At 62.5% G+C, this 57,671-nt stretch carries 50 protein-coding genes (1 of these 50 running past the window's edge); 33 read left to right on the top strand and 17 right to left on the bottom strand.

Annotated elements, in window-relative coordinates:
- Window positions 1–153 precede the first annotated feature (153 nt).
- The 3 genes from A6U98_RS31595 (at window position 154) to A6U98_RS31585 (ending at window position 2,891) form a co-directional block, all read left to right on the top strand.
- The gene (locus A6U98_RS31595; RefSeq protein ID WP_064655109.1) at window positions 154–471 is read left to right on the top strand and encodes a hypothetical protein; all 318 of its coding nucleotides are present in this window, start codon (window positions 154–156) and stop codon (window positions 469–471) included.
- A 214-nt stretch (window positions 472–685) separates the two neighbouring features.
- Window positions 686–1,726, top strand: coding sequence for a LacI family DNA-binding transcriptional regulator (locus tag A6U98_RS31590; RefSeq protein ID WP_064655107.1), 1,041 nt, complete (start codon window positions 686–688; stop codon window positions 1,724–1,726).
- A gap of 127 nt (window positions 1,727–1,853) precedes the next feature.
- On the top strand, window positions 1,854–2,891 hold the full coding sequence (locus tag A6U98_RS31585; RefSeq protein WP_064655105.1) for a LacI family DNA-binding transcriptional regulator: 1,038 nt from the start codon (window positions 1,854–1,856) through the stop codon (window positions 2,889–2,891).
- A gap of 30 nt (window positions 2,892–2,921) precedes the next feature.
- Here the strand turns inward: A6U98_RS31585 and A6U98_RS31580 are convergent, their stop codons facing one another.
- Together A6U98_RS31580 and A6U98_RS31575 are read right to left on the bottom strand one after the other, a co-directional pair.
- Window positions 2,922–4,214, bottom strand: coding sequence for an MFS transporter (locus A6U98_RS31580; protein WP_064655103.1), 1,293 nt, complete (start codon window positions 4,212–4,214; stop codon window positions 2,922–2,924).
- A gap of 138 nt (window positions 4,215–4,352) precedes the next feature.
- Complete coding sequence (locus tag A6U98_RS31575; protein ID WP_064655101.1) at window positions 4,353–5,552, bottom strand: multidrug effflux MFS transporter; 1,200 nt, start codon at window positions 5,550–5,552, stop codon at window positions 4,353–4,355.
- Between the two features lie 307 nt (window positions 5,553–5,859).
- Here A6U98_RS31575 and A6U98_RS31570 point away from each other — a divergent pair, with 307 nt between their 5' ends.
- Window positions 5,860–6,564 carry a TetR/AcrR family transcriptional regulator gene (locus A6U98_RS31570; protein WP_064655099.1) on the top strand — a complete coding sequence of 235 codons (705 nt, stop codon included), beginning with the start codon at window positions 5,860–5,862 and terminating at the stop codon, window positions 6,562–6,564.
- Between the two features lie 26 nt (window positions 6,565–6,590).
- On the opposite strand, the gene A6U98_RS31565 is transcribed toward A6U98_RS31570, so the two are convergent.
- Complete coding sequence (locus A6U98_RS31565) at window positions 6,591–7,031, bottom strand: response regulator (RefSeq protein WP_064655098.1); 441 nt, start codon at window positions 7,029–7,031, stop codon at window positions 6,591–6,593.
- A gap of 278 nt (window positions 7,032–7,309) precedes the next feature.
- Here A6U98_RS31565 and A6U98_RS31560 point away from each other — a divergent pair, with 278 nt between their 5' ends.
- Complete coding sequence (locus tag A6U98_RS31560; RefSeq protein WP_064655352.1) at window positions 7,310–7,849, top strand: L,D-transpeptidase family protein; 540 nt, start codon at window positions 7,310–7,312, stop codon at window positions 7,847–7,849.
- Between the two features lie 27 nt (window positions 7,850–7,876).
- On the opposite strand, the gene msrA is transcribed toward A6U98_RS31560, so the two are convergent.
- Window positions 7,877–8,581 (bottom strand): peptide-methionine (S)-S-oxide reductase MsrA, encoded by a 705-nt coding sequence (msrA, locus tag A6U98_RS31555; protein WP_064655096.1) that lies wholly within the window; start codon window positions 8,579–8,581, stop codon window positions 7,877–7,879.
- A 199-nt stretch (window positions 8,582–8,780) separates the two neighbouring features.
- On the opposite strand from msrA, the gene A6U98_RS31550 reads away from it, so the two are divergent.
- The 5 genes from A6U98_RS31550 to cueR all read left to right on the top strand — a co-directional run bounded on the left by A6U98_RS31550 (window position 8,781) and on the right by cueR (window position 22,104).
- On the top strand, window positions 8,781–14,249 hold the full coding sequence (locus A6U98_RS31550) for an alpha-2-macroglobulin family protein (RefSeq protein ID WP_064655094.1): 5,469 nt from the start codon (window positions 8,781–8,783) through the stop codon (window positions 14,247–14,249).
- Complete coding sequence (gene pbpC / locus A6U98_RS31545) at window positions 14,246–16,324, top strand: penicillin-binding protein 1C (RefSeq protein WP_064655092.1); 2,079 nt, start codon at window positions 14,246–14,248, stop codon at window positions 16,322–16,324. The genes A6U98_RS31550 and pbpC overlap by 4 nt, the downstream gene beginning before the upstream one ends.
- 137 nt (window positions 16,325–16,461) lie before the next feature.
- Window positions 16,462–19,071 carry a malto-oligosyltrehalose synthase gene (gene treY / locus A6U98_RS31540; protein WP_064655090.1) on the top strand — a complete coding sequence of 870 codons (2,610 nt, stop codon included), beginning with the start codon at window positions 16,462–16,464 and terminating at the stop codon, window positions 19,069–19,071.
- A gap of 108 nt (window positions 19,072–19,179) precedes the next feature.
- The gene (locus A6U98_RS31535; RefSeq protein ID WP_064655088.1) at window positions 19,180–21,705 is read left to right on the top strand and encodes a heavy metal translocating P-type ATPase; all 2,526 of its coding nucleotides are present in this window, start codon (window positions 19,180–19,182) and stop codon (window positions 21,703–21,705) included.
- Between the two features lie 9 nt (window positions 21,706–21,714).
- Entirely contained in the window at window positions 21,715–22,104 is a 390-nt protein-coding gene (gene cueR, locus A6U98_RS31530) for a Cu(I)-responsive transcriptional regulator (RefSeq protein WP_064655086.1), read from the top strand.
- 18 nt (window positions 22,105–22,122) lie between these two features.
- On the opposite strand, the gene A6U98_RS31525 is transcribed toward cueR, so the two are convergent.
- Window positions 22,123–22,431 (bottom strand): hypothetical protein, encoded by a 309-nt coding sequence (locus A6U98_RS31525; RefSeq protein ID WP_064655084.1) that lies wholly within the window; start codon window positions 22,429–22,431, stop codon window positions 22,123–22,125.
- A 188-nt stretch (window positions 22,432–22,619) separates the two neighbouring features.
- On the opposite strand from A6U98_RS31525, the gene A6U98_RS31520 reads away from it, so the two are divergent.
- The 3 genes from A6U98_RS31520 to A6U98_RS31510 are packed head-to-tail and all read left to right on the top strand — an operon-like array spanning window position 22,620 to window position 24,644.
- Window positions 22,620–23,159 (top strand): sigma-70 family RNA polymerase sigma factor, encoded by a 540-nt coding sequence (locus tag A6U98_RS31520; RefSeq protein ID WP_064655082.1) that lies wholly within the window; start codon window positions 22,620–22,622, stop codon window positions 23,157–23,159.
- Window positions 23,146–23,913 carry an anti-sigma factor gene (locus A6U98_RS31515; RefSeq protein WP_064655079.1) on the top strand — a complete coding sequence of 256 codons (768 nt, stop codon included), beginning with the start codon at window positions 23,146–23,148 and terminating at the stop codon, window positions 23,911–23,913. The genes A6U98_RS31520 and A6U98_RS31515 overlap by 14 nt, the downstream gene beginning before the upstream one ends.
- Before the next feature lie 20 nt (window positions 23,914–23,933).
- On the top strand, window positions 23,934–24,644 hold the full coding sequence (locus A6U98_RS31510) for a Bax inhibitor-1/YccA family protein (protein WP_064655077.1): 711 nt from the start codon (window positions 23,934–23,936) through the stop codon (window positions 24,642–24,644).
- A 280-nt stretch (window positions 24,645–24,924) separates the two neighbouring features.
- Here A6U98_RS31510 and A6U98_RS31505 read toward each other — a convergent pair whose 3' ends face one another.
- The 4 genes from A6U98_RS31505 to repA form a co-directional block, all read right to left on the bottom strand.
- Window positions 24,925–26,058: an RHE_PE00001 family protein gene (locus A6U98_RS31505; protein ID WP_064655075.1), complete on the bottom strand. Its 1,134-nt coding sequence runs from the start codon at window positions 26,056–26,058 to the stop codon at window positions 24,925–24,927.
- Window positions 26,059–26,238: 180 nt separating this feature from the next.
- Window positions 26,239–27,453 (bottom strand): plasmid replication protein RepC, encoded by a 1,215-nt coding sequence (gene repC, locus A6U98_RS31500; RefSeq protein ID WP_064655073.1) that lies wholly within the window; start codon window positions 27,451–27,453, stop codon window positions 26,239–26,241.
- A 154-nt stretch (window positions 27,454–27,607) separates the two neighbouring features.
- On the bottom strand, window positions 27,608–28,603 hold the full coding sequence (gene repB / locus A6U98_RS31495; protein WP_064655071.1) for a plasmid partitioning protein RepB: 996 nt from the start codon (window positions 28,601–28,603) through the stop codon (window positions 27,608–27,610).
- Complete coding sequence (gene repA / locus A6U98_RS31490) at window positions 28,600–29,796, bottom strand: plasmid partitioning protein RepA (protein ID WP_064655069.1); 1,197 nt, start codon at window positions 29,794–29,796, stop codon at window positions 28,600–28,602. Before repA ends, repB begins: the two co-directional genes overlap by 4 nt.
- Before the next feature lie 201 nt (window positions 29,797–29,997).
- Here repA and cobF point away from each other — a divergent pair, with 201 nt between their 5' ends.
- The 5 genes from cobF (at window position 29,998) to A6U98_RS31465 (ending at window position 34,342) form a co-directional block, all read left to right on the top strand.
- Window positions 29,998–30,762, top strand: a complete 765-nt coding sequence (gene cobF / locus A6U98_RS31485) for a precorrin-6A synthase (deacetylating) (protein ID WP_064655067.1) — start codon at window positions 29,998–30,000, stop codon at window positions 30,760–30,762.
- Window positions 30,763–30,835: 73 nt separating this feature from the next.
- Window positions 30,836–32,218, top strand: coding sequence for a precorrin-3B synthase (gene cobG / locus A6U98_RS31480; RefSeq protein ID WP_064655065.1), 1,383 nt, complete (start codon window positions 30,836–30,838; stop codon window positions 32,216–32,218).
- Window positions 32,219–32,220: 2 nt separating this feature from the next.
- Window positions 32,221–32,853: a precorrin-8X methylmutase gene (locus A6U98_RS31475; protein ID WP_064655063.1), complete on the top strand. Its 633-nt coding sequence runs from the start codon at window positions 32,221–32,223 to the stop codon at window positions 32,851–32,853.
- Window positions 32,850–33,581, top strand: a complete 732-nt coding sequence (locus tag A6U98_RS31470; protein ID WP_064655061.1) for a precorrin-2 C(20)-methyltransferase — start codon at window positions 32,850–32,852, stop codon at window positions 33,579–33,581. Before A6U98_RS31475 ends, A6U98_RS31470 begins: the two co-directional genes overlap by 4 nt.
- A complete protein-coding gene (locus A6U98_RS31465) occupies window positions 33,578–34,342 on the top strand; it encodes a precorrin-3B C(17)-methyltransferase (RefSeq protein ID WP_064655059.1) in 765 nt (254 codons plus the stop codon). Before A6U98_RS31470 ends, A6U98_RS31465 begins: the two co-directional genes overlap by 4 nt.
- Here the strand turns inward: A6U98_RS31465 and A6U98_RS31460 are convergent.
- Window positions 34,306–35,076, bottom strand: a complete 771-nt coding sequence (locus tag A6U98_RS31460; protein WP_064655057.1) for a cobalt-precorrin-6A reductase — start codon at window positions 35,074–35,076, stop codon at window positions 34,306–34,308. The two genes, A6U98_RS31465 and A6U98_RS31460, sit on opposite strands and share 37 nt — an antisense overlap.
- Here A6U98_RS31460 and A6U98_RS31455 point away from each other — a divergent pair.
- Window positions 35,075–36,307 carry a bifunctional cobalt-precorrin-7 (C(5))-methyltransferase/cobalt-precorrin-6B (C(15))-methyltransferase gene (locus A6U98_RS31455; RefSeq protein WP_064655054.1) on the top strand — a complete coding sequence of 411 codons (1,233 nt, stop codon included), beginning with the start codon at window positions 35,075–35,077 and terminating at the stop codon, window positions 36,305–36,307. The genes A6U98_RS31460 and A6U98_RS31455 overlap by 2 nt on opposite strands.
- A gap of 4 nt (window positions 36,308–36,311) precedes the next feature.
- Window positions 36,312–37,070 carry a precorrin-4 C(11)-methyltransferase gene (gene cobM / locus A6U98_RS31450; protein WP_064655053.1) on the top strand — a complete coding sequence of 253 codons (759 nt, stop codon included), beginning with the start codon at window positions 36,312–36,314 and terminating at the stop codon, window positions 37,068–37,070.
- Window positions 37,071–37,091: 21 nt separating this feature from the next.
- Here the strand turns inward: cobM and A6U98_RS31445 are convergent, their stop codons facing one another.
- Window positions 37,092–37,904, bottom strand: coding sequence for a TIM barrel protein (locus tag A6U98_RS31445; protein WP_064655051.1), 813 nt, complete (start codon window positions 37,902–37,904; stop codon window positions 37,092–37,094).
- 160 nt (window positions 37,905–38,064) lie between these two features.
- Window positions 38,065–39,093: a LacI family DNA-binding transcriptional regulator gene (locus A6U98_RS31440; protein ID WP_064655049.1), complete on the bottom strand. Its 1,029-nt coding sequence runs from the start codon at window positions 39,091–39,093 to the stop codon at window positions 38,065–38,067.
- Between the two features lie 131 nt (window positions 39,094–39,224).
- Between A6U98_RS31440 and A6U98_RS31435 the strand changes: the two genes are divergently transcribed.
- From A6U98_RS31435 to nadC, 8 genes are all read left to right on the top strand, one after another.
- Window positions 39,225–40,313, top strand: a complete 1,089-nt coding sequence (locus A6U98_RS31435) for a fatty acid desaturase family protein (RefSeq protein WP_064655047.1) — start codon at window positions 39,225–39,227, stop codon at window positions 40,311–40,313.
- Between the two features lie 21 nt (window positions 40,314–40,334).
- A complete protein-coding gene (locus tag A6U98_RS31430; RefSeq protein ID WP_003553420.1) occupies window positions 40,335–40,649 on the top strand; it encodes a MocE family 2Fe-2S type ferredoxin in 315 nt (104 codons plus the stop codon).
- 11 nt (window positions 40,650–40,660) lie between these two features.
- A complete protein-coding gene (locus A6U98_RS31425) occupies window positions 40,661–41,887 on the top strand; it encodes an FAD-dependent oxidoreductase (protein ID WP_064655045.1) in 1,227 nt (408 codons plus the stop codon).
- 39 nt (window positions 41,888–41,926) lie between these two features.
- Window positions 41,927–42,742, top strand: coding sequence for a 3-methyl-2-oxobutanoate hydroxymethyltransferase (locus tag A6U98_RS31420; RefSeq protein ID WP_197496465.1), 816 nt, complete (start codon window positions 41,927–41,929; stop codon window positions 42,740–42,742).
- Between the two features lie 29 nt (window positions 42,743–42,771).
- Window positions 42,772–43,770, top strand: a complete 999-nt coding sequence (locus A6U98_RS31415; protein WP_197496464.1) for a hypothetical protein — start codon at window positions 42,772–42,774, stop codon at window positions 43,768–43,770.
- A 69-nt stretch (window positions 43,771–43,839) separates the two neighbouring features.
- Window positions 43,840–44,811, top strand: coding sequence for a quinolinate synthase NadA (gene nadA, locus A6U98_RS31410; protein ID WP_064655039.1), 972 nt, complete (start codon window positions 43,840–43,842; stop codon window positions 44,809–44,811).
- A complete protein-coding gene (locus A6U98_RS31405) occupies window positions 44,808–46,349 on the top strand; it encodes an L-aspartate oxidase (RefSeq protein WP_064655037.1) in 1,542 nt (513 codons plus the stop codon). Before nadA ends, A6U98_RS31405 begins: the two co-directional genes overlap by 4 nt.
- A gap of 1 nt (window position 46,350) precedes the next feature.
- On the top strand, window positions 46,351–47,250 hold the full coding sequence (nadC, locus tag A6U98_RS31400; protein WP_064655035.1) for a carboxylating nicotinate-nucleotide diphosphorylase: 900 nt from the start codon (window positions 46,351–46,353) through the stop codon (window positions 47,248–47,250).
- Between the two features lie 4 nt (window positions 47,251–47,254).
- On the opposite strand, the gene A6U98_RS31395 is transcribed toward nadC, so the two are convergent.
- From A6U98_RS31395 to A6U98_RS31375, 5 genes are all read right to left on the bottom strand, one after another.
- Window positions 47,255–47,743, bottom strand: a complete 489-nt coding sequence (locus A6U98_RS31395) for a VOC family protein (RefSeq protein ID WP_003553407.1) — start codon at window positions 47,741–47,743, stop codon at window positions 47,255–47,257.
- An 82-nt stretch (window positions 47,744–47,825) separates the two neighbouring features.
- Window positions 47,826–49,073 (bottom strand): ABC transporter substrate-binding protein, encoded by a 1,248-nt coding sequence (locus A6U98_RS31390; RefSeq protein WP_064655033.1) that lies wholly within the window; start codon window positions 49,071–49,073, stop codon window positions 47,826–47,828.
- Between the two features lie 26 nt (window positions 49,074–49,099).
- Window positions 49,100–50,200, bottom strand: a complete 1,101-nt coding sequence (locus A6U98_RS31385) for an ABC transporter ATP-binding protein (RefSeq protein ID WP_064655031.1) — start codon at window positions 50,198–50,200, stop codon at window positions 49,100–49,102.
- 3 nt (window positions 50,201–50,203) lie between these two features.
- On the bottom strand, window positions 50,204–51,142 hold the full coding sequence (locus A6U98_RS31380; RefSeq protein WP_082934021.1) for a carbohydrate ABC transporter permease: 939 nt from the start codon (window positions 51,140–51,142) through the stop codon (window positions 50,204–50,206).
- Complete coding sequence (locus A6U98_RS31375) at window positions 51,139–52,011, bottom strand: sugar ABC transporter permease (RefSeq protein ID WP_245304589.1); 873 nt, start codon at window positions 52,009–52,011, stop codon at window positions 51,139–51,141. Before A6U98_RS31375 ends, A6U98_RS31380 begins: the two co-directional genes overlap by 4 nt.
- A 202-nt stretch (window positions 52,012–52,213) precedes the next feature.
- Between A6U98_RS31375 and A6U98_RS31370 the strand changes: the two genes are divergently transcribed.
- From A6U98_RS31370 to A6U98_RS31350, 5 genes are all read left to right on the top strand, one after another.
- Window positions 52,214–53,026 carry an aldo/keto reductase gene (locus A6U98_RS31370; protein WP_064655027.1) on the top strand — a complete coding sequence of 271 codons (813 nt, stop codon included), beginning with the start codon at window positions 52,214–52,216 and terminating at the stop codon, window positions 53,024–53,026.
- A 130-nt stretch (window positions 53,027–53,156) separates the two neighbouring features.
- The gene (locus A6U98_RS31365) at window positions 53,157–53,597 is read left to right on the top strand and encodes a VOC family protein (RefSeq protein ID WP_064655025.1); all 441 of its coding nucleotides are present in this window, start codon (window positions 53,157–53,159) and stop codon (window positions 53,595–53,597) included.
- 175 nt (window positions 53,598–53,772) lie between these two features.
- Window positions 53,773–54,792, top strand: coding sequence for a LacI family DNA-binding transcriptional regulator (locus tag A6U98_RS31360; protein ID WP_064655023.1), 1,020 nt, complete (start codon window positions 53,773–53,775; stop codon window positions 54,790–54,792).
- 24 nt (window positions 54,793–54,816) lie between these two features.
- Window positions 54,817–55,575 (top strand): sugar phosphate isomerase/epimerase, encoded by a 759-nt coding sequence (locus A6U98_RS31355; RefSeq protein ID WP_064655021.1) that lies wholly within the window; start codon window positions 54,817–54,819, stop codon window positions 55,573–55,575.
- 222 nt (window positions 55,576–55,797) lie between these two features.
- Window positions 55,798–57,671: the 5' portion of a BTAD domain-containing putative transcriptional regulator gene (locus A6U98_RS31350; protein WP_156667910.1), read on the top strand. 112 nt of this gene lie beyond the right edge of the window; the window shows 1,874 of its 1,986 coding nt (coding positions 1–1,874); the start codon lies at window positions 55,798–55,800; the stop codon falls past the right edge of the window.

Genomic DNA, 57,671 nt, shown 5'->3' with positions numbered 1-57,671 from the left:
GAAAGTGGTAGAGCGACCTTTGTGTGTCCGTGAGGGCGCACAACGCTCTAATCTGAAGCCATGCATTAATGCCTGTCGCAAAGTTTGAACGAACAAACGCCTTGCTGCCGCATTTCCCTTTTATCCGGGGCGAGTGCCACTGAGGAGAATATTATGAAGACAGTTACCAGCAGCCTGTTGATCGCAACGGCCCTTGTTGGATTGGCCATTCAGCCCGCAGCCGCGCGTGATCGCCATCACCACGATAACACCGGTCGAATTATCGCCGGCGGCGTTGCCGCAGGTGTTGTTGGCGGGCTAATTGGCGGCGCAATCGCCAATGGCGGCGGCCCTCGCTACGTCGATGAGCCTCGCTATATCGATGGTCCTCGCTATGTCGAACCTGCGCCGAGATGCTGGTATGAGGACCGCGATGTCCGCAACCGCTATGACGGCGGCTACCATGCCGAAACTGTACGCGTCTGCGAATAACGGGCAGACCTGGCCTTCCCCTATGGCGGCGCGAACCGATGATACGTCGTCGCCGCTGATTTTCCCCCCTCAACCGAGGCTGCATCCGGGAGCCTCGGTTTTTCTTTGCGTGGGCCAATGCCGTCAGCTCGCAGTCACTCCCGATAGCAAAAATTTCAAGCTGCCACGGCCGCCTGTCATCCGGCTGTCAGAGACGACCAATAGCTGAAAGCCGATGAATGATGGTCCAGTGAACGGCGACAAGACGCCAAAGAAAGAACGCATGCGCTTCGTCAGCGCCGAGCAAGTGGCGCAATTGGCGGGCGTTTCGCGCTCCGCCGTCTCGCGTACCTTCACGCCGGGCACCAGCGTGGCGCCTGCAACGCGCGAAAAGGTGCTGCGGGCTGCACAGGAACTCGGCTACCATGTCAACGACCTGGCGCGCGGTGTGCTTGCCAACCAGAGCCGGCTTGTCGGCATCGTCGCGACACGGCCGGAAGTGGGTTTTCGCGCGCATCTGGCCGCAGCGCTTGCCAAATGCCTGATCAAACGCGGCAGTATCCCTATTCTCGTCAATACCGGCCAGACGGAAGACGAACTGCTCGCCGCCCAGAAGATGCTGATCGGCCACCGTGCCGAAGCGATCATCATCCTGTCCGGCTCACCGCCAGTGAGTTTCTTCGAACTCGCCCAGCGAAATGGCCAGCCGCTCGTGGTGATCGGCCGATCGGAACCCGACGCCGACCATGTGCGCGCCGGTAACTCCGAGGCCTCCCGCAAGGCGGCGACGGCTTTTTACGAGAGCGGCAGACGGCGGCTGGCGGTCATCGGCTCCAACACCGGAACGCCTGCTATCATCGAGCGCGAAAGCGCCTTCCTGTCGACAGCCGAATCGCTCGGTGTACCCGTCGTCGTCGGACGCGGCGGCGATTCCGACTATGACGGCGGCGTCACTGCCGCACGCGCGCTCTTCTCGCAGACGATAAAACCCGACGCCGTCTTCTGCGCCAACGACCAGATCGCTTTCGGACTGATGGATGTCGTGCGCCTGGAAGCGCGGCTGCGCATTCCCGAGGACGTCGCCGTCATCGGCTTCGACGACGTGCCGGAATCCTCCTGGCTGAGCTATCAGCTGACCACCTTCCGCCAGGATCCGCTGACCATGGCGCATCGCGCCGTCGCGCTGATGGAGCGGCGGCTTGAAAACCCGGGCTTGCCCGCAGGTTACGAACGCGTCATTCCGGAACTCGTCATCCGCCAGAGCTTCAGACCCTGACCCTCCCCCGCGGCTTTTCGCAGGCTCCATCCTGTGGCAAGAAGGGCTGACGGTTTGACGCATGTCGTTATCCCAAAACCGCTGCACACTTTTGGGCGACATGCATAAGGGAGGAAGATCGCCGGAGATGAAGGGAATCCGCCAGCTCGCCGAGCATCTCGACATTTCGATCGGAACGGTGTCCCGTGCTCTGAACGGCAAGCCCGACGTCAACGACGAAACGCGCCGGCGCGTGCTCGCCGCCGCCGAAGAGCTCGGTTACGTCGCCAACCAATCGGGCCGCAGTCTTCGCCAGGGGATGACCAACGTCATCGGGCTGATGCTCGAGGTAAGCCGCGAGACGGTCGAAAACAGCGACGACTTCTTCCTTGGCGTCACCGACGGGCTGCAGAGCGTCTTTTCCCGCCACAAGCTCGATCTCGTCATGCTGCCCTGCCCCGATGACGAGGACCCGCATGAATATCTGAAGCGCATGGTGGCGCGCCGGCTTGTCGACGCGCTGATCATCTCGGCGACACGGCGCACCGATAGGCGTATCGAGCTTCTGGAAAAGGCCCGTATCCCCTTCGTGGCGCTTGGCCGTAGCGCGTCGGGCGGCAGCTACACCTGGATGGACCTCGATTTCGAGGGCGTGGCGGCGCGCGGCGTTGACCGCCTGGTCGCCAAAGGCCACCGGCGGATCGCGGTGGCCGCCCCCTCCTCCGACATCAATCTCGGCTACGTCTTTATCGACGCCTACCGCCAGGCGCTGCAACGGCACGGTATTGCCTTCGACCCGGCCCTCGTCATCCGGGTCAAGTCGAGCGAACAGGGCGGTTATCAGGCCGGCCACGAATTGCTGATGATCAAAGAGCGGCCGACGGCGATCATCCTGATCCACGAACTGATGGCGATCGGGCTTTACCGCAGGCTTGCCGAGGCCGGCATCGTGCCCGGCCGCGACCTCGCCGTCGTCGGTTTCCGCGAGGAGCCGCGCACGCATTTCCTGCAACCGACGCTGACCTCCTTCCGCATGTCGCTGCGCGATCTCGGCGCGCAGCTCGGCGAAACCCTGCTCGCCACCATGCCGGCCTATGCCGATCACTATCCGCAGGGCGCCCGCAACAGGATCTGGCCGCTGGAACTCGTTCCCGGCGAAAGCGACGCCTTCACGCTGACGGGCTGAAGCTCGCCGCGTAGATATTTGACGGCTTGATCAGACCCCGCTCGGAGCCGCCGAATGCTCCCTGTGCGACAGCTGACGCGTGACAAAGAAGACCAGCAGGGCTCCGGCCGCCAGGCAGGCGGCCAGGAAGAACATCGGCGCGATCGTGCTGCCGCTCGCTTCCTTGATCCAGGGCACGACGTTCTGGGCGACGAAGCCGCCGAGATTTCCGACCGAATTGATGGCGGCAAGGCCCGCCGCAGCCCCGGCCCCCTTGAGGAAACGGGAAGGCAGGCTCCAGAACACCGGTTGGGGCGCGAAGATTCCGGCAGCGGCGACGCAGAGGAAGGCGAATTGCAAAGTGTGGTTCGGGATCAGCGCCGAGAGCAGCAGGCAGGCGGCGCCGATGAAAGCCGGAATGACGATATAGGGCGTCTTCGATTGCGCCTTGTCGGCCATGGCGGGAACGACATAGAGCGCGATCGCGACGAGCACCCAGGGGATGATGTTGAGGAAACCGTTCACCGTGTTGCTAACGCCGAAAGCCTTGACGATGGTCGGCAGCCAATAGCTCAGCCCATAGGCCGAAAGCGGAAAGGCGATATAGCAGAGCGCCATCAGCAGCACGCGTGGGTCGATGAGCGCCTTGAAGCCGTTGCCGGCATTCTCGCCCATGCCGGAATTTTCGGAAGTGAGCCGGCGTTCGAGCCACTGCTTCTCCTCATTATTCAGGAAGCTTGCGTTTTCGGGCCGGCCGGGAAGATAGAAGAAGGTGACGATGCCGGCGATCACAGCCGGAACGCCCGTCGCCAGGAAGACCCACTCCCAGCCGGCAAAACCGTAGAGACCGTCGAGATCGAGCAGCACGCCGCCGAGCGGCGCACCGACGGCATTGGCAATCGCGCTGAAGATCATGAACAGCCCGACCATCCTGCCGCGATAGGTCGAGGGAAACCACAGCGTCAGCAGATAGAGGACGCCGGGAAAGAAGCCGGCTTCGCAGACACCGAGCAGGAAACGCAGGATATAGAACATCGTCGCGTTCTGCGTGAAGGCGAGCGCGATGGTGACGATGCCCCAGGAGACCAGGATGCGTGCGAACCAGACACGAGCGCCGAGCCTGTCAAGGAAGAGGTTGCTCGGCACCTCGAAGAGAAAATAGCCGATGAAGAAGAGCGAAGCGCCGAGGCCGTAGGCATATTCGCTCATTGCCAGGGCATCGACCATCTGCAGCTTGGCGAAGCTGACGTTCTGCCGATCGATATAGGCGATGAGATAAAGGATGCCGAGAAACGGCATCAGCTTCCAGGTGATTTTCGAAATCAGCCGCTTCTCGTCGACCATAAGTATTCTCCGGTATGACCATGCTTCGGGATCGGATAAATAGGGCGGCCAGCCGATATTCAATTGTGCGCGGCATTTTCTCGCAGCCGCAACCCTGATGATGTGACCGTACCCGAAGCCCAGGTACGGTCTATCTGATCATTCAGCAGCGGCCACAGCGGCGCGGCGGCCGATCGTTGCCTGGGTCAGCACGAAGGCTGCGAAGGCGCAGAGCGCGATACCGGCGGCCATCGGAACGGCTGTGCCGTCGAAGAAGACGCTCGATATGACCATGGCGACGGCGGCGATCACGAAGTGCAGCGTGCCCATCAGCGACGAGGCGGTGCCGGCGATCTCGCCGTGATCCTCGAGCGCAAGCACCGCGCTCGTCGGGATGACGAGGCCGAGGAAGCCGTAGCCGATGAACAGGAAGGTCGCCAGGACAGGCAGCTGGTTGAAGCCGGCGGCCATCACCACCGCCATCACCACCATGGCAAGGGCAAAAGCGCTGACCGCAATCCGCATGACGCGCACGAGGCCGAAACGCTCGCCGAGCCAGCCCGTCGCCTGCGATACCGCGAAAAAGGACACGGCGTTGATCGAGAAGGCGAAACTGTATTGCGTCGGCGTCAGCCCGTAATGCTGGATCAGCACGAAGGGCGAGTTGGCGAGATAGACCAGGAAGCTCGAAATGCCGAGGCCGCCGATGAAGGTCAGCGTCAGGAAGTTGCGGTCGGCAAGCAGCAGGCGGTAGGCCGCCATGGCGCTCTTCAGGCCGCTGCCGCTGCGTTCGGCCGGTGAACGGGTTTCGTCAAGCTGGGTGGCGAGCAGGACGAGGCCAATCAAGGCGGCGATCGTCACGGCCCAGAATACGCCGCGCCAGCCGTAGAACTCGATGACGGCGCTGCCGGTCAGCGGCGCCAGGATCGGCGAGATCGAGAAGACCAGCATCAGCAGTGACATCAGGCGGGCGGCCTGGACGCCGGTGTGCATGTCGCGGACGATGGCGCGCGGAATGACCATGCCGGCGGCACCGCCGATACCCTGAACGAAACGGAAGGCTATCAGCGTTTCGATATCGGTCGCCAGCGCACAGCCGACCGAGGCGACGGCGAAGAGGCCGATGCCGAGATAGAGCGGCAGCTTGCGGCCCCACATATCCGACAGCGGACCGTAGACGAGCTGGGCGAGCGCAAAGGAGATGAAGAAGGCAAGAAGGGTAAGCTGGGTGACGTTGTTATCGGCATGCAGGTCCTGGCCGATGGACGGCAGCGCAGGCAGATACATGTCGATGGCAAAGGGCCCGATGGCCGACAGAAGGCCGAGAATGAGGGCAATGCGAAAGAAGGGAGCCGTCATAATGGTGATCTTTCATAAAAGCGCGGCGGAGGTACCGGATTGTCGCTCCGCCACATTGCTCTTAGAGCGCCGTGCGTCCTCTCGGACGCACAAAGGACGCTCTAAGATTTTAAATCTACGCATCGTGCTTTCCGAAAATCGGTTCCGATTTTCGGCCGATGCGCGGGTTGAATGATGATCGTTCGCGCGAAGACGAAGTTGGGAGCTCATATCTCCTGCGGCGAAACCAGGAGTGTCAATAAATTTGGACACAGATGTAAAATTAGACGCCATTGTCTAAAACGTCAAGACGTCTTATCTTGTTCTCATGAAAGATCGCATGACACCGGCAGCCCGGATGACGGGGCATACGCAGCGCGGACAATGCGCCAAGCGCATGTCGATCCTCGATGCCGCGGCCGACGTATTCTGCCGCCAGGGCTTTGCCGGCGCCAGCATCGACGAGATCGCCGCCGTCGCCTGTGTCTCGCGCCAGACGATCTACAATCACTACCGCGAGAAGGAAACGCTGTTCGTCGCCGTCGTCGAAGACGTCATGAACCGCGCCAATGCCATGCTGTTCTCGGTGCTTTCGACCTTTCCCGATCGCGACGACGATCTGGAGGACGAGCTGACGACCTTCGCCGTGCGCCTCAACAAGAACTGCATCTGCAACCACGACGGAAAATTCCTGCGCAAGCTGGTGCAGACCGAGGGCGAGCGCTATCCGCACCTCTTCGAAAGCTGGCGCCAGCAGGGGCCGGGCAAGTTGATCACCGCACTGTCAGCACTTTTCGGGCGGCTTGCCCATAAGGGCGCGCTCGTCATCGACGATTTCGACGTCGCCGCCCGCCAGTTCGTGGCACTCGGCAATGCCGACCTGCAGATGATGATCCTTCTCGGCGCCACACCCACCGATGAAGAACTGGAAAGGGCGGCGCGCAACGCGGTCCGCACCTTTCTCAAAGCCTATGGCAGGCCGGAGCCGGAAAAGGCCGGCCATCCGCCGCAGCTCGCAGCCATATCAGGCTGATGAGGGCCTTTCGACCAAGGCTCCGATCAGGCAAAGACCGTCATTTGTGAGGGTACGACGGCGAACATGCCAACACGGCGCGCGGCGAGATATTTCACCAGCTGTTCGACAACCGAAGGCATGACCGGCTTCTGAACCACGCCGACCGCACCCTTGACGCCATCGGCGACCGCTTCGGGATTACCGGTCATGAAGACGACGGCAATGCCATGCTCTTGCGCAAGCTGTCGGCCGATCTCGGGCCCGGTCGGGCCGTCGGCGAGGTTGACGTCGACGAAGGCGATATCGGCCAGCGGCGCCAGCCGCAGTGCCTGTTCGCGATCATTCGCAAGGCCCGCGACCTGCATGCCCATGCCTTCCACCGTCGCCTCGATATCCAGGGCGATCAGGAATTCATCTTCGACGATTAATACTCTCTGTTTCATGAGATCATCTCGTTGCCAGCGCCGCACGACATTGGTGGCCATGATACGTCCCCTTGGTTACGCCTGTACTTCTAAAGAGGGATCCGCTCCGGCAGCCTATCCCACGCGAAACTCAGGGTGGTAACGGGCAACTGAACGATATGTTCCGCGGTGAAACGCGATTTCCCATATTTAAGATATTGTTAACGTTGATAAATTCTTAAAATTGACGGATTTAAAGCAAAAAAGAGGCGCCGGACATGGTCGATCTCAACTGTGCGCTGCCTGGATGAGGGGCGATCGCGGTATAACCCTTCCGTCAGCTAAAGATGAGAATCATATTGAGAAAAAAATTTATCGTTTTAGCCGCCCTGATCATCAGCTTGTTCGTTTATACGAAATTGATGGCCAAGATCGGCTCAGGCTCGCCGCCTCCAGATGCGCCGTTGGAGCAGCGGGCTGATCTCATTCGTGTCTATAAAGCCGAACGTCGCATGGTCCTTCTCAGAGGCGATGCTCCCATTTCCACATATCGGATTTCTCTTGGGACCGCTGCCGACGAGGGTCCCAAACAACGGGAAGGTGACGAGAAAACGCCTGAAGGGCGTTATCAAATAGACTGGCGAAATCCTCAGTCCATGGCGCATCTGAGCCTGCACATCTCATATCCAAGCCCTGATGATCAGCGCAACGCTGAAGCAGGTGGCTTTCGTCCCGGCGGCAATATCATGATCCACGGGCTTCCCAACGGATGGGGCCTGTTCGGAAACGCCCATCGACTATTGGATTGGACGGACGGGTGTATCGCAGTCACCAACTCGGAAATGCGCGATATTTGGGCCCGCGTTCCCAATCATACACCCATAGAAATTGTGCCCTGAACGATCATTCACAAGCTGTCGGCTTCATCAGCCCTTGACCTTCATCACAAGCACCGGTTTGCCGCGGTAGTTGGTGGGAAACAGCGACTTCAGGTTCTCGATTTTCGGCAGGTCGTTGTAGACGATATAGGGATAGGTCGGATTGAGCGTCAGGAAATCCTGATGATAGGCTTCGGCCGGATAGAAACCTGTCGTTTCGGAGACTTTGGTGACGATCGGCTGCGGGAAGACATGCGCCTTGTCGAGCTGGCCGATATAGCTCTCGGCGACCTTGCGCTGCTCGGGATCGGCAACGAACACCGCCGAACGGTACTGCGTTCCCCGGTCCGGACCCTGGAAATTCAGCTGCGTCGGGTTGTGCGCCACCGAGAAGAAGATCTGCAGCAACTTGCCGTAGCTCACCTGTTTCGGATCGAACGTCACCTGGACGGCTTCGGCGTGACCCGTCGAGCCGGTGCTGACGGTTTCATACTGCGCCGTTTTGGCGTCGCCGCCGGCATAACCGGAGACGGCGCTCTCGACACCCTTCACGTGCTGGAAGACGCCCTGGACACCCCAGAAACAGCCGCCGGCGAAAATGGCGGTCCGGCTGCCTGAGCTAGCCGCCTCGTCAACGGCCGGCGGCGGGATGACGACTGCGTCCTCGGCCGCGTTCGCGGCACACACGCCGAGCGAGAATAGAGTGGCAGCAAGGAGCGCGACAAGGCTCCTGCGGTGGGAAGACGTGGACATGGCGCTACCTCCTGCGACGGCCCAAATACTTGCTCATCCTTGTAGATGCCGCAAATCACAAGCCGGTCACTCACGCCGATGTGACAGCCAGACGAAAGCGCCTGTGCGAAGATGAAACAGCGCTCAACTTGAGTTGACAATCTCGCGAGGAGTGAGGACAGTGCCCGCCGGTCAAAGCCAGCATTTCCGGGGGGAACCTATGTCCGTGCGCTCGTTCTTCGCTTTCGCGACAATCGCATTTTCCATGATCGCCATTAGCTTTCCCGCCGTCGCTGCGGACACCAAGCGCGACATCCAGACGATCAAGGACGCCGATTTCTTCGGCTTCGATCTTCGCACCGAGCAGAATGTCTCGCTCGATCAGTGCAAGACATCCTGCATCGGCGACAAGAGCTGCAAGGCCTTCACCTACAATCCCAAGGTGAAATGGTGCTTCCTGAAATCCGATTTCAAGACAATGAACGCCTTCCCCGGCGCCATCGCCGGCAAGATCGTCGAAACGGCCGGCCAGCAGGAGCGGGATATAGGTGCTGCGCCGCGCCTGACCTTCCTGAGCAACGATCTCATCCAGCAGGCCCACGACTTCAAGGACAATCTCACGCTTGCCGACGACCAGCAGGGCCAGGGCGTCGACAGCCTGACGGCCAACGCCCGCCTAGACCTCACCGGCAACAATCTGGCCGACGCGCTGAAGTCTTTCCATGGTGCGCTGTCGATCACGCCTGACGACGCCGATCTCTGGCTCGAAACCGCCCGCGCCGCAGCCTCGCTCGGCAGCGCCGAAAGCAACACGACCGGCCAGGCAGTGCTCGACGCGCTGAACGGCTACGAGCTGACGCGCACCACCGCCAAACGCGCCGAGGCGCTGGCCGTGCTCGCCAATGCACTGGAACGGAATGCCAACTACCGCCCGGCGCTCGACGCCTACAAGGCGAGCCTGGCGCTCGTCGGCGCCAAGGATGTGCAGGCGGCCTATCTGCAGCTGAAATCGACGCAGGGCTTCCGCGTCACCGAACACACGGTCGATGCCGACAGCGCCACGCCGCGTGCCTGCGTCACCTTCTCCGAGGCGCTGGTCAAAACCACCGACTACACGCCCTTCGTGACGCTGAACGGCGAAGCGCCGAAGGCGCTGGAAACCAAGAACAAGCAGATCTGCGTCGAGGGGCTGACGCATGGCCAGACCTACAAGATCGCCTTCCGTACCGGCCTGCCGTCATCCGTCGACGAGGTGCTCGAAGCACCTGTCAGCATCGACGTCTATATCAAGGACCGCAGCCAGGTGGTGCGCTTCACCGGCGACAGCTTCGTGCTGCCCTCGACGGCGCGCCGCGGCATCCCGATCGTCTCGGTCAACATGACCTCGGCCAACTTGAAACTCTACCGCATCGGCGATCGAGCCATCGCGCCGCTCTTGACCAATTCGCAGTTCCTGTCCCAGCTCGACGGCTACAGCGCCCAGAACATCCAGGATCAGAACGGCGAACTCGTCTGGCAGGGCTCGATCGACATCGCCAACGAGCTCAACAAGGACATCGTCACCAGCTTCCCGGTCGACGAGGCGCTGCCCGAACGTAAGCCCGGCATCTATGTGATGACCGCAACTTCGGCAAACGGTCCCGCGCAGGAGTGGGATTCGCAGGCGACGCAATGGTTCCTGGTCTCCGATATCGGCGTCACCACCTATGCCGGCACCGACGGGCTCAACGTCTTCACCCGCTCGCTCGCCTCGGCCAAGCCGATCGCAGGCGTCGAGCTGCAGCTGCTTGCCAAGAACAATGAAGTGCTCGGCACCGCCACCACCGACGAAAACGGCCGCGCCACCTTCACCGCCGGCCTGATCCGCGGCACGGCGGCGCTCACGCCTGCCGTCATTACCGCCAGGAACAGCACGTCGGACTACGTCTTCCTCGACATGACGCGCGCCGGCTTCGACCTTTCCGACCGCGGCGTGACGGGCCGCGCCGCACCCGGCGCCATCGACGTGCTGACGTTTACCGAACGCGGCATCTACCGCGCCGGCGAGACGGTGCATGCGCAGGCACTTGCCCGCGACACCGATGGCAACGCCATCGAGAACCTGCCGCTCACCTTCATCTTCAGCCGTCCCGACGGTGTCGAGGACCGGCGGATCGTCAGCCAGACCAGCAATCTCGGCGGCTACTCCATCGATTTCCCGACCCAGGAAAACGCCATGCGCGGCACCTGGACGATGAACATCTATACCGATCCCAAGGGCAGCGCGATCGCCACCAAGAGTTTCCTCGTCGACGATTTCGTCCCCGATCGCACCGACATGGAGATCAAGACCGAGGCCAAGGAAGTCGGCCCGGATACGCCGGCGACGATCACGGTTTCAGGCAAATATCTCTACGGCGCCCCGGCCGCCGGCCTGACGCTCGAAGGCGACGTCGTCGTCAAGCCGACACGCGAGAGTGCGGCCTATAAGGGCTTCTTCTTCGGGCTTGCCGACGAAGAGGCGAGTGAGGATTCGCGCCTGCCGATCGACGGCCTGCCGGAACTCGACGAGAACGGCGAAGCTTCGACGGATCTCACCATCAGCGAACTGCCGGCAACGACGCAGCTGCTCAACGCCACCGTCTATATGCGCATGCAGGAGGCGGGCGGGCGTGCCATCGAGCGCACTTTGACCATTCCGGTGAAGAACGAGCGGGCGTCGATCGGCATCAAGCCGGAATTTTCCGACGATCTGCCGGAGAACTCGATCGCCAACTTCACGGTGATCGGCGTCAATGCCGATGGACAGAAGCAGGAGACGAAGGGCCTTCGCTGGAAATTCTACAGCCTCAACCGCGAATATCAGTGGTATCGCGAGGGAACGGCATGGAAATACGAGCCGGTCTACACCGCCGAGCAGGTCTCCAACGGCAGCGTCGACGCGACCATGGACGGCGGCAAGATCTCCGTGCCGGTGACCTGGGGCCGCTATCGCCTCGAAGTGGAAAGCCCCGATGCCGACGGGCCGACCTCCAGCGTCGAATTCGACGCCGGCTGGTTCGTGACCTCGACCTCGACCGAAACGCCCGACGGGCTTGAGATCGCCCTCGACAAGGACAGCTACAAGATCGGCGAAACGGCCAAGCTGAAAGTCACCTCGCGCTATGGCGGCGAGCTGATGGTTACATCAGGAACGGAAAAGCTGGTTGCCGTACAGAACGCCACGATCGGCGAGACCGGCGGCGAGGTCGACATCCCCGTCACTGCTGATTGGGGTGCTGGCGCCTATGTGACCGCCACGCTCTTCCGCCCCGGCGACGCCCAAGACAGCCATATGCCGATGCGCTCGATCGGCATCAAATGGCTGAAAGTCGATCCCGAACAGCGCGCGCTGCAGGTGACGCTCGACACGCCCGAAAAGATGCTGCCGCGCGGACCGTTGAATATCAGCCTGCAGGTGGCGGGCGCCGGCGCCAACGAGGATGCCTATGTGACGGTTGCTGCCGTCGATGTCGGCATTCTCAACCTGACGCGCTACGAACCGCCGAACCCGGAGGACTGGTATTTCGGCCAGCGCCAGCTCGGCCTCGAAATCCGCGACCTCTATGGCCGCCTGATCGACGGCTCACTGGGTGCGACCGGCAAGCTCAGGACCGGCGGCGATGGCGGCGCCATCGCGCTGCAGGCAAGCCCGCCGACGCAGAAGCTTGTCGCCTTCTTCTCCGGGCCGGTGAAGCTCGACGCCGAAGGCAAGGCCAATGTCTCCTTCGACATCCCGCAATTCAACGGCACGGCGCGCGTCATGGCAGTCGCCTGGTCGAAATCAGGCGTCGGCCACGGCGTCAAGGATGTCATCATCCGCGATCCAGTCGTGGTGACCGCCAGCCTGCCGAAGTTCCTCTCCCCCGGCGACAAGGCCAATCTGCGCCTCGACATCGCCAACACCGATGCACCGGCCGGCGACTACAAGCTGCAGCTGACCGGCAATAATGCGGTTGGCATCGACGAAGCGTCCGCCTCGCAGACGATCCGCCTCGAGGCCGGCGCGAAATCCGAGTTGACGCTTTCGCTCATCGGTAGACAGCCGGGCGCCGGCAGCGTCTCGATCAACCTTTCCGACGCTTCCGGCCTTTCGCTCGACCAGACGGTCGACGTGCCGGTGCGCCCGTCCTCCTTGCCGATCACCGAACGCAGGGTGCTGGCGCTGAAGCCGGGGGCAAAACTCACCGTCGACAAGAACCTGCTGGCCGATAGCGTGCTGCCCGGAGCCTCGATCAGCGTCAACGTCACCCGTTCGGCCGCCTTCGATATTCCAGCCCTGCTGATGACGCTCGACCGCTATCCCTTCGGCTGCGCCGAGCAGACCACCAGCCGGGCGCTGCCGCTGCTTTACCTCGCCGAAGTGGCGAAGCAGGCGGGCATGGAAAGTGACGATGATGTGAAGAAGCGCGTGCAGGATGCGATCTACCGCGTGCTCTCCTATCAGGCCTCGGCCGGCAGCTTCGGTCTCTGGGGACCGGATTCGGGTGATGTCTGGCTCGATTCCTACGTCACCGATTTCCTGACGCGGGCCCGCGAAATGAAATACGACGTGCCGGAAAGGGCTTTCGTGCAGGCGCTCGAAAACCTGCAGAACACCTTGTCCTACACCACCGACATCAAGGGCCAGGGCGACCAGATCGCCTATGCCATCTACGTCCTTGCCCGCAACAAGAAGGCTGCGATCAGCGATCTGCGCTACTATGCCGATACGATGATCAACGACTTCCCGACGCCGCTCGCCAAGGCGCATATCGCCGCCGCGCTGGCGCTTTACGGCGATGCGCAGCGTTCGAAGAATATCTTCCTCGACGCGCTGCAGATGTCGGAGCAATCGATGGTGTCGCGCGTGAACCTGTCGCGCACCGACTATGGCACGATCCTGCGCGATGGTGCGGCGATCCTGGCGCTCGCTGCCGAAAGCCGGCCGGTACCACCCGTCATCCCGGAACTCGCCAAGGCGGTCGGCAAGGAATGGGAGCGCAGCAAATACAAGAGCACGCAGGAAGAAACCTGGATGCTGCTTGCCGCGCGCGCCATCCAGGGCGGTGACGATGGCCTGAAGGTCGATGTCAATGGGGCCGCGCACACCGGTGCCTACATGGCACGCATGACCGGCGATGCGCTGGCCGACCATCCGCTGACGCTGACCAACCAGACCAACGACGCGGTTTCGGCTGTGGTCACCACCGTTGCCGCCCCGACAGTGCCGCTGCCGGCCGGCGGCGACGGCTTCACCATCGAGCGGACCTATTACACGCTCGACGGCGAGCAGGCGAATGTCAGCGAGGCAAAGCAGAATGAACGCTATGTCGTCGTCATCCATGTGCGTGAAACCAATGACTGGCCGTCGCGCATCGTCATCACCGACCTTCTGCCCGCCGGCTTCGAGATCGACAATCCTAACCTTGTCGACAGCGCCCAGATGACGAATTTCGACTGGATCGGCGAGATTTCCGCTGCCCATACCGAATTCCGCTACGATCGCTTCGTCGCCGCCTTCAACCGCGCGGCAGGCGACAACCGCGAATTCAACGTCGCCTATGTCGTGCGCGCCGTCACCCCCGGCACCTACGACCATCCCGCCGCAAACGTCGAGGATATGTACCGGCCGGAGCTTTCTGCCCGCACGGCAACAGGCAAGATGGAGGTCGTGACGGCTCAACCATGAGGCGGAGGCACAAGTTTGCGATCGGGTCGGCCGCCGGCATCGTTCTTGCCAGTGCGGTTCTCTTTGCGCTCGATGCCGCTGACAAAGCCTTTCCGCCGCCGCTCGCCGGGGCGAATGCCGTGTCCGCCGAAGTGCTGGATGCCGATGGGCAATTGTTGCGTGCCTTTGCGACGTCGGAAGGCCGCTGGCGGCTGAAGACAACGGTCCCCGAGGTCGATCCGCAATTCCTGCGCATGTTGATCGCCTATGAGGACCAGCGTTTCTACGACCATAGCGGCGTCGACCCCTTCGCGCTCGGGCGAGCCGCCATGCAATTGGTCAGCAACGGCCGCATCGTCTCCGGCGCCTCGACGCTGTCAATGCAGGTGGCGCGGCTGATTGAGCCGCGCGACGGGCGCTCGCTTTCGGCAAAGCTCTTGCAATTGGTGCGCGCCGTGCAGATCGAGCGGCGGCTGTCGAAGCAGGAGATCCTCGACCTTTATCTGACGCATGCGCCCTATGGCGGCAATCTGGAAGGCGTGCGCGCCGCAAGCCTTGCCTATTTCGGCAAGGAACCGCGCCGTCTGACGGTCGCCGAGGCGGCGCTGCTCGTCGCCCTGCCGCAATTGCCGGAACGGCGCCGGCCAGACCGCAATCTCAAGGCAGCCGAGGCCGCCCGCAAACGTGTGCTCGACCGCGTGGCGGTCGCTCGAGCCGTTGGCGACGGCGAAGCGGAGCGAGCTGAAGGCGTTGCAGTGCCGTCGCGGCGCATGCAGTTGCCCGCACTTGCCGCCCATGTCGCCGAGTCAGCACTGCGCAAGGAGCCTGATGTCCTCAAGCATCAGACGACGCTGAAGAAGCAGGTGCAGCAGGGGCTGGAGGCGGTTGCGCGGGCAGCGGCCATGAAGCTCGGGCCGAAGCTTTCGCTCGCCATGATAATGGCGGATGCGCAAACCGGCGCGATCGTCGGCGAGGTCGGCTCGGCCGATTATTTCGATGCCAGCCGCTCCGGCTGGATCGACATGACGCGCGTCAATCGCTCGCCGGGCTCGACGCTGAAGCCCTTCATCTACGGGCTCGCCTTCGAACAGGGCCTGGTGTCCCAGGAGACGATCATCGAAGACCGACCCGCCGATTTTTTCGGCTACCGGCCACGCAATTTCGACATGAGCTACCAGGGCGACGTCACCGTGCGCGAGGCGCTGCAGCTTTCGCTGAACGTGCCGGCCGTCAAGCTGCTCGATGCCGTCGGGCCGTCGCGGCTGATGGTGCGCTTCCGCCGCGCCGAGGTGCGCCCGGTCCTGCCGCCGAACGAGACGCCGGGGCTTGCGATCGGTCTTGGCGGCGTCGGCATCACTCTGAAGGATCTAGTGCAACTCTATACGGCGCTCGCCAATCGCGGCCAGCCGGCAAGGCTCGGCGACGGCGTTACCGGCGCACCGAGCAAGCTCGACGGCGAACCGCTGCTGGAGCCGGTCGCGGTCTGGAACGTCGCCGATATTCTCTCCGGTGTCATTCCGCCGGCCGGCGCGCCGCAGCGCGGCATCGCCTACAAGACCGGCACCAGCTACGGCTACCGCGACGCCTGGTCGGTCGGCTATGATGGCCGTTATGTGCTCGGCGTCTGGGTCGGGCGGCCCGACAATAGCGCCGTGCCGGGATTGACCGGTTATGGCACCGCCGCGCCCATCCTCTTTGAAGCTTTCGCCAAGTCCGGCATCGCGACGACGCCGCTGCCCCGTCCGCCTGCAGGCGCCGTGCGCATCGCCCAGTCCGAGCTGCCGATCAGTCAGCGACGTTTTGCTCTCAATGCCAGCGGCCTGCTTGCCTCCGGCCGCGAGGCCGCGCCTGAGATCATCTATCCGCCCGAGGGCGCGCATGTAGATCTCGGCGCTGGGCAAGGCAACCTGTCACCGCTGATGCTGAAGCTCCAGGGCGGCCGAGCCCCCTTCCGCTGGCTTGCCAACGGCAAGCCGCTGCCCGATCTCTCCCGCCGGCGCATTCAGCAATGGCTGCCCGATGGCGGCGGCTATTCGAAACTGACCGTCATCGACTCGGCCGGACGCGCCGCAAGCGTCGGCGTTTTCATCGACTAGAACTTCCGAACGCACGATGTCCCGACTCCAAATGTTTTAGCGACCTATACGCGTCTAAAGGGACGCGCGGCGCTGCAAGGGAACAAAAACCCGGCCGCAACCGTTCGGGTGGGTCTCCTTCCAACATCAGCGGCCTCATGACACTCCCGACAGCGACCTACCGGATACAATTCCGCAACGGCATGACCTTCGATCGCGCCTGCGACCTCGTCCCCTACCTCAAGACGCTCGGCATCAGCCACCTTTACGCCTCTCCGATCTTCACCGCCGTCAGCGGCTCGACCCACGGCTATGACGTCACGGACGCCAACGAGATCGACCCGGCGCTCGGCGGCCGGGCCGGATTCGAGCGGCTGACGGAAGGCCTTGCCTCGGCGGGCATGGGACTGATCCTCGACATCGTCCCGAACCACATGGCAGCCTCGCCGGAAAACGGCTGGTGGCGCGACGTTCTGGCGTTTGGCCGGCAAAGCGCCTATGCCAGGCACTTCGACATCGACTGGAGCGAACCGCTGACCCTGCCGCAGCTCGGCCAGGATTTCGAGGGAGCACTGGCCGACGGCGAACTACGCATCACGGTCGACGAAACGCACGGCAATTTCGCCTTCGGTTATTTCGAAACGCTGTTGCCGCTGAACCCTGCGAGTTACGGAGCGATCGCAAATCGGCTCGACGATCCGGTTGCCACCAGAATGGTGGAGGCTGGAGCCGTCACCTCGGGCGAGAATTTCAACCGCGCGATGCGTGACATCCTCTTCGAAGGTGGCGATCGGGCAGCCCTGCGGCAAAAACTCGATGTCCTTTCGGCCGATCGCGATTTCGTCAGAAACCTGCATGAGGGGCAGCACTGGCGACTGACCCATTGGAAGGAGGCTGCACGACATCTGAGCTATCGCCGCTTTTTCGAGGTGACCGGACTGGTCGGCATCCGGGTCGAAGATCCGACTGTGTTCGAAGACATGCACCGGCTGGCGATCGAGCTGGTGCGCCATGGCAAGGTGCAGGGCCTGCGCATCGACCATGTCGACGGGCTCGCCGAGCCTACGGCCTATCTCGACAGGTTGCGGGAGGCGGTCGGACCGGACACCTATATCGTCGTCGAAAAGATCCTCGGGGCCAGCGAGGTCCTGCCGGAGAGCTGGCCGGTCGCCGGCACCACGGGATATGAATTCATCGCCGCGCTCAGCGAGCTGTTCATCGACGGCGGTGGTTTACGCATATTGGACGATGCCTATCGCGCTCTCGCCGGCGAGACGGGTGACCTTGAGGCGGGCCGCAGAATTGCCAAGCAACTGATGGTCGAACGCAATTTCGCCGGCGAGACCGACAGGCTGGTGTCGATCGCGGCAGGCATATTTCCCGAGCTAAAAAGAGACGAGATCGCCACCGCGCTCAGCGAGTTGCTGATCGCCTTTCCCGTCTACCGCACCTATGGCGACGGCGGCCCGCTTTCCTGGCAGGATTCATCGGTCCTTGCGGCGACCGCCTCGCAAGCCATGGCGCAGCTCGATGATCGGGGTGCATGCGACCATGTGCTGAAGCTTCTCGAAGGCAAGGTCGAAGGTGACGCGGCCCACGAGTTCCGCATCCGCTTCCAGCAATTGAGCGGGCCGGTGATGGCGAAGGCGACGGAGGATACGCTGTTCTACCGCTACAACAGGCTGCTTGCCGCCAACGAAGTGGGCGGTGAACCGGGCAAGGCGCCGGGCGGCCCGGAGGAATTCCACCGTCGCATGGCCGAACGGGCGCGGCTGCAGCCGCATGGCCTTTCGGCAAGCGCCACCCACGACACCAAACGCGGCGAGGATGCGCGCTCAAGGCTTTATGCGTTGAGCGAGGGCGCGGATGTTTTTGCACAGGCGGTCGAGCGTTGGCGCGACATGAACCGGCCGTGGCTGAAGGATCTGCCGGAGGGCGCAGCGCCGGAGCCGAATGTCGAATGGATGCTCTATCAGGCTCTGGCCGGCATCTGGCCGGAGGATTTTGACCGAGTACACACGGAAGAACTCCGAAAACGCTTCACCGATTATGCGGTCAAGGCCGCGCGCGAGGCGAAACTGCGCAGCGGCTGGACAGAACAGGATGCCGCTTACGAGGAAGCGGTCACCACCTATGCCGCGGCGCTGGTTTCGCCTGACAATGACGTCTTCCTCGAGGATTTCGAAAGGGTGCTGCAGCCTTTCATCGCTGCGGGTTACCTCAACAGCCTGTCACAGACGCTGCTCAAGCTGACGGCCCCCGGCATTCCCGATATCTATCAGGGTGCGGAGGGCTTCGATTTCAGCCTCGTCGATCCCGACAACCGCCGGCCGGTCGATCATCAGCGGCTGAAGGAATGGCTTGATGAATCCGGGCCGATCGCCAAGCTGCAGGCGGCGGCGTTGAAACAGCGCCTCGTCGGGATCGGCCTGCAGCTGCGCCAGCGGCAAGCAGACCTCTTTGCCGGAGGCGACTATCTGCCGCTGAAGGTGACGGGCAACCGGCGCGACCATGTGCTTGCTTTTGCCCGGGTGCATAAGGGTGATTTCGCAATCGTCGTGGCGCCACGGCTGATGTTCGGCTGGCTCGATCCGGGCGTGCTCTTTGCCGGTCAGGAATTCTGGGAGGATACGGCGATTGCCGTCCCCTCCCCGCTTCACGGGCTGAAGGCCGATCTGGTGACCGGAAAGACGATCGAGCCGGGAGGAAGCATTTCGCTCGCCACCCTGCTCGGGAGCCAGCCGGTCGGGCTGATCACCCCGATCTGAGGATCAGCCGCCGCAAAAATCTCGTCCATGAAAATAGTGCTTGACCTTCCAGTTGCTGGAAGGTTGATAAGCCTATCCAAGTGCCCTCTCCGGGCACAGGAGATAGTCATGGATATCAAGCACGAACACGATCACCATCACAGTCACGCCGATGGCGACGACCATTGCCATTGCGGCCATGAACCCGAAAAGGCTGCAAGCGCAATGACCCGTGATCCTGTCTGCGGCATGACCGTCGATCCGCAGGCCGGCAAGCCCTCGCTCGACCATGACGGCCACACCTATCATTTCTGCTCGCAGGGCTGCCTGACGAAGTTTGCGGCGGCACCTGAGGATTACCTCGCCGCTAAGGATCCCGTCTGCGGCATGACCGTCGATCGCTCCACGGCGAAACATTTTCTGAAGCACGAAGGCGAGAAATTCTATTTCTGCTCCGCCGCCTGCCAGGCGAAGTTCGAAGCCGACCCCGCAGCCTATCGCGACGGCGGCCGCCCGCCGGCAAAGCCGGCACCCAAGGGAACGCTTTATACCTGCCCGATGCATCCTGAGGTCGTCAGCGATCGTCCGGGGGATTGCCCGAAATGCGGCATGGCGCTGGAGCCGACGGGCATTCCGCCTGCTGATGAAGGCCCGAACCCGGAACTCGTGGATTTTAGCAGGCGGCTCTGGGTCAGCGCCGTGCTTGCCGTGCCGCTACTGGCGCTGAGCATGGGGCCGATGTTCGGCCTGCCGCTTCGCGAAACGATCGGCGAGCCGCAAGCGACCTACATCGAACTGCTGCTGGCAACACCGGTGGTGCTCTGGGCAGCCCTGCCCTTCTTCCGCCGCGCATGGGCGTCCCTCGTCAACCGCAGCCCGAACATGTGGACGCTGATCGGTCTCGGCGTCGGCACCGCCTATCTCTACAGCGTCGTCGCCACGCTTGCGCCCGGCATCTTCCCGATGAGCTTCCATGGCCACGGTGCGGCCGTGCCCGTCTATTTCGAGGCGGCCGCCGTCATCGTCGCGCTCGTCTTCGTCGGCCAGGTGCTGGAACTGAAAGCGCGCGAACGCACCGGCTCGGCAATCCGCGCTCTTCTCGACCTTGCGCCGAAGACGGCGCGGCGCATCGATGCCCAGGGCAGCGAGAGCGACGTGCCGGTGGACGATATCCAGACCGGCGACCGACTGCGCGTGCGCCCCGGCGAGCGGGTGCCGGTGGATGGCTCCGTCCTCGAAGGCCAATCGACCGTCGATGAATCGATGATCACTGGTGAGCCCCTGCCCCTGGAGAAGTCGAAGGGCGACCCGCTGACCGGCGGCACGATCAACAAGAACGGCACCTTCGTCATGGCCGCCGAGAAAGTCGGCGCCGACATGGTGCTGTCACGCATCGTCGACATGGTCGCCAAGGCGCAACGCTCGCGCGCGCCGATCCAGGGCGCGGTCGATCGGGTGTCGGCCGTCTTCGTGCCGGCGGTGGTCGCCGCTGCCGTGCTTGCCTTCCTCGTCTGGGCCGCGATCGGGCCGGAACCACGCATGGCAAATGGCCTGCTTGCCGCCGTTGCCGTTCTCATCATCGCCTGCCCCTGTGCGCTTGGCCTTGCGACGCCGATGTCGATCATGATCGCCACCGGGCGCGGCGCGCAGGAAGGCGTGCTGATCAAGGACGCCGAAGCGCTGGAGCGCTTTTCCAAGGTCGGCACGCTGATCGTCGACAAGACCGGCACGTTGACCGAAGGCAAGCCGAAGCTTACCGACGTCGTCGCCTTCGGTGGCGTCGGGGAAGACCGACTACTGTCGCTGGCGGCAAGCCTGGAGCGCGGCTCCGAACATCCGCTGGCCGAAGCGATCGTTTCCGGCGCCGAGGAGCGCGGCATCCCCTTCGTCGAGGTCACCGGTTTCGAGGCAAAGACCGGCAAGGGCGTTCAGGGCCTTGCCGGCGGCACGTCTGTGGCGCTTGGCAATTCGGCGATGCTCGCCGATCTCGGCATCGATCCGGCAGCACTTGCCGAGAAGACCGAAGCCCTGCGCGGCGAAGGCAAGACGGTGATGTTCGTGGTGATCGACGGCGCGATTGCCGGTCTCGTCGCCGTCGCCGACCGTATCAAGCCGACGACAGCGGCCGCCATCAAGGCGCTGCACGACAGCGGATTGAAGATCATCATGGCGACGGGCGACAACGAGCGCACGGCACGTGCGGTGGCAAAAAGCCTCGGCATCGACGAGGTGCGCGCCGATATGCTTCCGGAAGGCAAAAAGGCGCTGATCGACGAGTTGCGTGCCAAGGGCGCCATCATCGCCATGGCCGGTGACGGCGTCAACGACGCGCCGGCGCTTGCCGCCGCCGATGTCGGCATCGCCATGGGTACCGGCGCCGACGTCGCGATGGAAAGCGCCGGCATCACATTGGTAAAGGGCGATTTGAACGGCATCGTCAGGGCGCGGCGGCTGGCGGAGGCGACGATGCGAAACATCCGCCAGAATCTCGGCTTCGCCTTCGGCTATAATGCGCTCGGCGTGCCGGTTGCGGCGGGCCTGCTCTATCCGATCTTCGGGCTGCTGCTGTCGCCGATGATCGCCGCGGCAGCGATGAGCCTCTCGTCCGTTTCGGTCATATCAAATGCGCTCAGACTGCGCTTTGCAAAACTATAGGAGACGGCGATGAATATCGGCGAAGCATCGGAACGCTCCGGCCTGCCTTCCAAGACCATCCGCTATTACGAGGATATCGGCCTCATCCGCCCCGACAGGGGCGGAAACGGCTATCGCGACTATGCCGCAACCGATATCCACAAACTGCGCTTCCTGCAGCGCTCGCGCGGCCTCGGCTTTTCCGTCGAAGAATGCCGGCAATTGCTGGCGCTCTACGAGGACAAGGACCGGGCGAGCGCGGACGTCAAGGATATTGCTGAGACCAAACTTGCCGAGGTCGACCGCAAGATCCGCGAACTGACGGAATTGCGCCGGACGCTGGAGCACCTCGTGCATGCCTGTCACGGCAACGACAGGCCGGACTGTCCGATCCTCGAAGAGCTTTCCGACGGCGGCTGACCATTTCAGGGATCTGCATCAGGAAAGCTGTGGCAAGTTCTGGTTGGCCGCCTGCGACGATTGTCCTCGCTCGTCGGGCTCCTCGTCTTCGCCGTCGTCCAGCACGCCATCATCCAGCCGATGCTTGATCGCCAGCGCATAGATCACGTCGAGAATATTGCGGTCCCTGAGATGCGGATCCATCAGGGCGAGAAGCGAGGCCCGGACGATCTTCTTGCTGGTAGCCTTCGGACAACGCGCCTTGACGAAATCATAGAGCGCCTCATCCGTCAGCCCTTCCATGGCGCCGTCCACGAGAGCTTCGTAGACCCGCTTTTTTTCCTTCATTCTTGATTGTCCCCTGCAAATCAGCGGCGTCATGATCTGTCATGTAATTGTCATAAACAATCGCGGATTTGAGGCGCCTGTCCGCTTGAGAAGACTATTTTGATGATGATCCGGCGACGGTCTTCGGTCCGGATGATTTTTTTACATCCGCCGGGAATAAAACCCGCCGCAATTGCGTATACTCAATCATGGAACGCAGAGAACGCCCCTTCGACGTCATCGGACAGCTTGCAGCGCTGAGGCGCTACGCTCGCTCGCTGGTGCGCAATTCGGACGAGGCGGAGGATCTGGTGCATGATGCGCTGGTGCGCGCCTTCGAGAAGCGAAAGAGCTTCCGCAGCGGCGGCAACCTGCGCACCTGGCTGCTCTCCATCCTGCACAATGCCCATATCGATCGTCTTCGCCGGAACCGGTCGCTGACGCGCCGTCACGATGAAGCGGCTGTCGAAGCCGAGCAGTCGCTGCCGGCCGGCCAGGAACATGCCGTGCGCCTGCAGCAGGTGCGCGACGCCTTCTTCGACCTGCCGGAGGAACAGCGCGAGGCGCTGCATCTCGTTGCGATCGAAGACCTTTCCTATCAGGAAGCCGCCCAGGCGCTCGGCATACCTGTGGGGACGCTGATGTCGCGCATCTCCCGCGCGCGCGCTCAACTGCGCGAATTCGAGGAGAAGACGCCGCGGGTTTCGCATCTGAGAATCATCGGAGGGAACGGCAATGAAAGCAATTGATCCGATCCTCGATGCCGATCTCGACGCCTATGTCGATGGCGAACTCGACGTCGCCCGTCGCATCCAGGTGGAATCCTTTCTCTCCGAGAATCCGGCGATTGCCGCCAAGGTCATGGCCGACCTCAGCGTCAAGGGCGAACTGCGTCTGGCGCTTGCCGGCGAAAGTGCCTTCGGCCGCCCCGAGACCCGCGATGCGGCCCGCCGGCTGGAACGTGGCCTTTCCTATGGCCGCATCTTCCATTCGATGCAGCGCATTGCCGCCGTCGGCATTCTAATTGCCGCCGGCTGGGTGGCGCACAATTCCTTCGGCGCCTTCTCGGCGACTGAGGTGGTGGCATCGGTTCCGGCACCCGCCTATGTCGAGGATGCCATGCGCGCCTATCAGACCGCGGCCCTGCGCCAATCGATGCCTCCGCAGACGCCGGCCACCTATAGCGCCGACGATATTCGCGCCGCCACCGCGATCGTGATGCCCGAACTGCCTGGAGATTGGAAGGTCGCCGACGTGCAGATCTTCCCGTCCGAATTCGGCCCCAGCGTCGAGATGGCGATCGAACAAGCAGACGGAAAGCGACTATCGCTTTTCGCCGTCCGTCCGGGTGCCTTCGAGGTCAAGCCGGTCAACCATCTGACGCTGGAAAAAGCAGAAGCCGCCTATTGGCAGATCGGCGAGGTCGCTTATGCGCTGATCGCCGACGATAGCGGTCTCAATCTCGACCAGGCGGCCGAACGGCTCGCCCGCTCGCTCTATTAATTCAAACCGAGGAGATCAGCATGAACCCGATCAATCCCCGCTACGGCGCCGTCGCCGGCTCCCAGGCCCTCTTCGACGAAGGCCTGCGTCAGCATATGCTGCGCGTCTACAACTATATGGCTCTCGGCCTCGTCATCACAGGCCTCGTCGCCTTTGTCGTCGGCTCGACGCCGGCACTCTACGTCCCGATCTTCGGCTCGCCGCTGAAGTGGGTGGTGATGCTTGCCCCGCTCGCCTTCGTCTTCTTCTTCTCGTTCAAGATCCAGACGATGTCGACCAGCACCGCCCAGATCACCTTCTGGGCCTTCTGCGCCGTGATGGGCCTGTCGCTCGCTTCCGTCTTCCTGGTCTTCACCGGGGCGAGCATCGCACGGACCTTCTTCATCACCGCCACGATGTTCGGCGCCACCAGCCTCTACGGCTATGCGACGAAGCGTGATCTCTCGCGCATGGGCTCGTTCCTGATGATGGGCCTCTTCGGCGTCATCATCGCCTCGGTCGTCAACATCTTCCTGGGTTCGAGCGCGCTGCAGTTCGCGATCTCGGTGATCGGCATCGTCGTCTTCGTCGGTCTCACCGCTTACGACACGCAGAACATCAAGGAACAGTATTCGGAAAACTTTGATCAGGAATCGAACCAGAAGCTTGCCGTCTTCGGTGCGCTCTCGCTCTACCTGAACTTCGTCAACATCTTCCAGCTTCTGCTCAACTTCACGGGCGAGCGGGAATAGGACTGCGCTTCTGGGGGCAATGGAAGCGCAAGGGCGCCTGGTCTGCAGTCTGTGACAGGATGGCGGACTGGGTGCTCACCATAGCGAAACGGCCGGGCCAACGCCCGGCCGTTTTCGTTTAAGGCGCATCGCGTCAAATCGGAATCAAAACCGCTGCGCACATTTGGGCGACATGCATTGGAGCGCCGCGCGTCTTTTCAGACGCGCGAAGGACGCTCTATCACTTTGAATCGCCGCATAATCCTGTCCGAAAATCGAAACCGGATTTCGGGGTTATTCGCTAGATGATACCCCAGGCGCGATAGCGGCCGCGACCGGTGATTTCACGAATGCCGATCTCGTTGACGAGGTTGAGCGCGCCGCGCGGTGTGATGCGCAGATGACGGGCAATCATCGCCGCCGAGACCATCGGCCGCGACAGGATGAAATCGGCAAGCTCCGGGAGACTGCTGTTCGAACGGCGGCCGCGAAAGCGCAGCTCCATCTGCGTACGCGCCAGCGACAAGCGATCGAGTTCCTTGAGGCCGGCCACAGCACCCAGATGCATCGCCTCCAGAAAGGCTTGCAGCCGCGTGACGCGATCGCGTGCCCGACGACGCTCATGGCGCACCAGCTTCAGCCCGCCGTAGAAAGAAAACAGATGCGAGGCGACCTTGCCGCGGGCCCGTAGATGGCTTGCGACCAGAAGACCGCCGAGCCAGTGCTGACGCCGCAACGGCTCGATCCTTTCCCAGGCTTCGAAGAGGATGATAGCGCCGAGCACCGGCGGCAAGCTGTCGGCCAATGGCTGGACGCTTCGCCACTCCGCAAGCCGCTGTTCTTCGTCCCACTCGTCGTCACCGAGCAAACCGAGAGGGTCTTCGTTGCGTCTTGCCGGAGTAACGGCGGCTGTCTCGCTTGCCGGCGTTTTCCCTGTATGAACGTCGAGCAGCTTCTGCGAGCGGGCAAGAAGCGCATCGATCTCCGCCATCTCGGCAGCAAGCGGCCCGTCCTCATCCTCGCCCTCTCCGTCGGTCTCGAGCGGAACTGCCAGGTTCTTCACTTCCTGCGCTTTCCCCTCCCCTTCCCCGCCGGTCGCAGTCAGCGTTGCAAGGCCCGAGACGCCAAGTGCCCAGGAAGGGTCGCCGGTCCAGATGCGCCGACGTGCTCGCAGCACAGAATGGGCGATCGTCAGTTCGTGGGTGGGAGCGCGGCTATCCATATGTGCATCATGCAAAACGAGATCCTCGACATGCACGAGTTCGCCGGCCACCCAGAGCGCGCCGACAGCGTCGAAGAAATGGCCGCGTTCGGCAAATCCCTCGCCGACCGGCGAGCGCAACACCCGTTCGTCCAGCCGCGCCACTGCATCCTCCGCCGCGGTAAGGGCTGGAAGCAGGGTTTGAAGCATTGCACCGTCGATATCGTAGCGCATTGTTAAGCTTTACGGTTTTTCACAAATGGAAGCAAAATACGGGTTTCCTTCCGCCATGTATGACATGGTTAACAGTGTATTTCAACAAAACTGGAGGGAAAGAAGCCGATTAGCTGGCTGATCGACCGGCTTCATATCCTTCTAACCGTCTGAGCTGGCGCGAAGCTTTTTCATTGGCGGTCATCCGGTTTTCCTCGCTGTCGGACCATTTGCCCGCATCAGCGCCATCAGCATCGGTCCGAGCGAGAATTCGCCGCGCTCCGCCCGTCGCGTCAGGTCGCGCAGGTAGCCGCCGGCCGAGTTGATATGTCCGCCCCTTTCCAGGATGCAGGCAATCACCGTGGCGGCGTTTTCCGGCCCCATGACATCGCAGGCCAGCTGATAGGCGCTGGGGCTGACGCCAAGAGTGGAACGGACAATGACGGCCGCTGCCATCAGATCGCGCCAGCTGCCAATGCCGCCGCCCGGTCCGTAAGCGATGATCTCCGGGCACGCCTGCAGCACCATGGCAAGGGGGAAGGATTTCGGCGGCTCCCGCCACGGCTGCGGTTCTTCCTCCGGCTTTGCGCCCTGCTTCGTCTCGAAGCTTGGTTCAAGTTCAGATATAAGGTGTGGGTTTGAATTATGTATGTGCCGACCGTTCTGGCTATCATTGGCGTCTGTTTTTTCTGTTTTCGACTTCGATTCCAGCGTCTTGACGATCAATTCCCGGAAAGCTTCGAGATCGGCCAGCAGGCTTTCCATCTCGGCAGTCGACGGGCGCCGCGGCAGGCTTGCGGAAAGCAGATTGAAATGCTTCTGCATCTCGATCCATTCGCCGGCAATTTCCTCTTCCAGCGCGATCTCGATGAGCTTGGTGATGTCACGCCGGCAAAGTGTCAGCCGCTCCCTCAGGCGCTTCCATTCGAGCTTAGCGGCCATCACCTGAGCCGCCTGCGCCTCGATCTCGCGAGCGCGCACCAGGAGCGGCGCCAGGCTGAAGCCATAGGCCTCACCAAGCCCGCCCTCGCCATTGCGGCGGGCAAAACGCTTCCCGTTCGGGCTATCCCGCCGGATGATCAGGCCGGCTTCCACCAGCATCGCCAGGTTCCGCCGCAACGTCGTACCAGCCATGCCGTGCGTGCGAAGCGACAGCTGCTCGTTTGACGGAAAGACAACGAAACCGTTGGCCTCGGCAATCTCGTTCTTCGGATAGAAAGTCAACAGCGCGTTGAGAACAGCCAGGGCACGGTCGGATACGCCGACCATGTCCTTTGCTTCGCAGAGCGCGCGAAAAATCTTCCACTTGTCGACTGACGCATCCGGATCGACCTTGCTGGCGCTTTCCTGACTTGCCAGCATGCCACGTGTCATCGATCGCCGCCCAAAGGGCGTCGATATATATTGAGGCTCCATGTCCCTCACCTTTTTTCAAGGCAAAAGAAACCTACCACCCAAAAGGATGCCGAAGACGCTTGACAGTGATTCGAGGAAGTGCGATTCTCAGATTGTCCAGATATGAGAAAGGCTTCCGCGGCGGCAACGTTCGGAGGCTTTTTTCTTTTGCGGCTTACTCTCCTGCTTGCAATCTGCCGGCCCGATAGGCCTCGTAAAGCTCATCGAGACGGCGTGAAATGTAAGCGCCGAAATCCGGCGCATCGCCGGTCTTCAACGCGATCGTGAAGGAATTGCCGGCGCTTTTGATTCGGCCGGCAATCTTGCCGCCGCTCTTCGGCTTCCAGTCAAATTCCGTGGTTTCGGGCTTCGCCTCTTTCTTGGCGAGCTCGGCAACCAAAAGCTCGAAACGGCGGTCGCTCTCTTCAGCCGAGAAACCTTCCGAAGCAATGAGCTTGGCAAGCCGCGCGGCCGTCATCCCATTCCAGTCCTGGGCAAGCGCCATCCACCGGCGTCGCCCGATGCCGGGTGCAGCGCCAACCGACCTGACGATCTCGGCGGGGATGGCTTTTGCAACGGATATCAGCTTCGATAGCTCCGTCTTGTCCGTCGACAGTGCCTTCATGATAACGGGACGCTCAAAACCCTTGAGCTCGAGATTGAGGGCAAAGACCGCGCGCTCGATATACGACAGGTTCCGACGTGCCGAATTCTCAATGCCCTGCGCGATGACGACATCGGTATCGTCGAGCTTGCGGACGATCGCCTGGACCTTGAGCCCAAGCAGCTTGACTGCCTGCAGGCGGCGATGGCCGTAGGCGATCTGGTAGCGTTCGTCATCATTGGGATGGCGGCGAACGAGGATCGGCACTTCCTGGCCGTTCTCAGCAATCGACTGCACCAGCTCGTCCTCCATATCGAGCGGCTGGTCGGCAAGGCGGTCGCGGACGAAGGAGGAATCGATCAGATTGGGATCGAGTTCGACAATGCGTTCGCCGGAGAGCAAGGCCTCCTGCATCGCCCTGCTCTCTTCCTCCATGCGGCCAAGGGTCAGCGCCATCGTCCGAACCGGCCCGGCCGATCCGCGTGAAGATGGCTCCTCGTAGTTGGCCGCGGCCAACTCCTGCGCCGTATCGTCAAAAAGACCTTTCAGGCGATCGCGTCTGCTCATGCTCGACCCCAGGCTTTGTGAATACCGGCGAGAACCTCGCTGTTGGCGGCATTGACCGATTCCAGCGCCCGGTCATAGGTCGAGCGGCGCACCTGCCCCTTCTCGATCTCGTAGAGCGTCTGCTTGGTCAAACCGACATCGGCGATCGCCGTCGATTTGAGAATGGTCGCCGTCAACACGTCATCACTGAAAAGACTGCGCAGCAGCGCAACGATCTGCGACTGCGGCGCATCGAAGGGTTCGTGGCGCGTGACGACGTACTTGATGAAGTCATGCTGCAGGTCGCCGCCGGCCTTGCGCACGACGGAAAGCAGATCCGACGTCATCAGCAGGAACTGCGACATGGAGGCGACGTCGACCATTTGCGGATGGATTGTGATGAGCAGCGATGTTGCTGCGCAAACGGCGCCAAGCGTGAGGTAACCGAGCTGCGGCGGGCAGTCGATCACCACGATGTCGTAATCGGCCTCGACCTCGGCAATGGCAACGCCAACGCGACGGAAGAACAGTTCGCCAGGTCGCTGCCGGTCGTTCAGTGCCCGTGGCGTCTCATGCTCGAACTCCATCAGTTCGAGATTGCCCGGCACCAGATCCAGCCCGTCGAAATAGGTCTTGCGGACAATCTCCTTCAGCGACTTGCGGTCCTCATCGTAACGAATTGCGCCATAGAGCGTATCGCCTTCGGAAAGATCGAATTCGGGCTGAACGCCGAGCATGGAGGAGAGCGAAGCCTGCGGATCGAGATCGATCGCAAGCACCCGGTAACCCGCCAGCGCCAGATACTGCGCCAGATAGAGCGTCGTCGTTGTTTTGGCCGAGCCGCCCTTGAAATTGGTGACGGCAACCGTCTGCAGCTTTTCGCCAGGGCGGCGCCACGGCTGATAGGAAAGCGCATCCTTCGGCTTGAGCTTGGCCATATACTGGCGCAACTCGTTGATCTGGCCGAGCGTGTAGGAACGCCGGCCGTTCTGGGCAAGATCCGGCTGCGGTCCCTTGCCATCCAGCGAAAGCTGGCGAAGATAGCCGTCGGAGACGCCGATCATCTGGGCCGCCTCGCCGGAAGAGAATGTTCGAAGCGTCTTTTGTGAGAGCGGCGGAAACAGCTTGTCGCGGAGGAGCTTCAGTTGCCGCGAAAGCTGGTTCGCATGCCGCTCGATCCGTACATCTGTCGTCGATACGCTAATGTTGTCCAAAACACCCAATCCTTTTCGATGCGCTTTTCTTTCAACATAGCGTCAAAAAGCGTATCGAAAGTGACACGATTCGGGATTTGCAGCAACAACAGGGCCCAGTGCCACCCACAGGCCCGGTTGGCCGCGGCCAACTCCCTGTCCTACCCTTGCGGCCGGCCGGCTTTTTCGGCAAGACCGCCAGGACTCAACGGGGAGTATCGCTTGAAGCATATCCATATCATCGGCATCGGCACGGGCAACCCGGAGCACCTGACCATACAGGCGATCAACGCGATGAACGCAGCCGACGTGGTCTTCCTGCCGGTCAAGGGCGCCGGCAAGGAAGTGCTCGCCGATATCCGGCGGGATATCTGCGAACGCTATATCACGCGGCCGGCCGGCAGAATTTCGGAATTCGCGGTGCCGCAAAGACAGACGGCAGACAAGACCTATGTGCAGAGCGTCGACGCCTGGCACGGTGAGATCGCCCGCATCTATGGAGAACTGATCTCCGGTCTCCCGGATGACGGCAGCGGCGCCTTTCTCGTCTGGGGTGATCCCAGTCTCTATGACAGCACGATCCGCATCATCGAACGCGTGCGCGGCGAAGGCCGCGTGGATTTCGGCTACAGCGTCATTCCCGGCATCACCAGCATCCAGGCGCTGGCGGCGAGCCACAGAATCCCGGTCAACCTCGTCGGCAAGCCGATCGAAATCACCACAGGGCGTAGGCTGGCGCAGAACGGGCTTCTGACCGACAGCACAGTCGTCATGCTTGATGGCGAACAGGCTTTTGCCAAGATCGACGATCCCGACGCCGAGATCTTCTGGGGCGCCTATCTCGGCACCAAGGACGAGATCGTCAGATCAGGACGACTTGGCGACATCGCCACCGACATTCTGACGCTGAGGGCCGAGGCCAGGCAGCGTCACGGCTGGATCATGGACATCTATCTCCTGCGCAAGGGCCGGGATTTCGACGAATAGCCAGTCCGGAGCCTTTCCAGCATGCTTTGCCGGCCCGGCTGCGATCATGTAAGAAGTGGCCAGAGGATCGAGAATGAGCATTAAGGCCGCAAAGGCGAGCGACAGGACAGGCGAGGCGGATCTGCACGGTCGCCCGGCGGCGACGATGCGTAGACGCGGCGCCTGCCCCGCCCTTGCCGCGCCCATGCTGACCGGCGATGGTTTGCTGGTACGCCTGCGGCCGGCCGGCGGCGCGTTGACGCTGTCGCAATTCGCAAGCCTTGCCCGCTCGGCCGCAGCACATGGAAACGGCGTTCTCGAAATCACCGCCCGCGGCAATCTGCAGATCCGAGGCCTTCGGGCCGAGACCGTCGGGCAGCTCGCCGCCGATATCGATGCCGCCGGGATCACCGTGCCGGACGGGCCGGCGATCGAGACATCGCCGCTGCACGGCATCGACCCGGACGAGATAAGCGATCCGGCCGCAATGGAAATGGCCTTGCGTCGTACGCTCCACGATCTGCTTGCCTCGCCGCGGCTTGCGCCGAAGCTCTCGCTTATCGTCGACGGCGGTGGATCCTTCGGCTTGTCGGCACTGTCCGCCGATATTCGTATCGTCGCGCAATTCGGCGCGGATTGGCTTGTCGCGATCAATGGCGACGGTGAAACTGCAATGCCGGTCGCGATCGGTCCTGCCGAGGTGGCCATATCAGCCGTCGGCGAAATTCTGAGCCTCTTGGCAGCCCTCGGGCAGGGCAGGCGAGCAAGGGATATCGATCCAGCGCATCTGCGGGCGCATTTTCCAGCGATGGATGGCATTCACTTCATTCCGACCCGCGCGGCAGGCATGCCGCTTGCCGGCTTGCACAGGCTTGAGGACGGCAAAACCATACTCGGCGTCAGGCCGGAATTCGGGCAGATGAGAGCGTCCGATCTCATCGCTTTGCTCGATGTGGCAACGGCTCGTGGCGCAGTAGCCATCCGGCTTGCGCCCGGTCGCGGGTTTTTCTTCATTGGTCTTCCAGCAGGTACAGTGCCGGCTATGCAGGTCGCCGCAGCCAGACATGGCTTCAGCGCGCAACCCGGCGACAACAGCGAGCATATCGCCGCCTGCGCCGGCGCCGGCGCCTGCGGTTCGGCCTTTTACGAGACCCGAACCCTGGCGCGCCGCCTCATTGCTACGGCACCTGCCCTTTTCGACGGTTCGCTGACGCTGCATCTATCCGGCTGCGCCAAGGGCTGCGCTCATGCCCGGCCGGCGCTGACCCTGACGGGCTCGGCGGAAGGTTATGGCCTCATCCTCAATGGGCTCGCGGCGGATCTGCCGGACGAACGGATCGCTGGCGGTCGGATCGATTTCGCTATAGAGAGGCTCGCCCGGTCCATCGAAGACAACAAAGACGCTGGCGAATCGACCGCCGCCTGCCTTACACGGCTTGGCGCAACCGGCGTTTCGAAGGCGCTGCGACAGGAATAGGAATGCCAGACTACGATTATATCCGCAGCGGCGATGCGATCTACGAGCGTTCCTTTGCCATTATCCGTGCCGAGGCCGATCTTTCGCGCTTCACCGACGATCAAGCCGAAATCGCCGTGCGCATGATCCATGCCTGCGGGCTGGTCGAAGCGGCGGAGCATTTCCTGTTCTCCGCCGATTTCGTCAACGCGGCGCGCGAGGCGCTGAAAGGCGGGGCGCCGATCTTCTGCGACGCGGAAATGGTATCCCAGGGCGTCACCCGGGCGCGGCTGCCGGCGCTGAACGAGGTGATCTGCACGCTGCGCGATCCCCAGACACCCGAACTTGCGCGCGAGACCGGCAATACGCGCTCGGCCGCCGCCATGCATCTCTGGCTCGATCGGCTCGGCGGCAGCGTTGTCGCGATCGGCAACGCACCGACCGCCCTCTTCCATCTGCTCGAACTCCTGCGCGACGGCGCCCCGAAACCCGCAGCGATCCTCGGCATGCCCGTGGGCTTCGTCGGCGCGGCCGAATCGAAGGATGCATTGGCGGAAAATTCCTATGGCGTACCCTTTGCCATCGTGCGCGGCCGGCTCGGCGGCAGCGCCATGACGGCAGCCGCCATCAATGCTTTGGCGAGGCCGGGCCTATGACGACAAGCGGCCGTCTGATCGGCGTCGGCACGGGCCCCGGCGATCCGGAGCTCCTCACCCTCAAAGCCGTACGCGCCATCGAAGGCGCTGATGTGATCGCCTATTTCGCCAAGCAGGGCAGGGGCGGCAATGGCAAGGCGATCGTCGAGCCGCTGCTGAAATCCGGGGTGACGCTGCTGCCGCTCTATTATCCGGTGACGACCGAAATCGACAAGAACGACGAACGCTATCAGAGGCTGATCACCCAATTCTACGATCTGTCTGCCAAAGCGGTCGCCGGGCATCTCGATGCCGGACTGACTGTCGCCGTTCTCAGCGAAGGCGATCCGCTCTTCTACGGCTCCTATATGCACCTGCATGTCAGGCTTTCCACACGCTACCCGACGGAAGTGATCCCGGGCATCAGCGCCATGTCGGGCTGCTGGTCGCTTGCCGGCATGCCGATCGTCCAGGGCGACGACGTGCTTACCGTACTGCCCGGTACGATGGCCGAGGCCGAGCTGACGCGCCGCCTTGCCGACACGCAAGCCGCCGTCATCATGAAGGTCGGCCGAAATCTCCCGAAGATCCGCCGGGCGCTCGCAGCGGCAGGACGGCTTACGGAAGCCGTCTATGTCGAGCGCGGCACCATGGCGAATGCGGCGATGGAAAAGCTTGCCGACAGGACAGACGGCGATGCACCGTATTTTTCGCTCGTGCTGGTGCCGGGCTGGGAGGGCAGCCGATGAGCGGCACGCTTTTCGTGATCGGCACCGGTCCCGGCAACCCCGAGCAGATGACGCCGGAAGCGCTGGCCGCTGTCGATGCGGCGACGGATTTCTTCGGCTACGGCCCTTATCTCGACAGGCTGGAGCTCCGCCACGATCAACTGCGACATGCCTCGGACAATCGCGAGGAGCTCGACAGGGCAGGGGCAGCACTCGCCATGGCGGCTGACGGCGCGAAAGTCTGCGTCGTCTCCGGCGGCGACCCCGGCGTCTTCGCCATGGCGGCCGCCGTCTGCGAGGCAATCGAGAACGGGCCGGCCGCCTGGCGCTCGGTCGATCTCACCATTCTGCCCGGCATCACGGCGATGCTGGCCGTAGCGGCAAGAGCCGGTGCTCCGCTTGGCCACGATTTCTGCGCCATATCGCTGTCTGACAATCTAAAGCCTTGGAATATAATAGAAACCCGCCTTGAACTGGCGGCAAAAGCGGGTTTCGTCATCGCGCTCTATAATCCGATCAGCCGGGCACGGCCCTGGCAGCTCGGCGACGCCTTCAAGCTGTTGCGTGACCATCTGCCTGCGACAACACCGGTTATTTTCGGCCGCGCGGCCGGGCGGCCGGATGAACGCATCGCCGTCCAGCAGCTGTCGCAGGCAGATGCGTCGATGGCCGATATGGCGACCTGCATCATCATCGGCTCGGCCGAGACACGCATCGTCACACGGCCAGGCAGACTGGACCTCGTTTACACGCCGCGTTTCATGGCAGGGGGAAACAGGTGATCGATCGCCGCCAGCGCCGCCTCGACAGTGTCGACCGCCTTGACGATCGAGGCCGGCGCGCGCGCCACCATCATAACCTCGATACCGAGCAGGCGGGCTGCCTCGATCTTCGCATAGGTGGCGAGACCGCCGCTATTCTTGGCGACGATGGCGTCGATGTCGTGCTGCCTCAGAAGATCGCATTCGCCTTCCAGCGTGAACGGACCCCGATCGAGGATGTACTCGACACTATCAAGCGCAAGCGGCGGTTCGACGGGATCGACGCTGCGAACGAGGTAGTGATGTTGCGGCGCGGCTTCGGCATGATGCGCACCCTGCCGGCCCGTCGCCAGGAAGACATGGCGGGGGAGGGGGCCAAGCGCTTCGATGGCAGCCGGAATGCTCCCCACCTCCTGCCAGCGATCGCCCGGCCGGCGTTGCCATTCGGGACGGCGCAGAGCGATGGCAGCGATGCCGGTGGTCTCAGCCGCGAAAGCCGCATTGGCCGAAATGCGCTCGGCGAAGGGGTGCGTGACGTCGATCAACAGATCATATCCTCCGGCCTTCAGGAAATCGGCGAGTGCGGCAGCGCCGCCGAAACCGCCGATACGAACCGGAACAGGCTGTACGGCCGGTTTTTCGGTGCGTCCGGCAAGCGACAGAAGAATATCACTATCGTCCCGTGCCGCGAGCGCCTCGGCCAGCAGCCGCGCCTCGCTGCTGCCGCCAAGGATCAGGATGCGGGGTCTTCCCATGTCTGATGTCTCTCCTGCGTCCGGCCAGCGCTGGCTGACTATTATCGGCATCGGCGAAGATGGTCCAGAAGGGCTGGGCGAGGAGGCGAAGAGGCTGATTTCGACCGCACCCGCCGTCTTCGGCGGTGCGAGGCACCAGGCGCTTGCCGCATCGCTGATCACAGGCGAAAGCCTTTCCTGGCAAAGCCCGTTCGAGCGCTCGGTCGAGGCTATCCTCGAAAGGCGCGGCACGCCTGTTGTCGTGCTCGCCTCCGGCGATCCGTTTCTTTATGGCGTCGGCGCAACGCTCTCCCGCCATGTGGCGGCGGAAGAGATGCGCACTATCCCCGCACCCTCGGCCTTCAGCCTTGCGGCCTCCCGCCTTGGCTGGCCGCTGCAGGACGTCGCAACGATCTCGCTGCATGGACGGCCGATCGATCTGATCCGGCCGCATCTGCACCCCGGACGGCGCATCATCGCGCTGACCTCGGACGAGAAGGGGCCTGGCGACCTGGCTGCCCTGCTGACGGCTGCTGGCTTCGGTCAGTCTCAGCTTACCGTGCTCGAGGCGCTTGGCGGCGTTCGGGAACGGCAGAGAAGTGCGGCGGTGGCGGATTTCGACCTCCTGGATATCGATCCCCTGAATGTCTGCGCACTCGATATCGCGGCAGGGGAGGGGGCTCGCATCCTGCCTTTTACGGCCGGGCTCGAAGACGTGCTGTTCGAGCATGACGGACAGATCACCAAGCGTGAAATCCGGGCGATGACGCTTTCGGCCCTCGCGCCGCGTCACGGCGAGCTGCTCTGGGATATCGGCGCAGGCTCGGGATCGATCGGCATCGAATGGATGCTGGTCGATCCCAGCCTGAAGGCAATCGCCGTCGAACAGTCGCCGGATCGGGCCGCGCGGGCCGCCCGCAACGCAGCCGCCTTCGGCGTACCGCATCTTGCTGTCGTCGAAGGTGCGGCACCCCTCGCGCTGAAAGACCTGCCGGAGCCGGATGTGATCTTCCTCGGCGGCGGCGGCAGCGAACCGGGTGTTGTCGATACCGCAATTGCCGCGCTAAAGCGGGGAGGGCGGCTCGTTGCCAATGCCGTGACGCTGGAGATGGAAGCGGTACTGCTCGCCGAACATGCCAAACGCGGCGGCTTCCTCACGCGGATCGAAATATCGCGCGCCCAGCCCGTCGGCGGCATGACCGGCTGGCGGCCGGCCATGCCGGTAACGCAGTGGCGCTGGACGAAAGGATGACGAGATGACGGTGCATTTCATCGGCGCGGGACCAGGTGCTGCGGATCTGATCACGGTGCGTGGTCGCGATCTCATCGCCCGGTGCCCGGTCTGCCTTTATGCCGGCTCGATCGTCTCGCCCGAACTGCTGCAATATTGCCCGCCTGACGCCCACATCGTCGATACGGCGCCGATGTCGCTCGACGAGATCGAGGCGGAATATCTTCGCGCTGCCGCGGCCGGCCAGGATGTCGCCCGACTGCATTCGGGCGATCTCTCGGTCTGGAGTGCAGTCGCCGAACAGGTGCGCCGGCTTCAAAAACATGGGATCGACTATACGATGACGCCGGGCGTTCCGGCCTTTGCCGCCGCAGCCTCGACGCTGGGGCGCGAACTGACGATCCCCGCCGTGGCCCAAAGCCTGGTGCTGACCCGCGTCTCCGGCCGCGCGTCACCAATGCCCAACGACGAGACACTGGCAAAATTCGGCGCGACAGGCGCCACGCTGGCGATCCATCTGGCAATCCACGCGCTGAAGCAGGTGGTCGAAGAGTTGACGCCGCTTTACGGCGTCGATTGCCCGGTCGCCATCGTCGTCAAGGCCTCCTGGCCGGACGAGCGCGTCCTGCGCGGCACGCTCGCCAATATCGAAGCAAAGGTCTCCGCCGAACCGATCGAACGCACAGCGATCATCTTCGTCGGCCCCTCGCTGGCAGCGGAGGATTTCCGCGAAAGCTCGCTCTATGATCCGGCCTATCAGCGCCGGTTCAGAGGTAGAGAGTAGCGTCAAGCGACCGCGCGGCTTTTAGACCCGCGCACTGAGATATTCCATGCTGGCGCGCAGCGCACCGGCCGGATCCTTCAGCGCATGAACTTCCGCTGCAAAGGGCTCGAAGGAGAACGGGCCGGTATAGCCGGCCTGCAGCAGCGCCTTGACCTGCCCGGCATTGTCGAGCAGATCGTCGGCATCCACCAGGACACGGTGAGAATCGCGCATGTCGGCAACAGCAACGGAAGGATCGCTAACACCGGAAATGTGTACGAGACCGGCCAGTTCAGGGAAGGTTGCCGCTTCGCCGGCAAGATGATGGTGGAAGGTGTCGTGGACGAGCCTGAAGGTCGATTCCCCGCCAAGTTCCCTGATGGCCTCGGCCGCCTCGGTCTTCGAGCGCAGCGAGCAGATCTCAAACCCGAGCGGCTCGACGAGACCGATAATGCCGGCTTTCTCCAGCATCGGCTTCAATGCAACCAGTGACTGGCGCAGATTGGCCTGCCGTTCGCCATTGGCGCAGCCGGTGCCGTCATTCTTCGGAACGAGGACAAGCGCCTTGGCGCCCGACGCGCTGGCATAGTCGATCAGTTCCTGCGCTTCGGCGGCCCGGGCCGCGTTCCACTCGTTGAAGCGTTGCAGGGCGTTGATCGAGATGATCGTCACGCCATGGCGGGCAGCCGCTTGCCTGATCGTTTCGGGTTTGGTGCCGTCGAGGATGGCATTGCCGGAAAGGTCGTTGCGGATCTCGACGGAATCGATGCCGAGCGATCGGGCCAGCGCGAAAAAATCGTCGATGGCAAGCGACGGCGCGGCCATGTGGTTGAGCGCAAAACGGATCGAAGTCATGATCGGTACTCCTCCTGATCTCCGCATCAGGGCGGAGCAGTCCTCGTGAATGGGTCAGCGAATCTCTATCGGAATTCGCGTCGCAATCCATCCGTCATCGCCGGCGCCGGCTTTCATTGCTGAGATGATTTCGAACGGAATGATGGAATTCCATCATTGCTCAGATGTTCTCGGAAATATGGATATCGAAAGGCAGGAAGAGCTGCCCGGGAACAGCCGTTTCGCCGTTTTCGATGGCGCCCGTCATCAGCACCATCAACTCCTTGCAGAGTGCGGGCAGGGGGGTTCCGATCGCCATGGCGACGATATCGTCGGCAAGGCCGGCTTTGCTGTCGGGTGTCAGCTCGTTGACCACCAGGACGATCTTGCCGCCGACGCCTTCTTCGCGGAATGCCGAGATCGCCCCCTCCATGCCGCCGCCGCAGACATAGAGGCCGACAAGATCGGGATGTTTCTGCAGCAGCGTCAACGTCGCCTCATGGGTGATCTCGGCTGTCTCGAGATTGATCAGCGTGTCGACGACATCGAAGTCGGGCGCATTCTCGCGAAAATAGGAGCGAAAGCCGATTTCTCGGAGCTCATGGCCGTGAAAGCGGTGGCTGCCGACAAAACAGGCGACCTTGCCGGGCATGCGGGCCGTGCGCGCAATGGTCCAAGCTGCGGTGCGTCCGACCTTGCGGTTGTTGACGCCGACATAGGCGTCGCGCACGCCGGTGGCGAGGTCGGAGAGCAGCGAGAACACCGGAATACCGCGCTCCTTCAGCTCTTCGACCGCTGTTGTCACCGCCGGATAATCCGGGCCGACCAAGGCAACGGCCTGGTTGCGGGCGCCGAGTGTCTTGATCTTTTCGACGATCGCAGCCGGTGTCGCAGCTGACGGAAAGTCGATCTGCGTCTGGATGCGCGCGCTCGTCAGCGCCCGCGCTGCAGTTTCGATCTCACGCACGAAGCTCTGATAAAAGGGCTGCATCGGCTTCTGCAGCAGGAAGGCGAGCCTGTATTGCGGAAGGTCCTCGAAGACGCGCTGCTTGATCAGCCCGACAGCGTGATAGCCGATCGACTGCGCCGCATCATAGACCCGTCGCGCCGTTTCCTCGCGCACCCGGTGGCGGGCGTTGAGAACGCGGTCGACGGTGGCGACGCTGACGCCGGAGGCGCGGGCAAGATCGGATATGGTGGGACGGCGCATCGGCGTTCCTGATGGATTCAATCATGAATGCAAGTCATTCGTGATGGCTTTTGATAGATTATATCAAGCCTGCATTGAGCGCTTTCCAAAGTCAACCTATTCTCAAAGGCAAGGGCAACGGGAGGCGGATAATGGCGACCCAGACAAAGAAGCGGGACTACGACCTTCTCGGCGAAAGCGGCCGCACCGCCGTCGAGACGGGGCTGGCGGCAGCCGAATGGTATCACACCGACATTCCGCGCAAGGAGATGAAGGCGCTGATGCAGCGCTCCGATGCGCCGGCGATCCGCGACACGGCCCTCTGGCTCGGCAGCATGGTCGTCCTTGCGGGGCTCGGCATTTATTTCTGGGGCTCGTGGATCGCGCTGCCCTTCTTCCTCGCCTATGGCGTGCTCTACGGCTCGGCCTCCGACAGTCGTTGGCACGAATGCGGCCATGGCACCGCCTTCAAGACCCGCTGGATGAACGATGTCGTCTACCAGATTGCCTGCTTCATGATCATGCGCAATCCGGTGACCTGGCGCTGGAGCCATGCGCGCCATCACACCGATACGGTGATCGTCGGCCGCGATCCCGAGATCGCCGTCATGCGGCCGCCCGATCTCTTCCGGCTGGTGCTTAATTTCTTCGGCATCCTCGACGCCTGGCATGCGATCATCGACATGCTGCGCAATGCCTTCGGCGGCGTCAGCGCGGCGGAAAAAACCTTCATTCCCGAGATGGAGCAGCCAAAGGCCGTCCGCATCGCCCGCATGTGGCTGGCGATCTATATCGCGACGATCGCGGCCGCGATCGCCATGGGTTCGATCCTGCCGCTGATGCTGATCGGCCTGCCGCGCCTCTATGGCGCCTGGCACCATGTACTGACCGGACTGCTCCAGCATGGCGGCCTTGCCGACAACGTCACCGACCATCGGCTGAACAGCCGCACGGTCTATATGAACCCCATCAGCCGCTTCATTTACTGGAACATGAACTACCACGTCGAGCATCACATGTTTCCGATGGTGCCCTACCACGCGCTGCCGAAGCTGCACGCGATGATCAAGCATGACCTGCCAGCGCCGAACCCGTCGATCTGGTCCGGCTATCGCGAGATGATCCCAGCCTTCCTGCGCCAGCTGCGCAACGAGGATTATTTCCTGAAGCGCGAACTGCCGGCCACCGCGCGGCCCTATCGCGAGGAATTCCACAACGAGCTGGCCCCGGCCGCGCAATAATGACAATCGAGGGAGGACAAGATGAGCGGAAATTGGATCCAGGTCTGCGACAAGGACGAGATCGACGAGGAGGATGTCATCCGCTTCGATCACGGTGGGCGCACCTTCGCGGTCTATCGCAGCCCGGACGACGAATTCTTCGCGACCGACGGGCTCTGCACGCATGAACATATCCACCTGGCCGACGGGCTTGTCATGGATGAGATCATCGAATGTCCAAAGCATAATGGCCGCTTCAACTACAAGACGGGCGAAGCCAAGGGTGCGCCGGTCTGCGTCAATCTCAAGACCTATCCTGTCAAGATCGAAGACGGCGCCGTCTTCATCTCGCTCTGAGGGAGGCCGGCATGGCTCATTACGTCATCCTGGGCGCGGGCGAATGCGGTGCGCGCGCCGCCTTCGCCTTGCGGGAAAAGGGCTTTGCCGGCGAGATAACGCTGGTTGGCGCCGAGCCGCTTCCGCCCTATGAGCGGCCGCCGCTTTCAAAGGCCGGCTCCACCGATGCAAGCGATCCGAAATTTATCGCCGCGGCGGAAAAATACATCGAAAACGGCATCCGGCTGCTAACCGGCCTCGAGGCAAGGGATCTCGACACCGCATCCAGGACCGTCACGCTTTCGGACGGTACCGTGCTTTCCTACGACAAGCTTTTGCTGGCGACGGGTGCGGCCGCGCGGTCATTCCCCGGCGCACCAGAAGGCAGCCGGCATATTCGTTCGCTGCGGACGCATCACGATGCGGCGGCGTTGCGCGATGCGATGAAGCCGGGACGGCATATCGCCATCATCGGTGGCGGGTTCATCGGACTGGAACTTGCGGCCACGGCGCGGCTGCTTGGCGCCGACGTCACCGTCATCGAGGGGCTGGAACGCGTGCTGAAACGTGGCGTGCCCGAGGAGATCGCTCATCTGCTCACCGAGCGCCATCGCGCTGAAGGCGTCGATATCCGCTGCGGCGTTTCCATCGAAGCACTGACTGAGGAAACCGGAAAAGCGCTGATCCGATTGTCGACCGGCGAGGCAATCGACGCCGATCTCGTCCTCGTCGGCATCGGTGCACGGCCGAATGTCGAGATCGCCGAAAGAGCAGGCCTCGCCATCGACAACGGCATTGCGGTCGACACCTATCTCCAGACCTCTGCTCCTGATGTCTTCGCAGCCGGCGACTGCTGCTCCTTTCCGCTGTCGATCTATGGCGGCCGGCGGGTGCGGCTTGAATCCTGGCGCAACGCCCAGGAGCAGGGCACATTGGCCGCGGCCAACATGCTCGGCCTGAACGAGGCCGTTTCGGCGGTGCCGTGGTTCTGGTCGGATCAATACGACATGACGCTACAGATATCGGGCCTTGCCGAAGGGGCCGCGACGCATCATCGCCGCGAGCTCGGCGCAGGCGCCTTCATTCTCTTCCATCTCGACGCCGGCGGACGATTGATCGCCGCAAGCGGCATCGGGCCAGGCAATGCGGTGGCACGCGATATCAGGCTCGCCGAAATGCTGATCGCAGCGCGCGCCCATCCGAACCCGGCAGCACTCGCAGCCAGCGACATCAAGCTGAAATCCCTGCTGGCCGCCTGAGCCGCCTGATATTTTCACCCGATATTTTCAAAGGAATTGATGATGAAAAAACATAGACGCGCAACCGTCGCCGATCTGCTTGCGGAAAAAGGCAAGCGCCAGCTCACCATGCTGCGCGTCACCTCCCTGGAGGAGGCGGAAGCCGCCGAAAAGGCCGGGATCGACATGGTCTCTGTACCGCCCTCGCTGCTTGGACCGATCTTTCGCGAAGCCGCGCCCACGCCCTTTGCCATTCCGGGGCTCGAATATGGCGACCATGTCTCGGCCGAGGACTATCTGCGTGCGGCCTTTGCTGCGCTGAAGGCAGGAGGTGATGCGGTCTATTGCGCCGCAAGCCTGCAGACGATCCGGCGCATGCGCGATGAAGGCATCCCGGTCTGCGGCCATCTCGGGCTGATCCCTTCGAAGGCGACCTGGACCGGCGGCTTCCGCGCCGTCGGCAAGACGGCGGTAAGCGCCGCCGAGATCTGGCGGCAGACCAAGGCGCTGGAGGAGGCCGGCGCCTTCGCCGCCGAAATCGAAGTGGTGCCTGGGGATGTCGCTGCCGCCATCAGCAGCAACACCTCGATGCTGATGATCTCCATGGGAGCAGGCAGCGGCTGCGGCGCCCAATATCTCTTCGCCGACGACGTGCTCGGCGCCAATCGCGACCACTATCCCCGCCATGCCAAGGTCTATCGCGACTTCGCCGCCGAACACGACCGGCTGCAGCGAGAGCGCATCGCCGCCTTCACCGAATTCGCCGAGGATGTCAGGACCGGCGCCTATCCGGAAAAGCGCCATCTCGTCGGTATCGACGACGCGGAATTGGAGATATTTCTGCAGCGGCTGAAAAGCGAGACGGGCAATAGCTGAGGGCAAAGGCGCTCTGTTGCCTCGATCATGTGGGAAGTGCCGCAAAGGCACTTCCGCTCCATTGGCTTCCGTCCCGGCCTGTGTCAGGAATTGTCCGTTCGATTCATTCGGAACGGAGTATTCGGTCCCCTGTGACGATCGGCTTTGCGCATGCGGAATTGATTGCGGTGCTCGTCGCGGTGACGGGGGACGAGCCGCGCGTGATGACCATCCGTTCCGGCAATGCGTTGCCCTCCGGCCCCTTCGAAATGGGTCACCGGACCCTGCAATCGGGCCTGCGCGAATGGGTGCAGGAGCAGACGGAACACCCCGTCGGCTATCTCGAACAGCTCTATACCTTCGCCGACCGCGACCGGAACAACGACATCCCAGGCGGACGAACGATCTCGATCAGCTATCTCGGCCTCGTCAACGAGCAGTCTGGCGCCGGCCGGCCGGGATGGCACGGCTGGTACGAATATTTCCCCTGGGAAGACCACCGACAGGGCCGGCCAGCCGTGCTTGACGAGATCATGGCGCGCCTGAGGAGCTGGGCCGATGCCGATCCGGCAAGACGCGACCATCGCCATCGCCGGGCGGATTTCACCTTCGGCCTCGACGGAGGCGGCTGGAACGAGGATCTGGCCCTGCAGCGCTATGAACTGCTTTACGAGGCGGGGCTCGTCTCGGAAGCCGGATGCGGCGCAGAGGCCAATCTCGGACGCGCAATGTTTGCCGATCACCGGCGGATCCTCGCGACCGGAATCGCCCGGCTGCGCGCCAAGATCAAATATCGCCCTGTCGTCTTCGAGCTGATGCCTGACAGTTTCACGCTGCTGAGGCTGCAGCGCACTATCGAGGCGTTGGCGGGGCTTACGCTGCACAAGCAGAATTTCCGCCGCCTCATTGAACAGCAGGAACTGGTGGAGGAAACCGGCGGCACCGAAAGCGAAACCGGCGGCCGGCCGGCCAAGCTTTTCCGCTTCCGCCACACCGTTCTCGAAGAACGGGCGCTGGCGGGAACGAAATTACCGCTCTCTCGCAATTGACATATGCTCACTGTGAGAATATCTCTTTGCCCAAGATATGCTCAAAGAGAGCATAATTAGGAGCCGGTCATGAATTATCCTGTTTCCGCATCCTCGCTCTACGAGCGCGTCAGCCGTGTCATTCCCAAAGCCGAATGGATGACCTTCGAAAATGACGTCGACGCGATCCTAGAACTCAAGCGCCGCCGCAACGCCGTCATTCTCGCGCACAACTATCAGACACCGGAGATCTTCCACGGCGTGGCCGATATCGTCGGCGACAGCCTGGCGCTCGCCCGCAAGGCAATCGAGGTCGATGCCGATGTCATCGTGCTTGCCGGCGTGCATTTCATGGCCGAGACCGCCAAGCTGCTGAACCCCGAGAAAACCGTGCTGATCCCGGATCTCGCCGCCGGCTGTTCGCTGGCGGATTCGATCACGCCCGAGGATATCGCCCTGCTGCGCCAGGCCCATCCCGGCGTGCCCATCATCACCTATGTCAACACCTCGGCCGCAGTGAAGGCTGCCTCCGACATCTGCTGCACCTCGGGGAATGCCAAACAGGTGGTGGAATCGCTCGGTGTGCCGAAGGTGCTGATGATCCCGGACGAATATCTTGCGCGCAACATCGCCCGCGAGACTGATGTCGAGATCATCGCCTGGCACGGCCATTGCGAAGTGCATGAACTCTTCACCGCCGAGGACGTGCGCCAGCTGCGCGAAAACCATCCCGGCGTAACTGTGCTCGCCCATCCCGAATGCCCGCCCGAGGTGGTCGCCGAAGCCGATTTCGCCGGGTCCACCGCTGTCATGTCGGATTATGTCGGCAGGCAGAAACCGGCGCGCGTCGTGCTGCTCACCGAATGCTCGATGAGCGACAATGTCGCCGTGCACCATCCCGATGTCGAATTCATTCGCCCCTGCAATCTCTGCCCGCACATGAAGCGCATCACGCTTGCAAATATCCGGACGGCACTCGAGGAAAACCGCCACGAGGTCACCGTCGATCCGGCGATTGCGGTGGCCGCGCGCCGCGCCGTCGAAAGGATGCTGGCGATATGACCGAGATTCTCGAGCAGCTATCAGGACGCACGGTTATCGTCGGCAGCGGGCTTGCGGGATTGATGACCGCGCTGACGCTGGCGCCTGAACCTTGCGTGATCGTCACCCGCGCGGCCCTTGGCGCGGAGACGTCGAGCGCCTGGGCGCAGGGCGGCATCGCCGCCAGCGTCGGCGCCGACGATAGCGCGGCACTGCATCTTGCCGATACGCTTGCGGCCGGCGACGGGCTCTGCGATCCGGCCATTGCCGCCGACATCATCGCCGAGGCGCCGGCAGCAATTGCCGCGCTGGAGCGGGCCGGCGTTCGTTTCGACCGGAATGCCGCGGGCGAGCTTTCACTCGGGCTGGAGGCGGCCCATAATCGCCGCCGCATCGTCCATGCCGAAGGCGACGGCTCGGGTGCTGCGATCATCGCCGCGCTGATCAAGGCGGTGATGAAAACGCCAGCTATATCAGTGCTCGAAGGTTTCGAGGCGCGGCGGATTGTGATGGATGGCGAGCAGGTCGCCGGCCTGCTCTGCGCGACCGCCAATGGCGCCGCCATTCTGCCGACTTCGAGGGTGGTGCTCGCCACCGGCGGCATTGGCGGACTTTACGACGCGACCACCAATCCAATGGGTAACTTCGGCCAGGGGATCGCGCTTGCAGCAAGGGCCGGTGCCGCGCTTGCCGATATGGAATTCGTCCAGTTCCATCCAACCGCACTCGATTCACGCCGCAGGCCGCTGGCGCTCGTCAGCGAGGCAGTGCGCGGGGAGGGGGCTTTGCTCGTCAACGAACGAGGCGAACGGTTCATGGCCCGCATTCCAGGGGCTGAACTTGCCCCGCGCGACGTGGTGGCGCGGGCGATCAGCGCCGAAATCGCCCGGGGCGGACGAGTCTTTCTCGATGCCCGCGATGCTATCGGCAGCCGCTTTGCCACGCGCTTTCCTGTCATCTCGACCCTTTGCGGCGAGGCCGGCATCGATCCGGCGAAAGACCTCATTCCGGTGCGACCCGCCATTCACTATCACATGGGCGGCGTGGCCACGGATGCAAATGGCCGCAGCTCGGTTCCCGGTCTCTGGGTTGCGGGAGAGGCGGCCTCAACCGGCCTCCACGGCGCAAACCGGCTTGCCAGCAATTCGCTGCTGGAGGCGGCTGTCATGGGCATGCGGGCGGCACGCGACATTTCAGGCATGCCCGCAGGTGGTACCGGCACCATTTCCGCCGGAAGTCTCCCGGCGCCGGCCGATGCGTCATTCGTGCGGCCGATCGTCTCGCGCCATCTCGGCGTGCTGCGTAATGCCGGCGCCCTTCATGGCGCGATCGCCGCCCTGCTGCCGCTTGCCGAAGGCAACGGCCCTGCCGCCGATCCGGCCATCGTCGCGCTCTCGATCGCCGTCTTTGCCAGCCTGCGGATGGAATCGCGCGGCGCCCATGCCCGCACCGACTTTCCGCTGAAGCTCGCCAACGCCAACCGGCGCCAGATGTGCCTTTCCGACGTTCTGGAGATCGCCCGCGCGACGCCGCCCTACGCCCTTGCAAGGAGTGCCTGAGATGAGCCTCGTTCCCCTTTCACGCCTGATCGTCGAACCCTTGGTGCGGGCAGCCCTGCTCGAAGATCTCGGTCTTGCCGGCGATATCACCTCGGCCTCCGTCATCCCTCGCGATCACCGTTCGACGGTGGTGATGGCGGCCCGTCAGCCAGGCGTGATTGCCGGTCTCGATGCGGCCGAACTCGCCTTCGCCCTCGTCGATCCAGAGATCGTCATGCGCCGCCATCTCCAGGACGGCGACGCGGTAAAACCCGGCGACGCGATCGCCACCATCGAAGGCCCGTCGCGTGGCCTGCTGAGCGCCGAGCGCACCGCGCTGAATTTCCTCGGTCACCTCTCTGGCATCGCCACAGTGACAGCAGGGATCGCCGCCGCCATCCGCGGCACCAAGGCTTCCGTCACTTGCACGCGCAAGACGACGCCGGGGCTGAGGGCGCTGGAGAAATATGCGGTGCGGGCCGGTGGCGGCATGAACCACCGTTTCGCGCTTTATGACGCGGTGCTGATCAAGGATAATCATGTCGCCATCGCCGGTGGGGTCGCTGAAGCGATCCGCCGGGCGCGGGCAGGCGTCGGCCACATGGTGAAGATCGAGGTCGAAGTGGACACCCTCGATCAACTGCGTGAAGCGATGGAGACCGGCGTCGATGCCGTTCTGCTCGACAATATGACACCGGATCAGCTGCACGAGGCCGTCGCCATCGTCGCCGGCCGAGCCATCACCGAAGCGTCCGGCCGGGTCACGCCGATAACGGCTGCCGCAATCGCCGCTTCCGGTGTCGACCTCATTTCCGTCGGCTGGCTCACACACAGCGCCCCGGTGCTGGATATCGGGCTCGATTTCGTCGAAGCCGCGGCCGCAACGGAGGTTAGCCCGAAACGGATTGCACAGGCGCTGTGATCCCTCAGGCCTGCTTCGGCTGGACCTCTTTGTCGCTGTCGAATTCCAGCAGTTCGATCATCACGCCGAGATCGGGCACCGTGTCGTAATAGGCATAGCGCCCGTGGCCACCGTCGAATTCGCCACGCTGGAGCAGACGGTGGCCCTTGTCCTCGAGATAGCGATTTCGGTTAGTGAGGTTCTTCGTCTTGAAGGCGATGTGGTGACAGCCCGGCCCCTTCTCCTCCAGCAGGTCACGCCAGGCACTTTTCTCCGGGCCGGGCTGCAGGAATTCGACGTCGATATTGCCGAACTTGAACATGATAATGCGGCAGCCGACCTCGGCGGGCTTGCCGTTGTAGATCGCCTGCGCCTCATCCGGCTCGGCGGCTTTGCCTTCCGGCGGCACCGGCTTGCCGGTCAGTTCCGAAAACCAGGCGGCGGATTTCTGCACATCGTCGGTCACGAAGCAGATCTGCATGACGGCATCTTCATCAAGCAAACGCTTGTCCATCGGTATTCCTTTCTGCAATGGGGTTAGGACGGCCCGCCGTTTCGGAAACGGACCGCGCCTTCGGGAGAAACCTCGAGCCGCTCTAGCCGAGAATGGTCTTGTAGTTTTCCTTGATCTTGGCGATCGCGTCGTCGACGCTCATGTCGGGATCGCTCCAGAAATTGAAGGCCACGTCCCAGATCGAGTTCTCCCAGTCGGCGTCGCTGATGGCGTGCGGGTTCTGTACCTGATGCTTCGGATCGGCAACGATGCGCAGCACTTCCTTGGAGCAGGCGTCGAGACTGTCCTGCGGCGCATCGAGGCGCACCGGGGTCGAGCCCTTCGCTTTGGCAAATTCGGCCTGGACATTCGGATCGACGACGATCGAGGCAAAGTCGAGTTCGGCCTTGTCCTTGTCAGCAGGCTGGCCGCCAAGCAGGCCCCAGCTGTCGACGCTGGCAGCCACGGCTTTGGCGCCGGGGATCTGGATGCAGCCGAAATCCTTTCCAGCGGTCTTGCCGGCCGCCAGCCATTCGCCCTTCATCCAGTCGCCATGGATCTGCATCAGCGCCTTGCCTGTTATGACGAGGTTGGTGGTGAGGTTCCATTCGCGGTTGGCCGAGCCTTCGTCGGCCGCCTGCTGGAATTTGCGCAGATAGTCGAACACCTGGCGGAATTCCGGCGTATCGAAGACGGCGGGATCGGGCTTTTCGCCATAGATCTTGTTGAAGAAGTCCGGTCCGCCGATCGTCGCGGCCAGAGCATGGGTGAGGTAACCCACCTGCCATTGCTGGCCGCCGACGGCCAGCGGAATGACGCCCGCCGCCTTGATCTTGTCGAAGTCGGCAAACATTTCGTCGAGCGATTTCCAGGCCGCCGGATCGATGCCGAGCTTCTTGGCGACATCCATATTGTAATAGACCATGCCATCGATGTGCAGCGCGGTCGGCACCTTCATGACCTGGTCGTCGACAACCATCGAATGGGCCACCGCATCCGGATACTTGTCCGGGTAGCCATGGTCCTTGAAGAAATCCGTCAGCGGCCGGCCGAGACCGGCTTTCGTCAGATCGCGATAGACGCCGGGATTGGACTCCATGAACAGGTTCGGCGGGTTGCCGCCGGCAACGAGGTTCATCAGGTTGACGTTGGAGCCGGTATCATGCGGGATGGCGATATCGGTCCAGCTGTCGCCTTTGGCCTCCAGGTTCTTCTTGAGGACGTTCAGTGCCGCCACTTCAGGCGGCGCCGACCAGGTGTGATAGATCACGAGATCGGTCGCTTGCGCGCCGATGGGAGCGGCGCCTGCAAGCATTGCGGCGGTGATGCCGGCAAGTATCCTGTTTATCATTTCCATTCCTCCCTTTGGTTGCTCATTCACATGCGTCGCCCGGTGCGGGCGTCGAAGACATTGACCTTGCCGCGCGGAAAATCGGCGCGCAGCTTCTCGCCGGCGCTGAAGCCGGCTGCGCGGTCCGGATCGACGCGCAGCGCCAGCAACTGATCACCGAAACCGAGATAGGCGGTGGCGTCGGAGCCTGTGCGTTCGGTATGTCTGAGCGGCAGCTCGAAGCTTGCCGCTGCGTTGGCGACCGGCTGATCGGCGACGACGAAATGTTCGGGCCTGAGGCCGATGACGACCTCGGCACCGCTTTCCGGCCGCTGCGCAAAACCATAGTCGCCGAGATCGATGGTATCGCCGGTATCGAAACCCGCCTTGACGCAATGGCCATCCACCTTCAGCCGCGCCGGGCGGAGATTCATCGCCGGAGCGCCGATGAAACCGGCAACGAAAAGATTGGCGGGTTTGCCGTAAATCTCGTCGGGTGTACCGAATTGCTGGATGAGGCCGCCATCCATCACCGCGATCTTCGTCGCCATGGTCATCGCTTCGATCTGGTCATGGGTGACATAGACGACGGTCGGCTTCAGCGTGTCGTGCAGCTTCTTGATCTCCAGGCGCATCTCGGTGCGAAGCTTCGCATCGAGATTGGACAGCGGCTCGTCGAAGAGGATGACGCCGGCCTGCTTGACGAGCGCCCGGCCGATGGCGACGCGCTGGCGCTGGCCTCCGGAGAGCTGCCCGGGCTTGCGGGCAAGCAGCGGCTCGATCTGCAGCAGCTTGGCGGCAGCGGCGATGCGCTGCTCGACCTCGGCCCGCTCGAGGCGGCTCGCGGCAAGGCCGAATTTCAGGTTTCCGTAGACGGTCTTGGTCGGGTAGAGCGCATAGGACTGGAAGACCATGGCGAGGCCGCGATCCCTGGGATCGAGATCGGTGACGTCGCGCTCGCCGATCATGATGCGGCCGTCGGAAACTTCGAGCAGACCGGCGAGCAGGTTGAGCAGGGTGGTCTTGCCGCAGCCGGAAGGGCCGAGCAGCACCAGGAAATCGCCATCCTCGACCGCAAGATTGAGATCGTCGAGGATCGTCACCGCGCCGAACGACTTGACGATATGTTCGAAGGAAACACGCGGCATGGGTCAACCCTTGATCGCGCCGGCGGTGATCCCCTGAACGAAGAACTTGCCGACGAGGAAATAGATGACGAGGGGCGGAATGGCGGTGAGCAGGGCGGCCGCCATATTGTCGTTATAGGCGACGACGCCTGTGGACACGGTGATGAGATTGGCGAGGATGACGGTCATCGGCTGGGTGCCGAGGCCGCCGAAGGTGACGCCGATCAGATAGTCGTTCCAGATCGAGGTGATCTGCAGGATGAGCACAACGATCAGGATATTGCCCGACATCGGCAGGATGATCTCGATGAAGATGCGCCAGAAGGAGCCGGAATCGATGATCGCGGCCCGCATGATCTCCTGCGGAATGTCCTTGTAGTAGTTGCGGAAGATCAGCGTCAGCACCGGCATGGCGAGCACGGCATGCACCGCGGCGATGCCCCAGAGCGTGCCATAGATGCCGATCGACGCGGCGATGCGGATCAGCGGATACATGATGACCTGGAAGGGCACGAAGGCGCAGATGAAGAGCAGGAAGAGAAAGGCATTCGCCCAGCGCACATTCCAGAGCGCCAGCGCATAACCTGTGACGATCGACAAGGCGATCGACAGGATCAGCGAAGGGAAGAGGATCAGCACCGAATTCCAGAAGCCGACCTTCAAACCGTTGCAGTTGATGCCGGAGCAGGCCTTGTTCCAGGCGTGGTCCCAGGCCTCGAGCGTCCAGACATGCGGCAGCGAGAAGATCGCGCCCTCGCGGATCTGGTCCATCGTCTTGAACGAGGTGACGACGACGACATAGAGGGGCACGCAGAAGAACAGCGCGCACATCGTCAGGAACAGCAGTATGGCGATCGAGCGTCCGGGGATGCGTTTCTTCTTGCGGGGGAAGAAGGGCTGGCGCGGGCCGGGTGAAGCGTTCGCCGCATCTTCCAGCACTGCTGCTTGCGTCACCATCGTCATCGCGATCCCCCGTTCGCCCGGCGCTGTTGCCAGGTGGTGATCAGCACCAGCGGCAGGAAGATCAGCGCGGTGATGACAAGCATGGTGATCGCGGCAGCCGAGGCGTAGCCGATATTGCTCTTGGCCGAGAGCGCGTTGATGGTGAAATAGGCCGGAACCCAGGTGGAATTGCCAGGCCCGCCATTGGTCATCGCTACGATCACGTCGTAGGCCTTGATGACACCGAGGGAGAGCAGGATAGCGCAGGTGATGAAGGTGAACTTCATCATCGGGATGATGATCTCCAGATAGAGCCGCCAGAAGCTGACGCCGTCGAGGCGCGCGGCACTCCAGATTTCGGTGTTGATCGATTTCAGGCCTGATAGCATCAGGGCCATGTAGAAGCCGGAGCTCTGCCAGATCGAGGCGAGAATGATCGCATACATGGCGGTCTCGGGGCTCGCCAGCCAGTTGAAGCTGACCGAAGTGAAGCCAAGACCATGCAGGAAATTCTGAAGCCCGAGCTGCGGATTGAAGATCCAGCGCCAGGCGGCACCCGTGACGATCAGCGAGACGGCAAGCGGGTAGAGGAAGACCGTGCGGAAGAAGCTCTCGCCGCGCCATTCGCGATCGATCATCGCAGCGAGGATGAAGCCGAAGACGATGGCAAGGGCGCTGCCGATGCCAAGAATGACCAGGTTGTGCAGCGAGATCGCCCAGCCGGCATCGTTGAACAGCCGCTCATACTGGCGTGTCCACTGGCTCCAGTCGATCTCATATTCCGGAACGCGGCGGCTGCGCGTCAGCGAAAGCCATGCCGTCCAGCCGATCGCGCCGATGAATGCGACGAAGGTGACGGCAACAGCCGGCGCAAGAGCCAGCTGGGGCATCAACCGGCTCCAGCGTAGTTGCATCTCTTCCTCCCAGACCAACGCTCCCACATTGGACCAAACCTTAACAGGCTTGTATTATCGTTAAACTAAGATCAAAAATGGGCATACGTCAACAGACGATTTTCGCCCAATATCGCTCGGAACTGGCCATAAGCTCGGCCAGGCCGGCCGGACGCGACCGGAAGGAAAGAGAATTCATATGGAAAATCAGCAACTTATACCGCAATTGGGTTTCGGCACCTATGGCCGCAACGGCAAGGAGGGCATAGACGCCATCCTCTGCGCGCTGGAGACGGGCTATCGGCACCTCGATACCGCGCAGACCTACGACACGGAATTCGAGACCGGCGAGGCGCTGCGCCGATCCGGCATTGCGCGGAGCGAGGTCTTCATGACGACGAAGATCTCGACCGATCATTTCGGCGAAGGCAAGCTCATCCCTTCGCTCGAAAAGAGCCTGGAGGCGATGCACATTGACCGGGTCGACCTGACGCTCATCCATTGGCCGGCGCCCAACGGCGCCATTGCCCTTGAGGTCTATCTCTCGCAGATCGCCGAGGCGCAGGAGAGGGGGCTGACGCGGCTGATCGGCGTCTCCAACTTCACCATCGCGCTACTGCAACAAGCAGAAGCCATCATCGGCAAAGGGCGTATCATCAACAATCAGTTTGAACTCAACCCACTGATACAGAACAAGAAACTCGCAGATTACTGCCAGCGAAACGACATCCTCGTCACCTGCTATCTGCCGATCGCCCGCGGCACGCTATCCGGGGATCCCGTGCTCAGCTCAATCGCCGGCAATCACGCTGCCACGGTCGAGCAGGTGATCATCGCCTTCGAACTCGCCAAGGGCTATTGCGCCATTCCGACGTCGAGCCGGGCCGAACGCATCCGTTCGAATTTCGCCGCCGGCAAACTGCAGCTGAAACAGGAGGAGATCGCCCTCATAGAGATGCTCGACCGCAACCAGCGCACCATCGATCCCGACTGGGGGCCCGATTGGGATTGAATCCGCCGACGGTTGACAATTCCGCGCGCTGCGTACAATTGTGATTCTGTATTATCGTTAATGCAAATTGGCTTCTGTTGATCGGAACGCTGTTGACGGCGGCGACCGACGTTGCCCGTGAGGAGGAAACATGCTTGGAATTACCGGCTACGGCCATGTCGCCATCAAGGTCAAGGACCTCGAGGCGTCACTCGATTTCTACCGCGACCGCCTTGGTTTTCCTGAGATGCTGCGCCTGAAGAACGACGACGGCTCGACCTGGCTCGTCTATCTGCGCATCACCGACGACCACTATCTCGAAATCTTTCCTGGCGCAGAAAACGACCGGGCGCCCGGCTGGAACGCCAACGGCGTCAACCACATGTGCTTCACCATCGAGGATCTGGATGCGACGGCGGCGAGGATCCAGGCGGCCGGCATCAAGCTCACGGCCGAGATCAAGCCGGGCCTCGACGGCAATCGCCAGGCCTGGATCGAGGATCCCGACGGCAACCGCATCGAGCTGATGGAGATGCATCCGGACTGCCTGCAATATCAGGGCATCAAACGGCTGCATGCCGAAGGAAAATAAAGGGGATCGAGGAAAGCCGTGGGGCGGCAATCCCGCGGCTTTCGCTTCCGCTTTCCCCGGAAAGCTTCCGCTCCCCCGGGCGGAGACTTTCACTTTCCCGGTGGAAGCTTTCGCTTTCCACGGGGGAAGGTTATGGAAGGAAGATTAAGCATCAGGACATATAGCCGCCCTCACGATGACCAGATCGAGCGTCCGCCTCAAAGACATTGCCGACAAGACCGGATTCTCCGTGAACACGGTCTCGCTGGCGCTTCGCGGCAGCCCGCGCATCCCGGAGGAAACGCGCCAGCTGATCCGCAACATCGCCGAGGCGCTGAATTACCTGCCGAACCACATCGCCCAGTCGCTGGTCAGCCGCGAGACGAAGACGATCGGCCTTATCCTCACCGACATCACCAATCCGACGCTGATGCGCACGGCGCAGGCGATCGAACTGGAGCTGGCCGACAGGGGCTACGGTACGCTGTTTGCCACCTCCAACAACGATCCGGAGGAGGAGATCAGGGCGCTGGAAATGTTCCGCTCGCGCCAGGTCGACGGCATGCTCATCTATCCCCGCAGCCATCGCAAGCTCGATCATATCCGCAAGATCCGCCAGTCGAACTATCCGATCGTGCTGCTCGTCGGCGATCCGGATTCCGGCATCGACGCGGTCTGCGTCGATGAGAGGCGCGGCGCCTATAAGGCGACGCGGCACCTGATCGACACCGGCCATCGCAGGATCGGCATCATCGACAGCGCCAATCCGCTCGGCAATCTGGAAAAGAGCGAAGGCTACCTGCAGGCGCTTTCGGAAGCCGGCATCGCCTTCGAGCCGGTGCTGACGGCCGACCCGCAGGGCCATTCGGTGATGAAGGGCTATTGGGCAATGGACCAGCTGATGAGCGCTGCCAATCGGCCGACCGGCGTCTTCGCCGCCAATGATTCCCTTGCGATCGGCGCCTTGCGCTGGTGCCAGAAGAACGGCGTGAACGTGCCGAAAGATGTCGCCATCATCGGCTTCGACAATATCGAATTCGCCGAACATGCCGCAACGCCGATTTCGAGCGTCAACTACGCCGTCGACATCGTCACCGAGCTTGCCGTCGAGCGGCTGATGCGGCTCGTCGCCGCCAAGGACGGGCTGCCCGACCCGCGTGTCACCATGATCGAGCCGGATCTCGTCATCCGGGAAAGCACCACCGGCCGAAGCTGAGGCCGGCACGAAAGGAGCAAAGACTTGACCTATCCGATCTCCTACCAGCTTTACTCCTCGCGCAATTTTCCGCCACTTTTTGCCCAGTTTCCCGAGCTGAAGGCTTTCGGCTACGACGCGATCGAGCCCTGGCTTCCGGCTTATGAAGCCGATCCCAAGGCTTTCCGCACGGCGCTCGACGATGCTGGACTGAAATGCCATTGTTTTCACATGCCGCTGAAGGGGCTGGTCGAGGAACCGCAGCGCTTCATCGACATCGCGCTGACGATGGGCGCCACCATCATGATCCCGCCCTATGTGGCAGCCGAAGAGCGCGGCACGACGGCGGATTATTGGAGGAGCCTGGGCGCGCAATTGGCCGAAGGCGCTGAGCAGGCGGCGGAACACGGGCTCAAGGTTGCCTGGCACAATCACGATTTCGAATTCTTTGCGCTGGCCGACGGTTCGCGGCCGATCGACCATATCTTCGATGGTGGCGGCGACACTGTCTGGTTCGAGATCGATTGCGGCTGGATCACCCGCGCCGGCGCCGATCCGGCGGCCGAACTGAAGAGATTCGCCGACCGCATCGTCGCTATCCAGATGAAGGACATGGCACCGAAGGGCACCACGACGGAAGACGGTTGGGCTGCGACCGGCGACGGCATCATCGACTGGGAAAAATTCGTACCACTCTTCCGCGAGACAAAGGCTGAGCATATCGTCACTGAGCATGACAATCCGGCCGACTGGCGCCGCTTTGCCCGACGTTCGATCGAGCACATCAAGGCGCTCGGCCTTTAACGCGGCAGCGATTTGGTCGGGAAAAGCGGGGGATGGGGACCATCGGCAGCGGAAATAACTTGCCGCCACGACAGGCAAACCGCATCTTCACGAAAGTGTTGGTAAAGCATTGCCTCCCCGTGTGGCGCGAGAATATGCAAATATTCGATGAAACTTCCTCTTTTTAAAGCAAAACCGCTATGCGTCGGCCTCTAATGGCTCTAACATAGTTTGGACTGGCCGGTGCGCTTGTGCGCCTTGGCTTTCAGGGGTGAGAACCGAGATGCGACGGACATCCGGCAGATGCTGACGAACAGGCTGTGCCTGCTCGGAAGACCGAGATTGCTGGCGGCGGGGAAGGAACTCCCCTTGCCGGAGAAGTCTTATTTTCTCCTCGCCATGCTCGCCGCCGAACCCAATTTAGAACTCGACCGCGAAACCGTCAGGCGACAGCTCTGGCAATCGGAACTGCCGGAAAAACGGGCTGGCAGCCTGCGCCAGCTGCTGGCGCGCATCGAACAAAGCGTTCCCGCCGGCCTTCCACCGCTGCTTGCCCCGACCCGAACCCACATCGGCCTTGCAGATGGCTGGGAGGTCGACGTTCATATCCTGAAGCAGAAAGGGCCGCTCGCACCCGAAGACCTCCTGAACGGCGAATTGCTCGAAGGCGTCAAATCGCCGACGCAGGGCGCCGAGGACTGGCTGACCTTTGAGCGCCAGCGTACCGACGAGCTGCGCTCCGCCCATCTCACCCGGCTGGTCGAGACATCGGAAGGCAGATCTGATGAAGAGCAGGTCACGCTTGCCAGGCGCCTGCTGGAACTCGACCCTGCCAGCGAGACGGCCTATCGCGCCTTGATGCGCACCTATGTCAGGATGAACGATCCGGCAGCGGCGCGTCAGGCCTATCTGAAGTGCAAGAGCCAGCTGAAGGACGATTTCGACACCGAGCCGGAAGAAAGCACCACCGCTCTTGCCCGCGAACTTAACCTGGTGCCGGCAGCACAGGCGACATCGGGACATCCTCAGTCGGCGCCCAACCTTTCCGTCGGTCCGCTTGGTCAGCCGCGTATCATCATCCTGCCGCCGGAAAGCATCTTCACCGATCCGCTGATGGAGCGCGTCGGCAGGGCGCTTCTCGAAGACGTCACCATCGGCCTCAGCCAGCAGCGCGGCTTCAAGGTGATCGCCGCGCATACGAGCCTGGAGATCCTCAGCCGTTCGATCGATCCGTCGCGTGCCGTGCCCGGTCCGCTCGACCTCAGCTTCGACTATGCGGTCTACGTCACCATCCAGGGCCGCGACGAGGATGTCTATGCGACCTGCCGGCTGACGCGGACGACGACCTCGGAAGTGATCTGGGCCATCGAACTGCCGCTGGTCATGCAGAAGATCAGTGAATCCTTCGCGCATCTGACGCGACGGATAGTCTCCTCGCTCGCCGACACGATCGAACGTCACGAACTGGCGATGCCGATCGGCGAGGCGCCGCCGTCCGCATACCGTCTCTACCTGGAAGGCAAGCGGCTGATCGCCCAGACCGACCTGCAGCATCTGCGCCAGGCGCGCAAATGGTTCAAATCCTCGCTCAATCGTTACGAACATTTCTCTGCCGCCCATGCCGGCATGTCGCGCGCGCTCGGCATGGAATGGCTGATCCGCGGCATGCGGGACAAGGAATTGCTCGACGAGGCGAACGGTGCTGCCCGGCAGGCGCAGCAGTCCGACCCGAACAGCGGCCGGGCCTACCGCGAGCTCGGCTTCGTGGCGCTCTATCGCCGCCGCTTTGACGAAAGCCTGGAATATTTCCAGCAAGCTCAGGATCTCAATCCTAACGACGCCGACATCCTCGCCGACTATGCCGATGCCCGGTGCCACAATGGCGACTTCGACGAAGCGCTGGAGCTGAATAAGGCCGCCTTCAGGCTCAATCCCCTGCCGCCTGACTATTACTACTGGAATCTCGGCGGCATTCACTTCGACCGCGGGGAATATGAAAAGACGATCGAGGCGCTTGAGCCAGTGAGATCAAAGCAGGCGACGGCTCGCTTGCTCGCCGCCGCCCATGCCATGGCAGGCGACATGACGAATGCCCACACATATGCAAAGGTGGTTCT

The sequence above is a fragment of the Rhizobium sp. WYCCWR10014 genome (assembly GCF_001657485.1).
Taxonomy (GTDB): domain Bacteria; phylum Pseudomonadota; class Alphaproteobacteria; order Rhizobiales; family Rhizobiaceae; genus Rhizobium.
This window is presented reverse-complemented; position numbering and strand designations above follow the sequence as displayed.

Excerpts from the sequence above, each read along its gene's own strand:
- A6U98_RS31375 (WP_245304589.1), bottom strand. The coding sequence starts at position 52,011 with ATGCCCCAGCTGGCTCTTGCGCCGGCTGTTGCCGTCACCTTCGTCGCA.
- A6U98_RS31445 (WP_064655051.1), bottom strand. The coding sequence starts at position 37,904 with ATGACTTCGATCCGTTTTGCGCTCAACCACATGGCCGCGCCGTCGCTT.
- repC (WP_064655073.1), bottom strand. The coding sequence starts at position 27,453 with ATGGAGCCTCAATATATATCGACGCCCTTTGGGCGGCGATCGATGACA.
- A6U98_RS31455 (WP_064655054.1), top strand. The coding sequence starts at position 35,075 with ATGTCTGATGTCTCTCCTGCGTCCGGCCAGCGCTGGCTGACTATTATC.
- A6U98_RS31425 (WP_064655045.1), top strand. The coding sequence starts at position 40,661 with ATGGCTCATTACGTCATCCTGGGCGCGGGCGAATGCGGTGCGCGCGCC.
- A6U98_RS31390 (WP_064655033.1), bottom strand. The coding sequence starts at position 49,073 with ATGATAAACAGGATACTTGCCGGCATCACCGCCGCAATGCTTGCAGGC.
- A6U98_RS31430 (WP_003553420.1), top strand. The coding sequence starts at position 40,335 with ATGAGCGGAAATTGGATCCAGGTCTGCGACAAGGACGAGATCGACGAG.
- A6U98_RS31440 (WP_064655049.1), bottom strand. The coding sequence starts at position 39,093 with ATGCGCCGTCCCACCATATCCGATCTTGCCCGCGCCTCCGGCGTCAGC.
- A6U98_RS31520 (WP_064655082.1), top strand. The coding sequence starts at position 22,620 with ATGGAACGCAGAGAACGCCCCTTCGACGTCATCGGACAGCTTGCAGCG.
- A6U98_RS31370 (WP_064655027.1), top strand. The coding sequence starts at position 52,214 with ATGGAAAATCAGCAACTTATACCGCAATTGGGTTTCGGCACCTATGGC.
- repB (WP_064655071.1), bottom strand. The coding sequence starts at position 28,603 with ATGAGCAGACGCGATCGCCTGAAAGGTCTTTTTGACGATACGGCGCAG.
- cobM (WP_064655053.1), top strand. The coding sequence starts at position 36,312 with ATGACGGTGCATTTCATCGGCGCGGGACCAGGTGCTGCGGATCTGATC.
- A6U98_RS31590 (WP_064655107.1), top strand. The coding sequence starts at position 686 with ATGAATGATGGTCCAGTGAACGGCGACAAGACGCCAAAGAAAGAACGC.
- A6U98_RS31535 (WP_064655088.1), top strand. The coding sequence starts at position 19,180 with ATGGATATCAAGCACGAACACGATCACCATCACAGTCACGCCGATGGC.
- A6U98_RS31580 (WP_064655103.1), bottom strand. The coding sequence starts at position 4,214 with ATGGTCGACGAGAAGCGGCTGATTTCGAAAATCACCTGGAAGCTGATG.
- treY (WP_064655090.1), top strand. The coding sequence starts at position 16,462 with ATGACACTCCCGACAGCGACCTACCGGATACAATTCCGCAACGGCATG.
- A6U98_RS31475 (WP_064655063.1), top strand. The coding sequence starts at position 32,221 with ATGCCAGACTACGATTATATCCGCAGCGGCGATGCGATCTACGAGCGT.
- A6U98_RS31460 (WP_064655057.1), bottom strand. The coding sequence starts at position 35,076 with ATGGGAAGACCCCGCATCCTGATCCTTGGCGGCAGCAGCGAGGCGCGG.
- A6U98_RS31510 (WP_064655077.1), top strand. The coding sequence starts at position 23,934 with ATGAACCCGATCAATCCCCGCTACGGCGCCGTCGCCGGCTCCCAGGCC.
- A6U98_RS31595 (WP_064655109.1), top strand. The coding sequence starts at position 154 with ATGAAGACAGTTACCAGCAGCCTGTTGATCGCAACGGCCCTTGTTGGA.
- A6U98_RS31470 (WP_064655061.1), top strand. The coding sequence starts at position 32,850 with ATGACGACAAGCGGCCGTCTGATCGGCGTCGGCACGGGCCCCGGCGAT.
- A6U98_RS31505 (WP_064655075.1), bottom strand. The coding sequence starts at position 26,058 with ATGCGCTACGATATCGACGGTGCAATGCTTCAAACCCTGCTTCCAGCC.
- A6U98_RS31380 (WP_082934021.1), bottom strand. The coding sequence starts at position 51,142 with ATGACGATGGTGACGCAAGCAGCAGTGCTGGAAGATGCGGCGAACGCT.
- A6U98_RS31585 (WP_064655105.1), top strand. The coding sequence starts at position 1,854 with ATGAAGGGAATCCGCCAGCTCGCCGAGCATCTCGACATTTCGATCGGA.
- A6U98_RS31385 (WP_064655031.1), bottom strand. The coding sequence starts at position 50,200 with ATGCCGCGTGTTTCCTTCGAACATATCGTCAAGTCGTTCGGCGCGGTG.
- A6U98_RS31550 (WP_064655094.1), top strand. The coding sequence starts at position 8,781 with ATGTCCGTGCGCTCGTTCTTCGCTTTCGCGACAATCGCATTTTCCATG.
- A6U98_RS31435 (WP_064655047.1), top strand. The coding sequence starts at position 39,225 with ATGGCGACCCAGACAAAGAAGCGGGACTACGACCTTCTCGGCGAAAGC.
- A6U98_RS31365 (WP_064655025.1), top strand. The coding sequence starts at position 53,157 with ATGCTTGGAATTACCGGCTACGGCCATGTCGCCATCAAGGTCAAGGAC.
- A6U98_RS31565 (WP_064655098.1), bottom strand. The coding sequence starts at position 7,031 with ATGGCCACCAATGTCGTGCGGCGCTGGCAACGAGATGATCTCATGAAA.
- A6U98_RS31575 (WP_064655101.1), bottom strand. The coding sequence starts at position 5,552 with ATGACGGCTCCCTTCTTTCGCATTGCCCTCATTCTCGGCCTTCTGTCG.
- A6U98_RS31360 (WP_064655023.1), top strand. The coding sequence starts at position 53,773 with ATGACCAGATCGAGCGTCCGCCTCAAAGACATTGCCGACAAGACCGGA.
- A6U98_RS31525 (WP_064655084.1), bottom strand. The coding sequence starts at position 22,431 with ATGAAGGAAAAAAAGCGGGTCTACGAAGCTCTCGTGGACGGCGCCATG.
- msrA (WP_064655096.1), bottom strand. The coding sequence starts at position 8,581 with ATGTCCACGTCTTCCCACCGCAGGAGCCTTGTCGCGCTCCTTGCTGCC.
- A6U98_RS31405 (WP_064655037.1), top strand. The coding sequence starts at position 44,808 with ATGACCGAGATTCTCGAGCAGCTATCAGGACGCACGGTTATCGTCGGC.
- cueR (WP_064655086.1), top strand. The coding sequence starts at position 21,715 with ATGAATATCGGCGAAGCATCGGAACGCTCCGGCCTGCCTTCCAAGACC.
- A6U98_RS31395 (WP_003553407.1), bottom strand. The coding sequence starts at position 47,743 with ATGGACAAGCGTTTGCTTGATGAAGATGCCGTCATGCAGATCTGCTTC.
- A6U98_RS31570 (WP_064655099.1), top strand. The coding sequence starts at position 5,860 with ATGAAAGATCGCATGACACCGGCAGCCCGGATGACGGGGCATACGCAG.
- nadC (WP_064655035.1), top strand. The coding sequence starts at position 46,351 with ATGAGCCTCGTTCCCCTTTCACGCCTGATCGTCGAACCCTTGGTGCGG.
- A6U98_RS31515 (WP_064655079.1), top strand. The coding sequence starts at position 23,146 with ATGAAAGCAATTGATCCGATCCTCGATGCCGATCTCGACGCCTATGTC.
- pbpC (WP_064655092.1), top strand. The coding sequence starts at position 14,246 with ATGAGGCGGAGGCACAAGTTTGCGATCGGGTCGGCCGCCGGCATCGTT.
- nadA (WP_064655039.1), top strand. The coding sequence starts at position 43,840 with ATGAATTATCCTGTTTCCGCATCCTCGCTCTACGAGCGCGTCAGCCGT.
- cobG (WP_064655065.1), top strand. The coding sequence starts at position 30,836 with ATGAGCATTAAGGCCGCAAAGGCGAGCGACAGGACAGGCGAGGCGGAT.
- A6U98_RS31420 (WP_197496465.1), top strand. The coding sequence starts at position 41,927 with ATGATGAAAAAACATAGACGCGCAACCGTCGCCGATCTGCTTGCGGAA.
- A6U98_RS31465 (WP_064655059.1), top strand. The coding sequence starts at position 33,578 with ATGAGCGGCACGCTTTTCGTGATCGGCACCGGTCCCGGCAACCCCGAG.